Raw genomic sequence first — 54,859 nt, 5'->3', positions numbered from 1 at the left:
GTCATTGACTATAGAAGGTGGGGCGGGCCATGCTGGGCCCATGACTGGCTTTCACCTTGCGCAGGTCAACATCGGCCGCACCGTCGCTCCGCTGGACGGCCCCGAGTTGGCCGGCTTTGTCGCCCAACTGCCCGAGATCAACGCGCTTGCCGAACGCAGCCCCGGGTTCGTGTGGCGCATGATCGACGATGAGGGCGAGGACGCAACCGGTTTCCGCCCCGACGAGAACGACGACCTGCTCCTGATCAACTGTTCGGTCTGGGAGTCGGTCGAAGCCCTGCGGAACTTCACCTACCACACCGATCATCTGCGCGTACTGAGCCGCCGCCGCGAGTGGTTCCAGCGCATGGCCGAGGTGCACCAGGCCCTGTGGTGGATCCCGGCCGGCCACCGCCCGAGCATCGCCGAGGCGATGGAGCGGGTCGCGATGGTACGCGAACAGGGCCCTGGACCACTCGCGTTCACCTTCCGCGCCCCCCATCCGGCACCGGCCGGGGCCGCACAGGTCTAGAAGGCGCTTACCAGTCGCCCCGGTCCGAGGCGTTCACGATGTCGCGCAGACCGGAAGCCATGGACCTTCACGGAACGGCCGTGTCAGGCCCGCGTCAGCGCGGCCTGCCAGTCTTGTTCATGTGAACGGCGCGGGTCACCCCGAAGCCGGGAGCGAGGAGAGGTGCCCGGAGCGGTTGATCGGGGACCAGCGAGCACGCCTCACGGTCGGGCCTCACGAGGCCCACGCAGGTTCGAATCCTGCCCTCTCCGCCAGTGCTTCTTCTTCCACGCGGTCTTCGCGCGCAACTGATCGCCGCCGGGCTGCTGGTCGCGGCGGAGGCGTCGCGTATGGAAATCACCGACGCCGGGCGGGAGTTGTACGCGAAGGCCTCCGCCGAGACGGCACCGGTGACGGCCCGGATCTACGCCGGCATCTCCGAGGAGGATCTGGCCGTGACCGGCCGGGTGCTGACCCTGATCACCGAGCGGGCCGACGCCGAGCTGGCCGCCCTGGAGGCTCGGCAGGGTTAGTGGAATATTGAACGAATGCGTTCCGTTGTGGCCACCGAAGGAGGTCACGAGTGGAGACGCGAGTGGAGACCACGTACTACGACCACGGCACACCGGCCGAGCGCTGGGAGCGTGCGCGGCAGTTCTTCGACGCCAAGGACTACGCGGGCGCGGCACGGGTGCTGACCGGGGTGGTCGAGCAGGTGCCGGAGCAGACCGGACCCCGGCTGCTGCTGGCGCGCGCCTACTACCACTCGGCCCAACTGCAGCGCGCGGAAGCCGAGTTGCGGGTCATCGTGGAGCGTGACCCGGTGGAGCACTACGCCCGGCTGATGCTGGGCCGTACGCTCCAGCGGCAGGCCCGGCGCGAGGAGGCGGAGCAGCATCTGCGGATCGCCTCGGCACTCGCGGGCGACTTCCCGCAGGAGTGAGCGGTACGGCACCTGGTGTTTCTTGCAGGACCGCAACGGTCGGACCCGGCGGTGCCGGCGCGGGCGGCCGTGACCAGCCGTCCGGGAGGGGGCACCAATGGCAGGAGGACGAAGACCCCCATGGGCGGTCACTCCTGCGTACGGCCGTGCGTCGTGTCCGTGCAGTCCGGGCGGCCGCTGTCCGGGGTGTCGAGGAGGGTGCGCAGCATCTGCTCGTCGCCGGGTGGCAGGGCGGTGACGAAGCTGGCCAGGACCGCCTCGCGGTCCCGTTCGCCGTCCAGCAGGCGGCGCATGCGCAGGGCGGCGAGGCGGGCCACGTCGGCGGTCGGCGTCCACAGGAAGGAGCGGCCGTGGCGTTCGCGGGAGACGACGTCCTTGGCGAGCAGCCGGGTCAGGATGGTGACGACCGTCGTGTGGGCGAGATCGCCGCCGAGGCGCTGGCGCACCCAGGCCGCGCTGACCGGCCCGTCCGCCTCGCGCAGCGCGCCGAGGACCTGGCCCTCCAGCTCGCCCTGCCCGCGCCGCCGGGCCCGGCCGCCTTCCCGCGCCATCTCCCCGTCTCCCTTCGGCGTCCGCCTGTCGGACCACGCTACTTCACCCTGCCGTCACCATGCTCCTGAGCTGCGGCGGCCCAGCATGGCATGCTGACGCGATGGCACCTCCCCGTGATCACGCACCGCTCGCCGAGCGGGTCGAGGAACTCCTCGCCGCCGGCGGTCCCCTTCCCATCGTCGCCGCCGGGCAGCCGGTGCTGCGGCGCGGCACCGAGCCGTACGACGGTCAGCTCGGGCCCGCCCTGCTCGCCCGCTTCGTCGAGGCCCTGCGCCTGACCATGCACGCCGCGCCCGGCGTGGGCCTGGCCGCACCGCAGGTGGGCGTGGACCTGCGGATCGCGGTCATCGAGGATCCGGCGCCGGTGCCGGAGGAGGTCGCGGTGGCCCGGGGCCGGGTCCCGCAGCCGTTCCGGGTGCTGGTCAACCCGGTGTACGAGCCGGTGGGAACCGCGCGTGCCGCGTTCTTCGAGGGCTGTCTGAGCGTGCCGGGCTGGCAGGCGGTGGTGGCCCGGCACGCCGAGGTGCGGCTGCGCGGCGAGGACGAGCAGGGCCGCACGCTGGACGAGGTGTTCACCGGGTGGCCCGCCCGGATCGTGCAGCACGAGACGGACCACCTGGACGGCATGCTCTACCTGGACCGCGCCGAGTTGCGCTCCCTGTCGACGAACGAGGCGGTCGCGGCGTTGTGGAACCGGCCGACCCCGCAGGCGGCGGCCGACGCCCTCGGCTTCGAACTGCCGTAACTTCCTTTTGGCAGAGGTCAGTTGCCGCGGTAGGCCTCCAGCAGCCGTAGCCACACCTCGCTCAGCGTCGGATAGGACGGGACCGCGTGCCACAGGCGGCTGACCGGGACCCGCCCGGCGACGGCGACGGTCGCGGAGTGGATGAGTTCGCCGACGCCGGGGCCCACGAAGGTGACGCCGCGCAGGATCTCGTCCTCCAGGTCGACGACCATGCGGGCGCGGCCCGCGTAGCCGTCGCCGTACAGGCCCGCGCCCGCGACCGAGGAGAACGCGACGTCCACGGCGCGGACGCGGTGGCCGGCCTGTTCGGCCTCGGCGAGGGAGAGGCCGACGGCCGCGGCCTCGGGGTCGGTGAACACGACCTGGGGTACGGCGTGGTGGTCGGCGGTGGCCACATGCGGGCCCCAGGTCGCGTCCCGTACCGGGTCGCCGGCCGCGCGGGCGGCGATGGCGGCGCCGGCGATACGGGCCTGGTACTTGCCCTGGTGGGTGAGGAGGGCGCGGTGGTTGACGTCGCCGACCGCGTACAGCCAGTCGGTGCCGGTGACGCGGAGGGTGTCGTCGACGTCCAGCCACGAGCCCGGTTCCAGGCCGACGGTGTCGAGGCCGATGTCGTCGGTGTGCGGGATGCGGCCGGTGGCGAAGAGGATCTCGTCGGCCTCGATCCGGTCGCCGGCGGAGGTGACGGCCACGACGGTGCCGTTCTCGCGGGTGACGGACTCCACGGAGGTGCCGGTGCGGACCTCGGCACCGGCCTCGGTGAGCGCCTCGGCGACGAGTTGCCCGGCGAACGGCTCCATGCGGTTCAGCAGGCCCTTGCCGCGCACCAGCAGGGTGACCCGGGAGCCCAGGGCCTGCCAGGCGGTGGCCATCTCGGTGGCGACGACACCGCCGCCGACCACGATCAGCCGGTCCGGGGCGGCCTTGGCGCTGGTGGCCTCGCGGCTGGTCCAGGGCCGCACGTCGGCGAGGCCGGGCAGGTCGGGCAGCTGGGCGCGGGTGCCGGTGGCGACGGCGACGGCGTGCCGGGCGGTGAGCGTGCTGACCGTGCCGTCGGGGGCGGTCACGGTGACCGTGCGGGGGCCGGCGAGCCGCCCGTGGCCCCGGTACAGGTCGGCGCCGATGCCGTCGACCCAGGCGACCTGGCCGTCGTCCTTCCAGTGGGAGGTGTACTCGTCCCGCCGGGCGAGGACGGCGGGGGTGTCGAGCGGGCTCTGGACCGACTGGGCGAGGCCGGGCAGGCGGCGGGCGTCCGCCTGGGCGATCACCGGCCGGAGCAGGGCCTTGCTCGGCATGCACGCCCAGTAGGAGCATTCGCCGCCGACCAGTTCGCTCTCCACGATCGCGGTGGCGAGGCCGGCCGCACGGGTGCGGTCGGCGACGTTCTCCCCCACGGGACCGGCCCCGAGCACCACGACGTCGTACGCGATGGATTCCGTTTCCGTCATGGGGTCAGTCTGGTGGGTGGTGTGCGCTCCGGCCACATGGGTACGTGCGCCGAACGACAGACGTGCACGTGTGGAATAGGCGGCCCGGCGGCCGTGTTTCCGCCGTCGGCACACCCCACACCAGGAAGAGGGACTCACGCCATGAGCAGCACCGTGGAGCTGACCAAGGACAACTTCGATCAGACGGTCAGCGAGAACGACTTCGTTCTCATCGACTTCTGGGCTGCCTGGTGCGGGCCGTGCCGGCAATTCGCGCCGGTGTACGAGAAGGCCGCCACGGACAACCCCGACCTGGTCTTCGGCAAGGTGGACACCGAGGCGCAGCCGGAGCTGGCCTCGGCCTTCGGCATCCAGTCGATCCCGACGCTGATGATCGTCCGCGACAAGGTCGCCGTCTACGCGCAGCCGGGCGCCCTGCCCGAGCCCGCGCTCGCGGACATCATCGGGCAGGCCCGCAACCTGGACATGGACGAGGTCCGCAAGAGCATCGCGGCCCAGCAGGCCCAGCAGGGCACCGCCCAGTAACACGCGCGGCGGGTCCGGCGCGCCGTCGCCGTGTGCGTACGGTCGTCAGCTGGACTCGCGTCGCACCACCGAGGCGCCCAGCACCCGGTGCACCTCCGGCTCGCCGCCCGGGTCGCGGACCGCCCGGTCGACCAGTTCGGCCAGGTCGCGGCCCGAGGGCAGGTCGATGTGGACGGTGCTGAGGCGGGGCCGCAGCAGCCGGCCGAGCATCAGGTCGTCGGCGCCGATCACGGCGACGTCCTCGGGGACGCTCAGCCCCTCGTCCTGCAGGGCGCGCATCAGCAGCATCGCGTACTCGTCGTTGTAGGCGAACACCGCGTCCAGCCCCGACTGCCGCCAGCGCGCGGCGAGTTGCGCGGCGGACTCCTCGGTGTACGCGAGCGGCAGCTCCGTCACGGCGGCGTCCGTGCCGTGCAGCGCGGCGCGCACTCCGGCGAGCCGGGGCCGGGAGTAGGCCTCCAGGCCGGGCTCCTCGGGCACCACGACACCGATCCGGCGCCGGCCGCGGGCGTGCAGATGGGCGCCCGCGCACTGGCCGACGGCGGCGTGGTCCATCAGCAGGGCGTGCGCGCCGTCGACGCGGTCGGGGCCGAGGGTGACGACGGCGCGGGCGCCGGAGCGCTTGAGGACGCCGACGCCCTGCGGCCCGAGGTCCGCGCCGGGCACGAGGACGGCGACCGGCCGCAACTCCGCCCAGGCGCGGGCGGCCTCGTCGCCCTGGAGGCCGACGGTGCCGTACTGCACGACGGTGTAGTCGAGCCGCCCGAGCGCCCACTGGAGTTCGTTGAGGAATCTGCTGTAGAGGGGGCCCACCGGGACCGCCGGGGCGGGCATCAGGACCATGCGGCTGTGTCCGGCGCGCAGGCTGCGGGCGGCGGCGTGCGGGACGTACCCCAGTTCCCGTGCGGCCTCGCGCACGCGCCGGCGCGTCGGTTCGCTGATCCGTACGGCACTGGTGTTGTTGAGGACGTAGGACACGGTCGCGCGCGAGACGCCGGCCAGGCGGGCCACATCGGCACTCGTGGGCGTGTTCGGTATCTGCACCATGACAGACCGCATCTTGGCAGAGGGGCGCGGACCGGGAAGAGGCGGGGCGACGTGGTTCACGCTTCCACGAAATCGGCCGCACCGACCTCACCGACGATGCCGCTCCACCCGGGCGGAGTGCCGCGCGCGCAGGCGGCGCGGGGCGTCGATCTGCTGCCGCGGCACGCCACCGCGACCGGCGCTCAGTGCGGCGGCTCGGTTCCGGTCACCCGCGCGACGAGGTCGATCCAGCCGGCCTCCAGCCGGTCCATGGGCATTCCGCACAGCCGGGTCTGGTGGTGGATCACCGCCGGGTCGAGGGAGGCGAGCAGGGTCTGCGACAGCAGTTCGCAGTCGGCGGCCGGCACGATCTGCCGCAGCAGCATGGACACATGCGTGCGCAGCGCGTTGACCGCCGGGTGGGAGAGCCTGCGGGTGGGTTCCGTCTGGGCGGCCAGCAGCAGGTCGAGCTGCTCGGCGTAGCGGTACAGCACCGCCACGCCGAACGCCCGCAGGCGGTTCAGGGGCGGCGCTCCGGGCCCGAGCGGCGGGGGCCCGCCCAGAAAGTCGGCCTGCAGCGTGCGGTCCGAGTGGTCGAGCAGGGCCATCAGCAGTCCGGTGCGGTCGCCGAAGCGGCGGAAGACCGTCCCCTTGCCCACCTTCGCGGCCGCCGCCACCGCCTCCATGGTGACCCCGGCCACCCCGTGTTCCGCGATCAGCCGGGCGGCGGCCTCCAGCAGCCGGGCCCGGTTGCGCGCCGCGTCGGCACGCAGGCACGGCTCCTCGGGAGCGGCGCCGACCTCGAGCAGCTGAGGAGGGTCGAAGGGCTCTTGAGGTGGCGGGAAGGGCGGCAGGACGGGGGACATGAAGCCAGCGTAAAGCATCGGGAACAAAACTGGACCGCGGTCCGCTTAAGGTGATACACATCTAAACGGACCCAGGTCCGGATCGTGACAGCGATATTTCAGCCTCTTGGAGTTCCCATGTCTGTTCGCATCCTCGCGCTCGTCGGCAGCCTCCGCGCCGGTTCGCACAACCGTCAGCTCGCCGAGGCGGCCGTCAAGCTCGCCCCCGAGGGCGCCGAGGTCGTGCTGTACGAGGGCCTGGCCGAGATCCCCTTCTACAACGAGGACGTCGACGTCGAGGGCAGCGTCCCGGCCGCCGCCGCCAAGCTGCGCGAAGCCGCGCAGGCCGCCGACGCGTTCCTGCTCTTCTCCCCCGAGTACAACGGCACCATCCCGGCCGTCCTGAAGAACGCCATCGACTGGCTGTCCCGCCCGTACGGCGCCGGCGCCTTCGGTGGCAAGCCCGTCGCCGTGATCGGCACCGCCTTCGGCCAGTACGGCGGCGTCTGGGCGCAGGACGACACCCGTAAGGCCGTGGGCATCGCCGGCGGCAAGGTGATCGAGGACATCAAGCTGTCCATCCCCGGTTCCGTGACCCGCTTCGCCGAGACCCACCCGGTCGACGACACCGAGGTCGCAGCCCAGCTGACCGAGGTCGTCGCCCGACTGCACGGCAACGTGGGCGAGGCCACGGCCGCCTGACCCGTACGACACGCACTGCCCCGGGGCCGGATCCGTCCGGCCCCTTGGCGCGTCCGCGGCCGGTCCGGCACCCCTGATCATGACTCGGCCGCGGAGTCAGCCCGACAGCAGGTGCTCGGCCAGCGGGCTGCGCCGGTACAGGACCCGTCGGCCGTCCCGGGTGCGGGTCACCAGGCCCGTGGCGTCCAGGATCCGCAGGTGCTGGGAGACGGCGCTCGGTGTCACGCCGAGGCGGCGGGCGAGTTCCACCGTGGGCAGGGGTTCCGCGAGGAGCCGCAGCAGGGTGGTCCGGGGTGCGCCGAGCAGGGCGGTGAGCGCGGAGGCGTCGGGTGCGGGTTCCGGTTCCCACAGGGTCGCCGTGCCCCGGCCCGGATAGGCGAGCATCGGCGGCGCCTCGGCACTGATCGGTGGCGCCGGTTTGTGCGCGAACACCGAGGGGAGAAGCCGCAGGCCCCGCCCGGCGCCGTCCACCGCGTGCCGGCCGATCATCTTCTCGACCGTCAGCACCCCGCCGCGCCAACCGAGGTTCGGGTGCAGACCGGAGAAGAGCGCGCGGGCGCCGCCGGTGGCCAGCTGTCCCGCGCGGTGTGTGATGTCGGCCTCCAGGACGAGCCGGATCCTGGGCCAGTGCGGCAGCAGCGCCGTCCGCCAGTAGCGGCGCAGCAACGAGCAGAGGACGTCGAGGAGTTCGAGGACCGGACCGTCACCGGGTTCGCCGGCCTGCCGCAGCGCGCCGGGCAGCGGGCGCGGGGCGTGCGCGGCGCGCAGGTCGCGCCGTACGACCTCCGGGGGCGCGGCCCGTACGACGGTCAGCTCCTCGTCGAGCGTCGGGGCGTAACCGGCGGGCCGGGGCGTCAGGAAGTCGGGCAGGGCGAGGGTGGGGCCGACCAGGGCCGACAGCAGCGGCAGGTCGGCGGGGTCGAGGGCGGCGAGCACGGTGTGGCGCCAGCCTCGGTGCAGGGGGTGCAGGGCCGGGGCGCGCAGGACGCGCAGGCTCTCCATCAGCTGGCCGAGCGGGGAGATGGCGAACCGGGTGTCGGCGAGGTCGTCGACCCCGAGCCGGAAGCTGATCATTTAGCCCCCGCCTACATCCTTCGCCAACTGTCCCCGCGTGGCGTGGACTTCGGCGCATGACAGATCACCACACCCGGCAGCGTACCGCCCGTGCGCCCGGATCCTCCCGGCTCGTCGCGCTGCTGGCGCTGGTCTGCGGGGTCGCGGTCGGCAATGTGTACTTCCCGCAGGCCGTCGCCCCGCTCATGGCGGCCGGCCTCGGCGTCTCCCCCGGCGCGGCGGCCGGGGTGGTGACCGCGACCCAGTTCGGCTATGCGGCGGGCGTCTTCCTGCTCGTCCCACTGGGCGACCGGCTGCCGCCCCGCCCGCTGCTGGTCACCCTGCTCACCGTGACCGGCGCCGGCCTGTGCGCCGCGGCCGCCGCGCCCGCGCTGCCGCCGCTGCTCGCGGCGAGCCTGCTGGTCGGCGTGGCCACGGTGGTCGCCCCGCTGGCCGGCCCGCTGGCCGCCGGGCTGGTTCCGGCGGAGCGGCGAGGTGTGGTCGGGGGCACGCTGCTGAGCGGCTCCCTCGCCGGCATGCTGCTGTCCCGCACGGCCGGCGGCGCCCTCGCCGACCGCCTGGGCTGGCGGGCCCCGTACGTCCTGGCGGCCCTGCTGACCTTCGTGGCCGCGCTGCTCCTGGCCCGCGCGCTCCCGTCCGTCGCCCCGCCGTCGCGGCAGCGTTACGCCCGTCTGCTGGCCGAGCCCGTCCGTCTCCTGTGCACCGAACCGGCCCTGCGCCGCTCCTCCTTCTACCAGGCCACGGTGTTCGCCGGATTCTCCGCCGCGTGGACCGGGGTGGCACTGCTGCTGACGGGCCCGGTGTACGGGTTCGGCGCGGCCGCGGTCGGTCTGCTCGCGCTGGTCAACGCGGTGACCATGAGCGTCACGCCGGTCGCGGGCCGGCTGGTGGACCGGCGGGGCCCGGACCCGGTGAACCTGGTCTGCTTCCTGCTGGTCCTCACGTCCGCGGCGGTCCTCGCCCTCGGCGGCCTCGGCGGCACCCCCGGACTGCTGTGCCTGGTGACGGGCACCCTGCTGCTGGACGTCGGCATGCAGTCCGGCATGGTCGCCAACCAGGTCCGCGTCTACGCCCTCGCCGCGGACGTCCGCAGCCGCCTCAACACCGCCTACATGACCTGCGCGTACCTGGGCGGCAGCCTCGGCTCCTGGCTCGCCGCGCGCGCGTACGCATGGTGCGGCTGGTCCGGTGTGTGCGCTCTGGTCGCGCTGCTGACCGGCCTGGGGCTGGTACGGCACCTGGGAGGACGGGCCGCCCACCCCCGCGTCCCCCGGCCGTCCGCCTCCTGAAGACCGCCGGTACCTCGCCCGCGGACCGTCTCGGACATTCGGACATCCTGGCGAAACCCCTACGCCCGTCCCCGCCCTGACGTTACCGTTCGGTAGACATCGTCCCCGGAACCTCCCGGAGGTACTCGCTCATGCCGACCGACCGTGCCGCCGGCCTCGTGGAGACGCGGAACGCGCTCGCCGACGGGGAGGTGACCTCCCGTGCGCTGGTGGAGCGGGCGCTGGCCCGGATCCAGGACACACAGGGGACGCTCAACGCCTTCCGGATCGTGCGGGCCGAGGCCGCGCTCGCCGAAGCGGACGCCGCCGACCGGGAGTTGGCCTCCGGTGCGCGGCGCCCGCTGCTCGGGGTGCCGGTGGCGGTGAAGGACGACATGGACGTGGCCGGGGAGCCGACCGCGTTCGGCTGCCGGGGCGCGTTCCCGCCGGCCCCCGAGGACGGGGAGGCCGTACGGCGGCTGCGCGCGGCCGGTGCCGTGATCGTCGGCAAGACGAACACCTGCGAGCTGGGGCAGTGGCCGTTCACCGAGGGACCGGCCTTCGGGGACACCCGCAATCCGTGGCACACCGGGCACACGCCCGGGGGTTCGTCCGGGGGCTCGGCCGCCGCCGTCGCCGCCGGGCTCGTCCCCGCCGCGCTCGGCTCCGACGGCGCCGGCTCGGTGCGCATCCCGGCGTCGTGGACCGGCCTGGTCGGCATCAAACCGCAGCGCGGCCGTATCTCGACCTGGCCGCACGGCGAGTCCTTCCAGGGCATCACGGTCAACGGGACCCTCGCCCGGACGGTCGCCGACGCGGCCCTGCTGCTGGACGCGGCGAGCGGCAACCACGACCGGGACCCGCACCGGCCGGCCGCGCTGACGGTGACGGACGCGGTCGGCCGCGACCCCGGCCGGCTGCGCATCGCCCTGTCGCTCAGGCCTCCGTTCACCGCCGTACCGGCCCGGCTGCATCCGGAGATCCGCGCCCGCGTCGTCCAACTCGCCGACATACTGGCCGCGTTGGGGCACGATGTCGAGGAGGCCGATCCGCCGTACGGGCAGATCGGGCTGACCTTCGTGCCCCGCGCCACCGCCGGTATCGCCGAGTGGGTCCGCGAGGCCCCCGATCCGGCGCTGCTCGATCCGCGCACCCGGGACGCGGCCCGGCTCGGCCGGCTGCTGGGCGGGGCCCCGCTGCGGGCGGCCCGGCGCGCGGAGGCGGTGCTGCACCGGCGCATCGGCCGGTTCTTCGGACGGTACGACATGGTCCTCGCGCCCACGACGGCCACTCCGCCGCCCCGGATCGGCGCCCTGTACCGGCTGCGCGGGCTGGCCACGGACCGCGCGATGATCGCCGCCTGCCCGTACGCCTGGCCGTGGAACGTGCTGGGCTGGCCCGGGGTGAACGTGCCCGCCGGGTTCGTCGGTGACGGACTGCCGGTGGGCGCGCAGCTGCTCGGCCCCGCCCACAGCGAACCTCTGCTGGTGTCCGTCGCCGCCCAGCTGGAGGCGGAGCTGCGCTGGCACGACCGGTGGCCCCCGCTGCCCGCCCCGACGCCGAGGGCCGCCTGACGGCTCCCTTCGCCGCGTCCCCTCGCAGAGCGAACCCCGGCCGTTCGTCCATGGCCGGTCAGGCGTTCACCACGGTCCCCTGCCCTGGGTCGCGAGCAGCCGGTCCCTCGTGGCCGGGGCCAGTGCGGGGTTCGCGGCGGCCGGATGGGCGAGTTCCGCGTCGGCGAGCAGTTCCGCCAGCCGGGCCTGCGGGAGGTTCGGATGCCGGGCGAACGCGGACCGCACCTGCGGGTCGGGGTCCCTGGTGAGGCGTTCGACGGTGGCGGGCGGGGTCTGCGGGTCCCTTGCGGCCAGGGCCCGGACCTGCGGGTCGGCATGGCCGGCGTGGGCGGCCAGCCCGGCCCGCGGGAAGTTCGGCCGGGTGGTCAGGCGGGCCCGCTCGGGGCCGGTGTACTCCAGGAAGCTGCGCAGCAGCAGTGCCGCCGGGGCGTCCGGGTGGTTCTGGGCCAGCAGCACACGGACACCGAGGTCGTCGTCCTCGGCCAGGCGTGCCACCAGGTCCGCCGGCAGCGTGTGTTCCCCGGCGGCCTGCCTGCGCAGCAGCGGGTGCCCGGAGAGGGCGTCCCGGCGTACGGCCCCTGGGTCACGAGGAGTCCCGCCCGCGCCGTGGGCGCCGAACCGGCAGTCCATGGGGACCGCGTAGTCGATACGTACCCGTTCCTCCTCGCTGAAGGCGGGGTGGACGGACACGGCCAGCCGCACCCGCGGGTCGGGATCCGTGGCGAGCGTACGGCGTTCGTCCGCATCGAGTCCCGGGTGACGGGCGACGGTCCGGCGGACGTCCGGGTGCGGGTCGGCGACGAGCGCGCGACGTTCGGCGGGCCGGAGGTCGGCGCGGCCCGCGATCCGCTCCCGCACCTTCGGATCCGGGTCGGCGGCGAGGAGGACGACCGCATCGGGCGGGAGCGTGGGGTTGCGGGCGATCATCCGCCTGTCGTCCTCGTGGGCCGGTGCGACGAGGACACGCTGCACGAGGGCCCGGCTGAGCGCCGAGTGCAACAGCAGATGGGTGCGGGAGTGGCAGGGACGCTCCGGCAGCTCGCTCTCCACCCACGCCGGATCGTCGTAGCACGCACACGACCGCGCCGCGTCACGGACCCGCTCGTCCGGGTCCGCCAGCAGCGCGGCCCGCTCGTCGCCGGACAACCCACTCCACCGGAAGACTCCGTGGCGCCGCACCTCGGGGTCCGGGTGGGCGGGCAGGGAGCGCGTCAGCTCCGGGGACATCTGCCGGTAGAGCGACCAGAGGTGTTCCGCCTCGTACGTGGTGAGCATGCGGACCACGGTGGCGTCGGGCAGCGGCCTGGGCCGGTCCGGCTCGGTCACGCGCGGCCCCTCGGCGAGGTGGCCGCGGACGAACCACTCCGGATCGTCCACCAGCCGCGCCCGCTGGGCCGGATCGACATGGGGGTTGACGGCGAAGAAGCCCCGGGTGCGCGGGTCGGGGTGCTCGATCACGGCGCCCACGACGGCATCGGGCAGGTCGCGGTCCCGGCACAGCACCATCCGTGCGGCGAGCGGCCCCTCGGCGAGCAGGCGGAGAAGGACCTCGGGTGCGGCGGACGGATTGAGGGCGAGGCCGGCGAGCCGGCGCGCGGGCAGGTCGGCTTCCTCCCAGATCTGACCGGGCGTGCGCATGCCTTCTGTCTCCCCCCGTGCTGCCGAACCGCCCGTGCGGGCCACGGTCGACGACCCTACGTGATCGGCCGGGCGGGACCTTCCGCGCGTCGCGGTGGGTGCCGTCACCTCGCGAGCAGGCCGGCTCCCAGGGCGATCAGGGCGGCGACCTTGAGGATCTCCAGCCCCACATACCAGAAGTGACTGCGGGAGCGGGGCAGTTCCTCCCCTGCCAGGATCCGGTCGGACCGGCGGTTGAGACAGGGCCGTACCACGGCCAGCTGCGCGAGGAGCAGCACCACGACGACGGCGGTCAGCGCCGTGATCACGGCCGTGGCGCCGCCCACGGCGATCGCGGCGATGACCACGACGGCCAGCACCGCCTCCACGGCGTTCAGCGCACGGAAGACCAGCCGGCCTATGCCCAGGCCGACGGGAATGGTGACGCCGGGTGCGCGGAACTTCAGCGGGGCCTCCAGAAAGGAGATCGCCAGCACCATGCCGAGCCAGACGAAGGTGACGGCGCTCGCGGTGGCGGCGGAGGGGGCGTTCATCCGTGTACGGCCTTTCCCCGCCGGGGCCGGCGGGTGGAGTTCGGCGGTGTCATGCTGACTTCGCGGTAGCGGTCGCGGTCAAGTGGGCGACGCAGGCGTCGGGTTCGGCGAACGGCTCCAGGGCCGTGGCCGTCAGCGGGGCGTTCAGCCGGGCCAACGCGCCCTGCATCAGGCCGAGATGGAGCGGACACACCAACTGCCCGTGTTCCTCGGCGAGTTCGAGAAAGGGACAGTGCCGCAGCCGGATCCGCCGGGGCGGGCCGCCGGCCTCGTCCGCTCCCTCCGCGCGTGGCGCGAAGCCCAACTCGCCGAGCAGGGCGAGGAGTGCGGCCACCGAGCGGTCGGCCGTCGGCTCTTCGAACGGAGGCGGGGGCTCCACCAGGAAGGCGCCCCACGCGCGGCCCGTCTCCTGCGCCTCCCCGCGCGCCTTCGCCGGGTCGGCGGACGCCCACCGGCTGAGCAGGATGCGGGCGAGGAGCCGGTAGTCCCGGGCGCCGCCCCGGTCCATGCCGGGATCCGCGGTGTAGACGGTGCGGGGCCGGCCGGGTCCGGACGGCGCCTCGGTCCGCCGCTCGACCAGACCCTCGGCCACCAGGGTGTCCAGGTGGAACCGCACCGTGTTGGGATGAACGCCCATCCGCTCGGCCGTCTCCGCGACACCGAGCGGCGAGGGTGCGGCGCGCAGCACGTCCAGCACCTCTCGGCGGCGCGGACTCTCCTGCGCGGTCATATCCGGATCCCCTCTCCCACCCTGCGACCCCTCCCACCTGCGGCTATTTTTCACGAATCCTACATGGATCAATTGTAGGATGGGCAGCGGGCCAGCAGGGGGTGTCTGGTGGCCGGTGAGCGCGAGAGCCGAGGGGAACACCAGATGACGTCGCCGTCCGCGACCGGAACCGGGCCGGCCGACCGCACCGCGGCGGACGCGCGCGTGCTGTGCGACGCCCGCGCGCTGGGCGAGGCCCCGCCGGTGCCCGGCGGCGTGCTGTGGAAGCTGACCGAGAGCGGACGGCAACTGGACGCCAACGTGGTCCGGATCGCACCGGGCGACCGGATCACCGCCCACACCGAGACCCAACTGGATGTGATGCTCCTGGTCGTGGCCGGGGACGGCATGCTCGGCAAGGGCCCCGGCGACACGCCCCAGCGGCTCACCGAGGGCGCTGTGGCCTGGCTTCCGCACGGCGCACCGCGCAGCATCACCGCCGGTGCGGCGGGACTGACATATGTGACCGTGCATCGGCGCCGCCCGGGCATGTGGATCGGCGCGCGCCCCGACGCCTGAGCACCGGCGGCCGCGCCGGACCAACGCTCGGACGCCGGGCGCCTCTTGCCCCTGGGGCACTAGGGTGCCTGCGTGACCACGTTTACCGATGAGAACATCCCCGGCCGGTACGGCCCCCACTCGACCACCGAGGCCGACCCGCACGAGGTCGGACGGGTGCGCACCGAGTACTCCCCGGCCCATGACGGCGACCCCGACCCTGGCGAGATCGTGTGGACCTGGGTGCCGTTCGAGGAGAACGACGGCCGGGGCAAGGACCGCCCGGTGCTGGTCGTCGCCCGGGAGGCGGCCGGCACCTTCCTCGCCGTACAGCTGTCCAGCAAGCGGCATGACGGCGACCGGGAGTGGGTCGCGATCGGCAGCGGGCCGTGGGACCGGTCGGGCCGGGACTCCTGGGTGGACGTGGACCGTGTGCTGCGGCTGCACGAGGAGGGCATGCGGCGCGAGGCGTGCGCGCTGGACCGGATGCGGTTCAACCTGGTCCGGCAGCGGCTGCACGAGCGCTACGGCTGGACCTGACACACATCACGGCGCGGCCGTGGGCATGCCCTGAGGAAACGCCTGTACGAAGGCCTCCCGGACCGTCGCTCCCGGCGTCCGGTCCAGCACCCCGAACACCACGTGCCGGAAGGTGCGGGCGAACCGGCCGCCGGGGCCGAGCAGGGCCCGGAACGCGCCCGCGACCTGCGCAGGGTCGTTCTGGAACACTCCGCAGCCCCAGGCGCCCAGCACCAGCCGGCGGTAGCCGTGGGCGGCGGCCGTCTCCAGCACCCGCTCGGCCCGTACGGCGAGGGCGCCCGGCAGCTCGGCGGCGCGTTGCGGTTCGGTGCGCCGTACGACGCCCGCGTTGGGGGCGGCCGCGGTCAGGAAGCCCGCGCGGTACGGCTCGGCCAGCAGCCGGCCCCGGTCGTCGCGGAAGACGGGGACGGCCGGTGAGTGGATCACCCGGTCCGTGTAGAACGGGTCGCGGTGGGCGCGGTGATGGTCGTAGAAGGGGCGGGCCGCCAGCAGGCAGGTGTACAGCGCGGAGGCGCGGCAGAGCGCTTCCTCCTGGGCCTGCGCGCCGTTGAGATAGCCGCCGCCGGGATTGCGGGCCGAGGCGAAGTTCAGCACCGCCACCGGAGCGTCGGCCAGCCGGCGTGCGGCCTCCAGACTGCTCTCGCCGGTGACCTCGAAGACCGGTGCGTCCGCCGGCCGGGAAGCCGGTTCCGAAACGGAATCCGGCTCCGCAACCGACATCGCTTCCGTGACAGAAACCGGTTCCGGGCCGAACATCCGCGTGCCGCCCCGGGCGGCCTCGATCTGCGCCGCGAGGAGCACCTCCCGCCCGTCCGCCGTGCGATACCGGCCCGCGGCCACGATCTGCTCCGTCTCCGCGGCGATACCGCGCAGGCGCGCGCTCACGGCGCCACCCCCGTGGGCGTCGTGTCCGCGGCCGGCGCGGAATCCCCCGTCGTGCTCATGCATGCATCCTGGGTGATGCTGGTAATGCGGTGCAACGGAGTTTTCCCACCCCGGAACGGACCGGAAAACGCATACGGAAACGGAGGTGACCGAACCGGGTCGTCCAAAGGGGCACCCTTGTGCGAATCGGCTCGAGGGTCTTGGGTGGAACGCGCACCGGCCCGGACCCATGACCGAATCGGGCCGGTGGCATGGTGGAATCTCAGGAGGATCCCTGCATGTCCGATTCACAGAGTGACGGCGGCGACTGTACCGACCACCGCACCGCCGTCACCGAAGCCGAGGTGGAGGCCCTGGTCCGGGGCATCTGCTTCAAGACCGGGCCGCCCCGCGCGCTCGGTGTCGAACTGGAATGGCTCGTTCATGAGCTGCGCACGCCGCAGCTCCCCGTGACACCCGAACGACTCGAAGCCGCCTACGCGGCTCTGCGGGCCGTGCCCCTGCGCTCGCCGCTCACCGTGGAACCCGGCGGCCAGCTGGAGTTGAGTTCGCCGCCCGCCGCCTCCCTGATGGAGTGCATCGGCACCGTCTCCGCCGATCTGGACACCGTCCGCGCCGTCCTCGCCGCGGAGGGTCTCGGTCTGGTCGGCATCGGCAACGACCCCTGGCACACCCCGCGCAGGTTCCTGCACGAGCCGCGCTACGACGCGATGGAGGCCTGCCTGGACCGCACCGGTCCCGCGGGCCGCCACATGATGTGCACCTCCGCCTCCGTGCAGGTCTGCCTGGACGCCGGGCACGAAGAGCCCGGCCCCCTCGGGCACGCGCGCCGCTGGTGGCTGGGCCATCAGCTGGGGGCGGTCCTGGTGGCCGCGTTCGCCAACTCGCCGCTGCTCGGCCACGAGCCCACGGGCTGGCAGTCCACCCGGCAGCTGCTGTGGACGGAGATAGGCGCTGGCCACGCGGGCGCTCCCCCGCTGGACGGCGACCCACGCGCCGCCTGGGCCCGGCATGTGCTGGACGCGCCGGTGATGTGCGTACGGCGGGACAGCGGGCCCTGGGACGTGCCGGAGGGGCTCACCTTCCGGGAGTGGACCCGCTCCCGGTCGCCCCGGCCGCCCACCCGGGCGGACCTGGAGTATCACCTGACCACCCTGTTCCCGCCGATCAGGCCGCGCGGACACCTGGAGTTGCGCATGATCGACGCGCAGCCCGGCGACGACGGCTGGATCGTGCCGCTCGCGGTGACGGCGGCGCTGTTCGACGATCCGGAGGCCGCCGAGACGGCGTACCGGAGCGTGAAGCCGCTTGCGGAGCGGGCGTTGAACCTGCCCGCCCCGCACAATCCGCTGTGGACCGACGCGGCCCGGCGCGGGCTCGCCGACCCGGAGCTGCGCGAGGTCGCCGACGTGTGCTTCGCGGCAGCGCTTCGGGCCCTGCCCCGGCTCGGTGCCACCGCCGAGGTGACCGAGGCCGTGGCCGCGTACCGGGACCGCTATGTCGCCCGGGGCCGCAGCCCGGCCGACGACCTGCTGGACCGTCTGGAGGGCGGCGCACCGGCGCCGTCCCGTCCCGGCCGTACCGGGGGCACACCCATCACCCACGGGAGGAAGGACATCCGCACATGACCGCCCCCAAGACCGGCACCGCGACGGCATCGGCGGACACCGAGGCGCTGCGCGAGCGCGCCCTGGCCTCGCTGACCACCGCCCGTGCCCGCACCACGCTGCTGACCAGCTGCGTCGAGGACCCCGACCTCACGGCCCAGCACTCGCCGTTGATGTCCCCGCTGGTGTGGGATCTCGCGCACATCGGCAACCAGGAGGAGCAGTGGCTGCTGCGGGCGGTCGGCGGCCGGGACGCCATGCGGCCCGAGATCGACAGCCTGTACGACGCCTTCGAGCATCCACGGGCCGAGCGGCCCTCGCTGCCGCTTCTGCCGCCCGTCGAGGCCCGCCGCTACGCGGCCGAGGTGCGCGGCCGGGTCATGGACCTGCTGCAGGGCGCGGACTTCCACGGCACCCGGCTGACCGAGGCCGGATTCGCCTTCGGGATGATCGCCCAGCACGAACAGCAGCACGACGAGACCATGCTGATCACCCATCAGCTCAGAAAGGGCCCCCAGGCCCTGACCGCCCCCGACCCGGAACCGGCCCCGCTGTTCACCGGACCGGCCGAAGTCCTGGTACCCGGCGGCCCGTTCACGATGGGCACCTCGACCGAGCCATGGGCACTGGACAACGAACGCCCGGCGCACGTCCGCGAGGTGGCGCCGTTCTGGATCGACACCACTCCGGTGACGAACGCGGCGTACCAGGCGTTCATCGAGGACGGCGGTTACGACACCGAGCGCTGGTGGACGCCGGAGGGCTGGACGCACATCAAGCGGCACTCGATCACGGCGCCGCTGTTCTGGCGCCGCGACGGCGGGCACTGGCTGCGGCGCCGCTTCGGGGCCGCGGAGGCGGTTCCGCCTCACGAGCCGGTGCTGCACGTGTGCTGGTACGAGGCCGACGCCTACGCCCGCTGGGCCGGGCGCCGGCTGCCCACCGAGGCGGAGTGGGAGAAGGCCGCCCGGCACGACCCGGCCACCGGCCGCTCGACGCGCTATCCGTGGGGCGATACGGACCCGGCACCGGACCATGCCAACCTGGGCCAGCGGCATCTCAGGCCCGCCCCCGCCGGCAGCTATCCGGCCGGTGAATCCCCGCTCGGCGTACGGCAGTTGATCGGTGACGTATGGGAGTGGACGGCGAGCGACTTCCTGCCGTACCCGGGCTTTGAGGCCTTCCCGTACAAGGAGTACTCGGAGGTGTTCTTCGGCTCCGACCACAAGGTGCTGCGCGGCGGTTCGTTCGCCGTGGACCCGGTGGCCTGCCGGGGCACGTTCCGCAACTGGGACTACCCGGTCCGGCGGCAGATCTTCTCCGGGTTCCGCACCGCCCGCTCGGCGTCGGAGGCTGTCTGATGTGCCGTCATCTGGCCTATGTGGGGCCCGAGGAGCCGCTCGGCCGCCTGCTCGTTGCGCCCCCGCACAGTCTGCTGCGCCAGTCGTGGGCGCCCCGGCGACAGCGGTACGGGACCGTCAACGCCGATGGTTTCGGGGTCGGCTGGTACGCGCCCGACGACCCCGTTCCGGCGCGCTACCGCCGGGCCGGGCCGATCTGGGCCGACCTGTCCTTCGCCGACCTGGCCCGGGTGGTGCGCTCCGGCGCCCTGCTCGCCGCCGTACGGGACGCGACGCTCGCGGGTGCCGACGCCGAGGCCGCCGCGGCGCCCTTCGCGTCGGGCCGGTGGCTGTTCAGCCACAACGGCGCCGTAGCGGGCTGGCCCGACTCGGCGGCCCCGCTGGTGTCCGGGCTGCCCCCGGTCGACCTGCTGTCGCTTCAGGCCCGTACCGACTCGGCGTTCGTCTGGGCGCTGGTCCTGCACCGGCTGCGTTGTGGCGACGAGCCGGACGAAGCACTCGGCGAGACCGTTCGCCGACTGGCCGAGGCGGCCCCGGCCTCCCGGCTCAACCTGCTGCTGACGGACGGCGCGACGATCGCGGCCACCGCCTGGGGCGACAGCCTCTGGTACCGCACGGAGCCCGGCCGGAGCACGGTCGTCGCCTCCGAGCCGTACGACGACGACCCGCTCTGGCAGGAGGTCCCCGACCGCACCGTGCTCACCGCGAGCCGCGCCGGCGTGCTGCTCGCACCGCTGGAGGATCCGGCGGCCGCACCATCGAAGGAGCCCTGTACGTGAGCCCCTTGTCTGTCACCCGTACCCTCCCCGAGGACACCACGGACGCCGCGCTGCGCGCCGACGTCCTGCACGGCCTCACCGTCCATCCCAAGTGGCTGCCGCCCAAGTGGTTCTACGACGCGCGCGGCAGCGAGCTGTTCGAGCAGATCACCGAGCTGCCCGAGTACTACCCCACACGCGCCGAACGGGAGATCCTGGCCACCCGGTCCGGCGAGATCGCCGCGGCGAGCGGAGCCCGTACCCTGATCGAACTCGGCTCGGGCTCCTCGGAGAAGACCCGCTATCTCCTCGACGCGCTCGCGCCCTCGGTGTATGTCCCGGTCGACGTCAGTGAGAGCGCCCTCACCCAGGCCGGGCAGGCGCTCGTCGAGGATCGCCCGGACCTCGAAGTCCACGCGCTGATCGCCGACTTCACCGCACCGCTCAGCCTGCCCGCCACCCCCGGTCCCCGGCTCGTCGCCTTCCTCGGCGGCACGATCGGGAACCTGCTGCCCGCCGAGCGTGCGAAGTTCCTGGCCTCGGTACGGTCCCTGCTCGCGCCGGGTGACGGGCTGCTGCTCGGCACGGACCTGGTCAAGGACGAGCGGGTGCTGGTGCGGGCGTACGACGACGCGGCCGGGGTGACGGCCGCGTTCAACAAGAACGTGCTGGCCGTCGTCGACCGCGAACTGGGGGCCGACTTCGATCCGGACGCCTTCGACCATGTGGCCCTGTGGGACCCCGAGCGCGAGTGGATCGAGATGCGGTTGCGCTCCCGTACCGCCCAGACCGTGAAGGTGCCCGCGCTCGACCTCGCCGTGGACTTCGCGGCGGGCGAGGAGCTGCGCACCGAGGTGTCGGCCAAGTTCCGCAAGGACGGGGTGACCGCCGAACTGGCCGCCTGCGACCTGGAGTTGACCCACTGGTGGACGGACGCACAGGGCCGTTTCGCGCTGTCGCTGAGCGTGGTGCGCTGAGTCAGACGTCCGGTGTCAGCTGCCGGGTGATCCTGGCGGAGGCCCGCCGGGCCTCCGCCAGGGCGTCGGCTCCGTTCAGCACCCGGGTCATGTACGCCTTGACCGGGTTGTCGGCCTCGACGTCGGCCCACTGAGGGGTGCTGGGGGTCGCCCGGCCGTGTGCCGCTCCCGCGGCCATGGCGGCGACCCCCTCCTCGCCCGCGACCGCGCCTGCCAGGGTGGTCTTGTTGGGCACGTAGTTCATGGTGCGGGCGAGTTCGGTGTCCCACTTGGCGCCGGTGAGCGCGCCGACGACGGCGGTCGCGGCGAACTGGTCCTTGGTGTTGCCCGCGATGACGAGGTCGGAGCCGCCGGTGAACACGGTGCCGGGCCGCGCGGCGGTCTTCCCGGGCACCGGGAAGAAGCCCAGCTTGCCCTTGAGGCCCGGGTTCTGCCGCACGATCGACTGGGCGAGCCCCGGTACGGCGACGATCTGTGCGACCTTGCCCTGGGCGAACACCCCGGCCTGGGGCGGGTGTTCCTCGTCGGCGCCCACCGGGCCCCGGCCGAGGGCCTGCAGCCGCCGGTAGAAGTCCATGCCGCGCAGCGCGGCCGGGGTGTCGAGGGTGCCCTCCCATCTGAAGTCCTGCTGCCGGGCGAGGTCGCCGCCCTCGTCCCAGATGAAGCCCGAGAGGGTGTACCAGTCCTGTCCGGCGAGGTAGATGCCCTGGTTGCCGGCGGAGTTGAGCTTCTCGGTGGCGGCGAGCCACTCCTCGCGGGTCCGCGGCGGGCGGGTGATACCGGCCGCCTCGAAGAGGTCCTTGCGGTAGATGACGACGCGGTTGGCCGCGTACCAGGGGATGCCGTACTGCGCGTTGCCGTCCTTGCCGGGCTCGGCGAGGCCGGGCAGCCAGGCGTCCTTGCCCCAGTCGCGCATCGACTCCAGCGTGAGGTCGGCGAGCCGGCCGCCGTCCGCGTACAGCGGCACCTGGGTGTTGCCGACCTCGATGACGTCGGGCCCGTCGCCGGAGTCGTCCTTCAGCGCCGTGCGGACCTTGCCGACGATGCCGGTCCAGTCCTGGATGCGGATGTCGAGCCGCAGGTCCTTGTGGGTGCGCTCGAAGTCCTCGGTGAAACGGTGGAGGAACTCCCCCGAAGCGCTGTCCTTCATCAGCCACACGGTGACGGTCTTGCGCGCGTGGTCGCCCGGGAGCATCCCGCAGGCGCTCACGAGGGAACCGGTGACACACACGAGGGCGAGCAGACGACGTCTCACGAAGGGTCCTGTTCTGTCTGGCAAGGGTGCGGACAGGCGTGGGGGCCCGACGTGGGGGGACGAGCGGGAGCGCTCGTACGGGTGTGCTGGATTTTGGTATGGACCAATGCGGAGGGTCAAGGGCTGCTCGCGCGGTATCTCGGGGACACCGTGCGGGCCGGGCGGGGATGGGGCACGGTGGAGGGTGGCCTGACACGAGAGGAGAACCCTCATGTCGAATCACACCTACCGGGTCACCGAGATCGTCGGCACCTCGCACGAGGGCGTCGACCAGGCCATCCGCAACGGCATCGCGCGCGCCGGCCAGACGCTGCGCAACCTGGACTGGTTCGAGGTGACCCAGGTCCGCGGCCAGATCGAGAACGGTCGGATCGAGCACTACCAGGTGGGACTGAAGGTGGGCTTCCGCATCGAGGACGGGGAGTGAGCCGCCGCCCTGGTGTCAGGTGCGGCCCTCCCGCTCCTGAGCCTCCTGCAAGGCCTCGGACTTCGCGGCCCAGCGGGCCCGTATGACGGTGAACCCGGCGCGCTCGGCGTCGTCGCAGACCAGTTCGTCGTCGTCCACGAGGAAGCGGATCTCGCGGTCCCGGGCGAGCCGGCGCAGGATCTCCAGCTTGGTGAACCGGGCCGGCCTGCGATCGGCGTTGCCCCGCATGTGCACACGCCCCTGCGGCAGTCCGTGGGCCGCGAGCCAGTCCAGCGTGGAGCGCCGGCACCGCTCGGGTCGGCCGGTGAGATAGACGACGTCGCACACGCGAGCAGTCTCCAGGGCCAGCGCGACCCCCTCCGCGAGGGGCGGGTCCGCGGGCGCGGCCGCGAAGAACGCGGCCCAGTCCCTCGGCCGCACCTCCAGGAAGTGCTGCCGGTGGGCCGTGTCGGCCAGGGTGTTGTCCAGGTCGAACACGGCGAGTGCGCGCCTGCTGCTGTCGGTCACCCGGCCACCCTAGCCAGGCCCTGGCGGGCCCGGGAATCCCGGGCCCGCCAGGGCGTTGAACCGTGCATGAGCAGCACAGTGATCGCCCGGACCCGGTTCTCCGTCCTCGACCGCTCCCGCACCCGTGAGGGGCGTGCGCCCGCCGAGGCGCTGCGGGACACCGTCGCGCTGGCGCGGGAGGCGGAGGCGCTCGGCTATCACCGGTTCTGGGTGTCCGAGCACCACGGCGTGCCCGGCGTCGCCGGTTCCGCGCCGACCGTGCTCGCCGCCGCCATCGCCTCGGCCACCCGCACGATCCGGGTCGGCACCGGCGGGGTCATGCTGCCCAATCACCAGCCCCTGGTCGTCGCCGAGCAGTTCGGCGTCCTGGAGTCCCTGTTCCCGGGCCGGATCGACATGGGACTCGGGCGTTCCGTCGGCTTCACCAACGGGGTGCGCAGAGCCCTCGGCCGGGACAAGGAGGACGCCGGTGACTTCGCGGCCCAGCTCGGCGAGTTGCTCGGCTGGTTCGCGGGGACCTCGCCGGGCGGGGTGCGGGCGCGGCCCGCGGAAGGGCTGCGGGTGCCGCCGTTCGTGCTGGCCATGGGCGAGGGCGCGCGGATCGCGGCCCGCGCGGGGCTGCCGATGGTGATCGGCGATCTGCGGGGCCGCGAGAAGATGCTGCGCGGCATCGACCAGTACCGCTCCCTGTTCCGCCCCTCCCTCTGGGCGTCCGAGCCGTACATCGTGATCTCCGGGACGGTCGCGGTCGCCGGCACCGAGCAGGAGGCGCGGCGGCTGCTGGTGCCGGAGGCCTGGTCGATGGCGTACTCGCGCACGCACGGCACCTTCCCGCCGCTCGCCCCGGCCGGGCAGATCGAGGCCCGCGTGATGACCGCGAAGGAGCGGGGCCTGTACGAGTCGGGTCTCGCCGGTCAGCTCGCCGGCACCGAGGAGCAGGTCGCCCACGAGCTCGGGACGGTGCTGAAGGAGACGGACGCCGACGAGGTTCTGGTCACGACCAGCAGCTACGACCGTACGGCCGTGCTCGACTCCTACCGCAGGCTCGCCACGCTCTTCGCGCCGGGCCGCTGACGGCTCCGAGATGCGAACCAGGCCGGGGCCGGTGACCCTGGGAGGGGAAGCGTCAAGCGACGAGGAGGGCTGCCATGTCCCTCATGGACAAGCTCAAGAGCATGCTCAAGGGTCACGAAGAGATGGCCGACAAGGGCATCGACAAGGGCGGCGACTACATCGACCAGCGCACCGGCGACAAGTACCAGTCCCAGGTCGACGCCGCGCAGGACAAGCTGAAGAACGAGTTCGGCACCCGGCAGGACCGGGACAACCCTCCGCAGTCGTAGCGCACGGGGCGGATAGAGTCTCCCCTCTATGCGCAGCCCACATGATCCGTACGTCCGTGTCCGCGGCGCCCGTGAGCACAACCTCAAGGGCGTCGACGTCGACATCCCCCGCGATGTACTGGCCGTGTTCACAGGTGTGTCCGGCTCGGGGAAGTCGTCCCTGGCGTTCGGCACGATCTACGCCGAGGCGCAGCGGCGGTACTTCGAGTCGGTCGCGCCGTATGCGCGCAGGCTGATCCACCAGGTCGGGGCGCCCAAGGTCGGCGAGATCACCGGGCTGCCGCCGGCGGTCTCGCTGCAGCAGCGCCGCTCGGCGCCCACCTCCCGCTCCTCGGTGGGCACGGTCACCAACCTCTCCAACTCCCTGCGCATGCTGTTCTCCCGCGCCGGGGCGTATCCGCCGGGTGCCGAGCGGCTCGAGTCGGACGCGTTCTCGCCGAACACGGCGGCCGGCGCCTGCCCGGAGTGCCACGGACTGGGTCAAGTGCACGGCACCAGCGAGGAGTTGCTGGTCCCGGATCCGGGGCTGTCCATCCGCGAGGGTGCCATCGCCGCCTGGCCGGGCGCCTGGCAGGGCAAGAACCTGCGGGACATCCTCGACACGCTCGGCCACGACGTGGACCGGCCCTGGCGCGAGCTGCCCGCCGAAGCGCGGGAGTGGATCCTGTTCACGGACGAGCAGCCGGTCGTCACCGTCCATCCGGTCCGGGACGCGGACCGTATCCAACGGCCGTACCAGGGCACGTACATGAGCGCCCGGCGGTATGTGCTGAAAACGTTCTCGGACACCAAGTCCGCGTCGCTGCGGGCGAAGGCGGAGCGTTTTCTGGCCAGCGCGCCCTGCCCGGTGTGCGCAGGCAGCCGGCTGCGGCCCGAGGCGCTCCGGGTGACCTTCGGCGGGCGGACCATCGCCGAGCTGGCCGCGCTGCCGCTGACCGACCTGGCCGGGCTGCTCGACGGCGGCGACGACACCGCCCGGGTCCTCACCGCGGACCTGTTGTCCCGGATCGCGCCGGTGGTCGAGCTGGGCCTCGGCTATCTGAGCCTGGACCGGTCCACGCCGACGCTGTCGGCGGGCGAGCTGCAACGGCTGCGGCTCGCCACCCAGTTGCGCACCGGGCTGTTCGGCGTGGTGTACGTGCTGGACGAGCCGTCCGCCGGGCTGCACCCGGCGGACACCGAGGCGCTGCTGACCGTGCTGGACCGGCTGAAGGCCGCCGGCAACTCGGTGTTCGTGGTGGAGCACCATCTGGAGGTGGTGCGCGGCGCCGACTGGCTGGTGGACGTCGGCCCCGGCGCGGGCGAGCACGGCGGACGCGTGCTGTACAGCGGGCCGCCCGCCGAGCTGGCGTCGGTGGAGGAGTCGGCGACGGCCGCGTTCCTGTTCGACGAGGCACCCGGCCCGGCGCGTCAGGTCCGCGAGCCAAGCGGCTGGTTGAAGATCGGTCCGGTGACCCGGCACAACCTGCGCGCGGTGACGGCCGAGTTCCCGCGGGGTGCCTTCACCGCCGTCACCGGGGTCTCCGGCTCCGGAAAGTCCACGCTGATCGGGGAGTTGGCGGAGGAGGCGGCGGGAGTGGACCGGCTGGTCCGGGTCGACCAGAAGCCGATCGGGCGCACCCCCCGCTCCAATCTGGCCACCTACACCGGCCTGTTCGACGTCGTCCGCAAGGTGTTCGCCGGCACCGAGGAGGCGCGGGCGCGCGGGTACGGCGTCGGCCGGTTCTCCTTCAACGTGGCCGGAGGGCGTTGTGAGACCTGCCAGGGCGAGGGGTTCGTCAGTGTCGAGCTGCTGTTCCTGCCGAGCACCTACGCGCCCTGCCCGGACTGCGGCGGCGCCCGCTACCACCCCGAGACGCTCCAGGTGACGTACCGGGAGCGGAACATCGCCGAGGTGCTCGATCTGACGGTGGAGGCCGCGGCGGAGTTCTTCGCCGACGTCCCGGCCGCCGCCCGGAGCCTTCGCACCCTGCTCGACGTGGGCCTCGGCTATCTGCGGCTCGGGCAGCCGGCGACCGAGCTGTCCGGCGGCGAGGCGCAGCGGATCAAGCTGGCGAGCGAGCTGCAGCGCGGCCGGCGCGGCCACACCCTCTATCTGCTGGACGAGCCGACGACCGGGCTGCATCCGGCCGATGTGGAGGTGCTGATGGACCGGCTGCACGGGCTGGTCGACGCCGGGCACACGGTCGTGGTGGTCGAGCACGACATGACGGTGGTCGCGGGCGCGGACTGGGTGATCGACCTGGGCCCCGGCGGGGGCGACCGGGGCGGCCGTATCGTCGCGTCCGGTCCGCCGGAACGGGTGGCGCGCGCGGCGGACAGCGCGACGGCGCCCTATCTGGCGCGGGTCATGCCCTGAGCCGACGGCTGTTCAGCTCAGCCAGTCGCCCAGCAACGACGTGATCGCGCCCGGTGCGCCGGCACCGTAGGCGACCACCATGGACTGACCGATCGCCACGTCCGTGGCGTCGGCCCACCCGGCCCAGGTCATCCTGGCGTCCAGCCCCGGGAACGCACGGAACGGGCTGTAGGACAGCCAGTTGCCCCGCGCCTCCGCGAGGAGTTCGCCCCCGCGGCGCAGCTGCGCCCTGCGCAGCCCGGTGGGCCTCAGCTCGTAGGCGCGGTCCCCCACCAGAGCCGTACGGGTCCGGGCCTTGCGGCGCAGGTTCCAGCCGCCTCGCCCGGCCGTCTCGCACGGGATCACCTGCTTGTCGATGCTCATGGCGCCGATGTCGCGGTCGGGCACGACCGTGACGGTCGGCATCTGCGGAGACTGCACGGCCACGATGACCCCGGGCCAGTTGCTGTAGCTGATCCGTATCGGGCCCAAGGGGCTGTCCACCGTACGGTGGTTCGACAAGTGCACCTTGCGGCGCCTGGTGAAGAGGGACACCGCGCAAGACTAGACCAGCGGCTACGACACCAGCACGGTGTGCGTCCAGGCGGGCTCCGGGGTGACCGGCTGGGCGGCCCGGGCGAGCGCGCGGCGATCGAGGTGGGCTCCCGGCGGGATCACCGGCCGTATCTCCACCTCGGCGATCAGGCCCCGGGTACGGGCCACCCGCCACAGGGAGGCGAACAGGGTGTCCTCGCCGACGAACGCCGCCGCCGTGCTCGGTCCGCCGCCGGCCTGCCGGTAGCGCAGGCCGACCGGCTGCACGGGCACGCCCGCGTCGAGGGCGGCCTGGAAGACGGCCCGGTGGAAGCGGCCGTGCGCCCGGCCGCACCAGGTGCTGCCCTCCGGGAACGCGGCCACGGCCGCGCCCCGGCGCAGCGCCTCGGCGATCCGGGCTACGGTCTCGGGCAGGGCGCGCAGCCGGTCCCGCTCGATGAACAGGGCCCCGCCGCGCGCGGCCAGCGCGCCCGCCACCGGCCACTGCCGGATCTCGGTCTTGGCGAGCATCCGGGCCGGGCGTACGGCGGTGAGCAGCGGGATGTCCAGCCAGGAGACATGGTTGGCGACCAGCAGCAGCCCGCCGGCCGGCGCGGCGACACCGGTGAGGCGGACCTCGACCCCGATGGCCCCTACGATCGCCCGGCACCACCGCCTGACCCACTCGGCGGGGATCCTCCCGCCGAGCGGGGACAGCGCGATCCCGGCCAGCAGCAAGGCCACGACCGCGGTCAGCCGCAGCACGGCCCGGGGTAGGGCCGCGGCTGCCGGGACCGGTTCCACACAGGCGCCCGGGGTGCAGGGCGCGCTGGGCAGCCAGACGCTCATCAGGCCGGCACGAGGGAGAGGAAGTGCCGCAGATAGCGCGGGTTGACCCGGCGCATCGACAGCAGCACGTACAGGTCGGCGACCCCGAAGTCCGCATCGTGCGCGGGCTCGCCGCACACCCAGGCGCCGAGGCGCAGATAGCCGCGCAGCAGGGCGGGCAGCTCAGGGCGGGCGGGCGGGGGAAGGGGTGCCTGCCCGGCGGGGGCCTCGGCGTTCGGGGTCCACGGCAGCAGCGGCCGGACCCGGAACTCCTCGGGGGCCAGGTGCTTGCCGCGCACCCGCTCCCAGGCGGCCGTCGCGAGGGTTCCGCCGTCGGCGAGCGGTACCGAGCAGCAGCCCGCGAGCCACTCGTGCCCGCGGTCGACCATGTAGCGCGCTATCCCGGCCCAGATCAGGCTGATGACGGCGCCGTCGCGGTGGTCGGGGTGCACACAGGAGCGGCCGACCTCTACCAGCGAGGGCCGGATCCCGTCGAGGGCGGCCAGCTCGAACTCGCCCTCGGAGTAGAGCCGCCCGGCGACCGCGGCCCGCTCCGGGGGCAGCAGCCGGTAGGTGCCGACGACCTGCCCGGTCACGGTGTCGCGCACCAGCAGGTGGTCGCAGTAGGCGTCGAAGGCGTCGACGTCGAGGCCCGGCTGCGGGGTGGCCAGCAGGGCCCCCATCTCTTTGGCGAAGACGTCGTGCCGCAGCCGCTGCGCGGCACGCACGTCCTCCTCGTCACGGGCGAGGGTGACCGTGTAGCGGGTCGGTGCCGCGGGCTGTGGGGGGCGGTCGAGGGTGGAAACGCCGGTCATGGCTCTCTCCTGGTCACGGGCCGGTTCGGCGACGGCGACAGCGACGGGCTGCGCGTACGGCCCGTCGCTCCTGTTCTTCCGACGCCGGTTGGCGAGCGCGTGACCTGTGCCAGGAGAGAGGATGTGGGGATGTTGAACGCCGGGGTCCCGGCGATCACCGAAAGCCAGACGGGGCCGGGATGAGCACCGCTCCCGGCCCCGCCCGTCCGCCTGTGCGGCGAACGTCTTCTCCTCGGTGGGCGCTACCGCTTGGCCACCTTCCGGGTGGCCCGCAGCCACTCCTTGTTCATGCCGGTGATCGACACCAGCGGGATACCCTTGGGGCAGGCGGTGGCGCACTCCCCCGTGAGCGTGCACCCGCCGAAGCCCTCCGCGTCCATCTGCGCCACCATGTCCAGCACCCGTGTCTCACGCTCGGGCGCGCCCTGGGGCAGCACGTTCAGGTGGTTGACCTTGGCGGAGGTGAACAGCATCGCGGCGCCGTTGGGGCACGCGGCCACGCACGCCCCGCACCCGATGCACTCCGCGTGCTCGAAGGCGAAGTCGGCGTCGGCCTTCGGCACCGGCGTGGCATGGGCCTCCGGCGCGGATCCGGTCGGCGCGGTGACGTAGCCGCCGGCCTGGATGATCCGGTCGAACGCGGACCGGTCGACGACCAGGTCCTTGATCACCGGGAACGCCGACGCCCGCCACGGCTCGATGTCGATCGTGTCGCCGTCCTGGAAGGACCGCATGTGCAGCTGGCAGGTGGTGGTGCGCTCGGGACCGTGGGCGTCGCCGTTGATGACGAGCGAGCACGCGCCGCAGATGCCCTCGCGGCAGTCGTGGTCGAAGGCGACGGGGTCCTCGCCGGCGAGGATGAGCTGTTCGTTGAGGACGTCCAGCATTTCCAGGAAGGACATGTCGGAGGAGATGCCGTCCACCTCGTACGTGGACATGGCGCCTTCGGCACCGGTGTTCTTCTGCCGCCAGACGCGCAGAGTGAGCTTCATGCGTAGCTCCGCTGAGTGGGGTGGACGTACTCGAAGACCAGGTCTTCCTTGTGCAGGACGGGAGCGGTGCCGGTACCGGTGAACTCCCACGCGGCCGCGTAGCCGAACTCGTCGTCCCTGCGGGCGGCTTCGCCGTCCGGGGTCTGCGACTCCTCGCGGAAGTGGCCGCCGCACGACTCGGCGCGGTGCAGCGCGTCGAGGCACATCAGCTCGGCCAGCTCCAGGTAGTCGACGATCCGGTTGGCCTTCTCCAGCGACTGGTTGAACTCCTCGCCGGTGCCGGGCACCTTGATGCGCCGCCAGAACTCCTCGCGGATCTGCGGGATGCGCTCCAGTGCCTTGCGCAGCCCGGAGTCGGTGCGGGCCATGCCGCAGAACTCCCAAATCAGCTCGCCGAGTTCACGGTGGAAGGAGTCGGGGGTGCGGTCGCCGTCGACGGACAGCAGCAGGTTCAGCCGGTCCTCTGTCTGCGCCAACACCTCCTGTACGGCGGGGTGTTCTGCCGTCACCGGCTCCTGGTGGGGGTGGCGGGCGAGGTAGTCGTTGATGGTGGCCGGCAGCACGAAGTAGCCGTCGGCCAGGCCCTGCATCAGCGCGGAGGCGCCGAGCCGGTTGGCACCGTGGTCGGAGAAGTTGGCCTCGCCGATCGCGAACAGGCCCGGAACGGTGGTCTGCAGGTCGTAGTCGACCCACAGGCCGCCCATCGTGTAGTGCACGGCGGGGTAGATCCGCATCGGCACCTGGTACGGATCCTCGTCGGTGATCCGCTGGTACATGTCGAAGAGATTGCCGTACTTGGCCTCGACGGCCCCCCGTCCCATCCGCTCGATGGCGTCGGCGAAGTCGAGGTAGACACCCTGCCCGCCGGGGCCGACGCCCCTTCCCTCGTCGCAGACGTTCTTCGCGGCGCGCGAGGCGATGTCCCGCGGGACCAGGTTGCCGAAGGACGGGTAGATGCGCTCCAGGTAGTAGTCGCGCTCGTCCTCGGGGATCTGGTTCGGCGGGCGGGTGTCGCCCTTGGCCTTCGGCACCCAGATCCGGCCGTCGTTGCGCAGCGACTCGCTCATCAGTGTCAGCTTGGACTGGTGGTCGCCGGTGCGCGGGATGCAGGTCGGGTGGATCTGCGTGAAACACGGGTTGGCGAAGTACGCGCCGCGCCGGTGCGCCCGCCAGACGGCGGTCGCGTTGGAGTTCATGGCGTTGGTCGACAGATAGAAGACGTTTCCGTAACCGCCGGAGGCCAGCACCACTGCGTCGGCGACATACGTGTCGATACGGCCCGTGATCAGATCCCGTGCCACGATGCCGCGTGCCCGCCCGTCGATGACGATCAGGTCCAGCATCTCGGTGCGCGGATGCATCTCCACGTTGCCGGCGGCGATCTGCCTGCTGAGGGCCTGGTAGGCACCCAGCAGCAGCTGCTGCCCCGTCTGGCCGCGGGCATAGAAGGTGCGGGAGACCTGTACGCCGCCGAAGGAGCGGGTGTCGAGCAGGCCGCCGTACTCGCGGGCGAAGGGCACGCCCTGGGCGACGCACTGGTCGATGATCTCGACGGAGATCTGCGCGAGCCGGTGGACGTTGGACTCGCGGGCGCGGAAGTCGCCGCCCTTGACGGTGTCGTAGAAGAGGCGGTGGATCGAGTCGCCGTCGTTGCGGTAGTTCTTCGCCGCGTTGATGCCGCCCTGCGCGGCGATGGAGTGGGCGCGGCGCGGGGAGTCCTGGTAGCAGAACTGGACGACGTGGTAGCCCTGTTCGGCGAGGGTGGCGCCGGCGGAGCCGCCCGCGAGGCCGGTGCCGACGACGATGATCGTGTGCTTGCGCCGGTTGGCGGGGTTGACCAGCTTGGCCTCGAAGCGGCGCTTGTCCCAGCGCTCGTCGACCGGCCCCGCCGGAGCCTTGGCGTCGGCGACCGGCTCGCCCGTCGCGTAGTTCACGTATTCGGTCATGTCAGCTCACCACTCCGGTCATGACGCCCACGGGTACGGCGATGAAACCTGCCGTGAGCAGCAGCGCGAGGACGTTGGCGATGGTCTTCAGGGCGCGGTCGCGGGCGCGGCTGCCGACGCCGAGGGTCTGTGCGGCGCTCCAGAAGCCGTGCCGGATGTGCAGGCCGAGCGCGAGCATCGCGACGATGTAGATGACGTTGCTGTACCAGTGCGAGAAGTCGCCGACGACGTTCTGGTACGGGTGCCCGTTCCGGAAGTGTCCGGGGTGCACGGTGCCGGTGGTCAGGTCCAGGACGTGCCAGACGATGAAGAGGCCGAGGATGATCCCGCCCCAGCGCATGGTGCGGGTGGCATAGCTCGCCCGGGGCCTTGAGTGCACGTACTTGCTGGGCCGCGCCTTGATGTCGCGGCGGCTGAGCTGGTACGCGGACGTGGCGTGGGCGACCACGGCGACGACGAGGACGATCCGGATGAGCCAGAGCGTCCACTCGTAGTGCATGAAGGGTTCGCCGACGGTGCGCAGCCAGTGGGCGTAGTGGTTGAACTCGCCCGCTCCGAAGTAGATCTTCAGATTGCCGATCATGTGCGCGACCAGGTACAGCAGCATGATCAGGCCGCTGACGGCCATCACTGTCTTCTTGCCGACGGAGGAGTCCCACATCGTGCGCGCCATGGACGGCCGTCGGTCCGTCCGCGTTGCCAGAGCCATGGCACAGCACGCTAGGGCCGAAGCGCCCGATCAGTCCAAGACATGGTCCAGCTTGTTTCCATAGGCAGAAGCTATGGTGAAACCATGCAGTTCCAGCAGCTTCAGTATTTCGTCGCCGTCGCCGAGACCCGGCACTTCACCCGCGCCGCCGAGCTGGTGCATATCGCCCAGCCGTCGCTGTCCCAGCAGATCAAGTCGCTGGAACGGGAGCTGGGCGCGGATCTGTTTCTGCGCGCCCGGGGAAACATCACACTCACCGACGCGGGCGAGGCGCTGCTGCCGCTGGCCCGGCGGATCCTGGCCGACGCGGACACCGCCCGCCATGAGGTGCAGGAGCTGGTGCGGCTGCAGCGGGGCCGGGTGCGGCTGGGGGCGACGCCGAGCCTGTGCACGGGGCTGCTGCCGGATGTGCTGCGCGCCTTCCACGACCGCTATCCCGGTATCCAGCTGCTGATCGAGGAGGGCGGCTCGCACGACCTGGTGCGGGAGCTGGCGCGCGGTGCCCTTGATCTCGCGTTGGTCGTCCTGCCGCTGCCGACGCCCGCGCCCGCGCTGTCGACGGTGGAGCTGCTGCGGGAGGAACTGGTGGTGGTGTCCTCACCCGAGGCGCCCGCGCCCGGCCGGGGCGGGCGGGCGGTGCGCATCGCCGATCTGGAGGGCGAGCGCCTGGTGATGTTCCGGCACGGCTACGACCTGCGGGAGCTGACCGTGGCGGCGTGTCGCTCCGCCGGGTTCGAGCCGGAGTTCGCTGTCGAAGGGGGTGAGATGGACGCCGTGCTGGGCTTCGTCCGGGCGGGGTTGGGGATGGCTGTGGTACCGCGGATGGTCGCCACGCGGTCCGGGCAGGGGCTGCGGGTCACCGCGTTGGCTCGGCCAGGGTTGCAGCGGGCCATTGCATTGGCGCACCGGAGTGACGTGGCGCCGCCGCGGGCTGCCAGGGAATTGCAGCGGATGCTTCTTGAGCGGTGAGGGTGATTCTTGCCGGGTGCGTCTGCCCCAGAAGCACCGTTTCGGGCTTTCCCGCCGTCGTGGCTGGTCTCGCCGTTCCCCGCGCCCCTTGTGGGGGCTGCGCCCCCACACCCCCCGCCGCTCATCCCGTTGCGTCCACCAACGCCAGCTCGTGCAGTCGTTCCGGTGGACCCGGCCTGGCGTAGTACCAGCCCTGGGCCGTGTCACAGCCCAGTACCCGCAGTTGTTCGGCCTGGGCGCCGGTTTCCACGCCCTCGACGGTGACGGCGAGGTCGAGGCTGTGGGCGAGGGTGACGATCCCCTCGACGATCTTCAGGTCGACGGGATCGGCGGGGAACCGCTGCATGCCCTGGGTGAAGGATCGGTCCAGCTTGAGGATGCTCACCGGCAGCCGGCGCAGGTTGGCGAGGTTGGAGTAACCGGTTCCGAAATCGTCCAGGGCGATGTCGACGCCCATCTCGGCGAGCCGGCGCAGGGGTTTGAGCAGATCGTCGTCGGCGCCGATGAGCGCGGACTCGGTGACCTCGAGGCACAGGGCGTCCGGGGCGACCCCCGCACGCTCCAGGATGTCGACGGTGTCCTGCACCAGCCCGGGATGGCTGAGCTGGCACGGCGACAGGTTGACGTTGATGCGCAGGGGGCCGGGGGCCGACTCCTCGCCGTGCCGTTCTCGCCAGGCGCGGGCCTGCCGGATGGACTCCTCCAGGACCCAGCGGCCGAGCGGGACGATCAGTCCGGTGTGCTCGGCGAGCGGGATGAAGCGGTCGGGGCCGAGCACACCGTGCTGCGGGTGCAGCCAGCGGACCAGCGCCTCGGCGCCGCGCACACTGCCGTCGCCGAGGTGGACGAGCGGCTGGTACTCGATGAAGAACTCGCCGCGCTCCAGGGCGGTGGGGAGGGCGGTCGTCAGGCCGTGGCGGGTGATGGCGCGGGCGTCGGCCTCCGGGTCGGCGAGTTCGGAGCGGTTACCGCCCGCCGATTTCGCCCGGTACATGGTGATGTCGGCGCTGCGCAGCACCTCGGCGGCGGTGCGCTCACCCGCCGGGCCCTCGACGATGCCGAGGCTGCCGCGCACCATCAGGTCCCGGCCGTCGATGCTGATCGGGGTGACCAGGGCGTTCATGATGCGCTCGGCGAGTTCGTCGACGTTGCGCTCGGTGCCCGGCCCGGTGGTCAGGGCCACGAACTCGTCGCCGCCGAGCCGGGCGACCATCTCGCCGGGCGCGGTCGCACAGGACTGCAGCCGGTCGGCGACCTCCACCAGCAGCCGGTCGCCGGCCGCGTGGCCGAGGCTGTCGTTGACGGTCTTGAAGCCGTCCAGGTCGAGGTAGCACAGGCCGAAGCGCTGCCCCTCCCCCGCGCCCAGCACCTTCTCCAGGCGCTCGAAGAACAGCGTCCGGTTGGGGAGGCCGGTGAGGGCGTCGTGTGTGGCCTCGTAGCGCAGCCGGAGGTTGAGCAGCCGGCGCTCGGTGGTGTCCTCCATGAGGGCCAGCTGGTACTGCGGCGCGCCGTCGGCGTCGCGCAGCAGGGAGACGGTCAGGTTGGTCCACAGGACCGTGCCGTCGGGCCGGTTGAAGGCCTTTTCGACGTGGTAGTGCTCGCGCTCGCCGCGGACGAGTTCGTCGTAGAGCCTCCAGGTCTGCGGCGCGTCCTCGGGGTGCACCCAGTCCTGGACACGGCGGCCGCGTAGCGTGTGGTCGGACTGCCCGAACATGCGGAGCAGCGCCCCGTTCACCTGCAGGACGTTGCCGTCGAGGTCGGCGATGCCGATCCCTATGGCCGCGCCCTCGAAGACCGCGCGGAAGCGGGCCTCGCTGGCGTGCAGGGCCTGGGCGACCACACCCTGGGCCTGCAGCGCGGCCTGGGCGATGGACTCCTGCTCGGTGAGCGTGCGCTCGCGCAGCGCCTGGGCGTACCCGGCGGCCATCGCGTGCTGCAACCGCGAGGAGCGCATGCGCGGTTCGTCCTGGGGGCCGTCCCCGGCGCAGTACAGCACCAGATAGGCGTCGACGCAGTCCAGGGTCCGGGTGAGTGCCTCGGGGTCGGTGCAGTGCGCGCCGACCAGCGCGGCGCCGACCGCCTTGGCACCGTCCGCGTCGAAGCCGCGGGCCCGCAGCAGCTCACTCAACCGGTGTGCGAGCGGGAGGAGTTCCCGCTCGAACTCCGCGCGGGTCAGCGACGTGGAGGTCACGGGGTAGACCGCCCGGCTCCAGATCGTCGTGAACCGGCGCAGTCTGTCCTCCGGCCCGTCCGGCTCGGCGCTCACGCCGTACGCCCCACGCCGGCGAATCCGGAGAAGGCGTACGGATCCTCGTCCTCCGGCGCCGACTCCGGCCGCCAGTGCGGCATCGGCACCAGTCCCGGTTCCACCATGTCGTACCCCTCGAAGAACCGCGCGATCTCGTCGCGCGAGCGCATGATCAGCGGGTTGCGAATGTCCTTGTATACGTCCACCGCGCCCTCGGCCCGCTCGGCAGGCACCGGGATTCCCTCGTACGAGGCATGGGTGAGGATCAGCAGGCTGCCGGGCGCGAGCGCGTCGCGCAGCTCGGCCACCGCACCGTAGGGGTCGTCCGCGTCTTCCACGAAGTGCAGTATGGCAACGAGGAGCAGGGCAACCGGCCGGTTCAGGTCGATCAGTCGCTCCACCTGGGGGCTCGAAAGGATTTCCTGCGGCTTGCGCAGGTCCGCGGCGGCCACGTCCGCCTCCTCGTTGCCCGCCAGTACGGCCTGACTGTGCGCCACGGCGACCGGGTCGTGGTCGACGTAGACCACGCGGGCGCCCGGCGCGGCCGCCTGGGCCACCTCATGGACGTTGCCGAACGTCGGGATGCCCGAACCGACGTCCACGTACTGGGTGATGCCCTGCTCGGCCGCGAACCGTACGGCGCGGCGCATGAACGCCCGGTTGGCCTGCATGATCTTGGGGAGCCCCGGCATGAACTCCATCGCCTTGCGGGCCGCTTCCCGGTCCACCTCGAAGTTGTGCGAACCGCCCAGGTAATAGTCGTAGATCCGCGAGACACTCGGCACCGAGATGTCGATGCTCCGGGGGGCCCAGGCGGGGCGCTCCATATATCTCTCCAAGGGGTGGGCGACAGGGGCAGGCGATCCGGTGTTCGAGCTGAGGCTACTGATCGCCCGGCAAAGGAGCGACCCAAAACGGAAATTGACCGTCCGTTCCCCGCCACTGCCTGCGGCAAGTGCCCGTATGACCCCGCTGTGCGACGGGTGCGCCACTTGCTCGGCTCATCCCCACATGCACAACTCCCCATGCACAACGGTCCGCCCCCTCCGTGCGGTGCGGAGGGGGCGGACCTTCGGTGGCGCTCCGGGTCGGGCGGGGCGATCGACCCTGGGGAGGTGATCTATTTGCCCGGCGCGCCGACCGGCTTGCCGTCGGGCGAGACGGCGTACCAAGTGCCACCCACGCCCTCACCGTTGGTGTCACCGGGGGCCTTGTCCCCGGAGAAGGTGTAGATCGGCCAGCAGTTCACGGTCATCTGCTGCACGCCGTCGGGGCGGGTGAAGCCCATCAGGCCCTTCTTCTTGACGCCCTGGGTGTCCTCGGGCTTGACGATGCCGACCGCCGGCCATTTCTCCAGGCAGGCTCCGGTGCAGTTCGAGATGACCTTGGGCCAGGCCTTGTCCTTCAGGAAGCGGTAGACGGTCCTGCCGTTCTTGTCGACGATGATGTCGCCGAGCTTGGGGTCCTTGCGGACGGACAGTCCGGGCAGCGAGGACAGTGAGGCCTTCTTGCCGTTCGGGGCGAGCGCGAACCACTTGCCGCCCACGCCCTGGCCGTTGACATCACCGGCGTTGACGTCCTTGACGTAGCGGTAGGCGGGCCAGCCGCCGATGGTGAGCTGCTTGGTGCCGTCGGGGCGGGTGACCTCGCCGAGCAGCGCCTTGTCGATGCCGGCGCCGGCGGTGGCGTCGTCGGCGGGCACCGGCGGCCAGGTGGTGGCGCAGTCGCCGGCGCAGTTCGACTTGGGCGGGTTGGCGGTGTCCTTGTCGAACCGGTAGAGGGTGAGGCCGGAGCCGTCGGTCAGCACATTGCCGAGGTCGGGGTTGGCGGCCACGGTGAGCTTGCCCGCGGGGGCGGCCGGGGTCGGGGAGCTGGAGCTCTGGTTGCCGTCGGCGCCGTAACCGTTCGCCGCTCCGGCGCCGACTGCGGCGCCGGTGGTCGGGCTGCCCGCGGGCGCGGTGGCGCCGACGTTCTGGGCCGCCGATGCCGGGGTGGCGCTGTTGTCCTGACCGCACGCCGTCGTCAGCAGCAGCACCGAAGCGGCTGTGGCCACCAGTGAGGCGGTCCGCCAGGAGGTCTTCATGTCCAACTCCCCATATTCGCCTGAATGTTGCGGCGCTCTGCCGCGCCGCCGCACGGCCATGGGTACGCACGGAGGGGGCCGGAGCGTTCAACGGGGACGCGAAGTTCTTCGGGAATTTCTTTCCGGATCCTGTGACCGGCTCGGACGCGCGGCCCGTACGGGCGTGCGGATCGCGCCCCTGACGCGCCGCACCGCGTCAAACCATTGATCGCGCTATGTCCTCCCTTCGGTGCAATCCATGGGCACTACGGCGTACGACCGGGTTTCGCACCCCATGATCTTCGTCGTGCATGGACCCGAAGTGATCCGACGCCCGCCCGCCGCAAGGGTGTTGGCCCTGGTGACGCTGACCTGGACCCTGGTCGGCTGCCCGGTCGGCAGCGCGTCGGCCGACGCCTGTGCGTACGCCTCGACGGGCCCGGACGGAACGGTGGCGGTGGCCTACGCCGGCAGCCATCGCTGGCCGACCCCGCCGCCCTGGCCGAGCCCCACCCTGCCACCGTGCCCGCCCACCCCGACACCGACGCCGACCCCGAAACCACCGCCACCGCCACCACCACCACCGAAGCCGACCCCGCGCCCGACGCCGAAGCCCGCTCCGAAACCGAAGCCGAAACCGCCGCCCCGGCCCGCCCCGGATCCGCCGGCCCCGCGGCCGGCGCCGACACCCACTCCCACCCCGAAGCCGGCCCCCAGGCCCGCACCGAAGCCGAAGCCGACCCCCGTCGTGCGGCCCCTGGCGACCCGGGTCAGTTATCCGGCGTACCACCCGCACCCCGTCGCCCACAGCGCGCCGGACCACACCACTCCGGTCATCTATGTCCTGCTCATCACCGTTCCGGCGATCGTCGCCGTCGCGGCCCTGCGCCCGCGCTGACGCGCCGGCCAGCTCACCTTCTGGAGGTATCCGTTGCCGGATTGGCTTGTTCTCGTCCTCGCGATGCTGGCGGCCTGTGCCGTGGTGGTGGTCGTCATCCTCGTACGGAACAAACGGGCCCCCGAGGACGAGGACCCCAACGAGACCCCGGACGTCATCGAGTACATGACGATGTGGATCGGCGTGGTGTACGCCATCGTCCTGGGCCTCGCCATCGCGGGCGTGTGGGAGGCCCGCAGCTCCGCCCAGGACCATGTGCAGAACGAGGCCCAGGCGCTGCACGAGATCTCGGAGCGGGTCCGGGTCTATCCGCCGGACGCCCGTGACCGGATCCGGGGCGATGTCAACGCCTACGTCGCCTATGTCGTCGACCACGAGTGGAAGACGATGTCCCACGACGCGCGTGTCACCGACCGCGGCGCCCAACTGCTGCAGAAGGTCCGCCAGGACGTCACCGACTACCGGCCGAAGAACGACTTCGAGGCGCAGGCCTACCAGCCGCTGCTGGACCAGATGACCGCCGCCGACCAGGCGCGCAACGCGCGCGCCGACTCCACCGGGGCCACGATGCCGTCGGTGGTGTGGTGGGGCCTGCTCACCGGGGGGCTGATCACCATCGGCATGGTGTTCGCGCTGCAGATCCGGCGCACCCGACGCGAACTGGTCCTGGCCGGGCTGTTCTCGGCGACCATCGCTTTCATGCTGTTCCTCATCTGGGACTTCGACGCCCCCTACAGCCGGGGCATCGCGGTGACCGCGGAACCGTTCGTGAACCTGTTTCCAGGCGTCCACGGATAGCCTCTCGCGGCCGCGCCCCCTGCAGGAGGGCGGCCGACCCCTCCTACGGAAACGCTTTCGCCCCGGTTCCCGCGTGGGACCGGGGCGATCGCGTTGGCGACGTGCGCCGGACGGAGGGACGGGCCGGAAGAGCGCCGGCGGGGCGTCAGATCCGCTTCTCGTTTCTGCGTCGCAGCCAGAACACACCGCCCCCGACGACCGCGGAGGCCACGAGTCCGGCGCCGATCGCCATGTCGGCCGACGTGGCGCCGCTGGAGATGCTGCCGCCGACCCCGCCCTGGACACCGCCGAGCACGGTGAACGTGCCCGGGCGCGTCAGCGACCGTCCCTCGCAGTGGACCGTGATGTCGTACCGGCCGGGACGCGCGTCGCGGTCGATCCTGGCGCTGCCGCGCGCGGTGTCGTCATGGAACGGGTTGAGCTGAGTGGTCGGGAAGGCACGGGAGGACATGGTGCCGCCGCGACAGCCGGTCACGGTGACGGTGAGCCGGGCGCCGCTCGCGATCACGCCGGGCGTGGCGAAGATGTTCCGCGGGCCGCCGTCGCCGCGGCCGCCGGAGTCGTCCCCGCGACCGCCGAAGTCATCGCCCCGGCCCCCGAAGTCGTCCCCGCGGCCCTGCTCGCGTCCGCCGTCCCCACGGCCGCCGTTGTCATTGAAGTGACCGCGGATGTTGAAGTTGCCGCTGATGCCGCTGCCCGAGTCCTGGCCCCCGTTGTTGTTGGACGGGCCGCCGCCGTTGCCGAAGCCCGCGTTGTTGTCGGAGGGGCCGCCGCCGTTGCCGAAGCCCGCGTTGTTGTCGGAGGGGCCGCCGCCGTTACCGAAGCCCGCGTTGTTGTTGGAGGGGCCGCCGCCGTTGTCCATGCCGTCCGCGACGGCCACAGGGGCGGCGAGCCCGAGCGCGGCGACCGCGGCGCACGCGGCCGCCAGGGCACGTTGGTTTCGCATGTGATCCTCCGCGGGAGGCTGCCCGGGACCTGTCCCCGGTCGATCGGCGAGAGAACACCTCCCGGGATGACATTCGGGCGCGCGGAACACGCCCGCATGTCGAGAATCGTCCGTCCTGGTGAGGCAACACGCCGGACGAAAAGCACACAATCGGATATAGTCGCAGGTCACGGACCGTCAGAAAATTCCTCGGAACGGCAACTCGGATGGCGCACCATCAAGGCGGCGGACCACCCGTTCGCCAGTCGCCCCGTCGCCCGTCACGTGCACGGGACTTAGCGTTTTCCTATGCGCGATGGAGGTGGTAGCGGCCGCGTCGAGAGGGGATGGGTGATGTCCGTCTTCGAGCTGTCCGAGCTTGCCGAAGCGGAGGCGCGACGGAAGAAGCGTGCCCCATGGGGCGTGATAGCGCTTCTTCTGCTGACCGGCCTGGCGCTCATGCGCAACGGTTCGGGGGAGTTCGACGTCGGTCCGCCGCAGCCCGCCTCGGCGGCGGCCCCGGACGCCCGTACCGGCACGGGCACCTTCACCGCGACCGCTGCGCCGCTCGCGTTCTCCGCCGTCGACCGGATCCGGATCCCGGCCATCCAGGTGAACGCGCCGGTCGTGCCCGTCGGTCTGAACACGGACGGCTGGCTCGGCGCGCCGCCGCCGGACAACGCCAATCTGGCGGGCTGGTTCACCGGTGCGGTCTCCCCCGGCGAGCAGGGCACCGCGGTCGTCGTGGGCCACGTCGACAACCAGCGGGGCCCGGCCGTGTTCTACGGACTCGGGGCGATGAAAAAGGGAAACCGGGTCGAGGTCCTGCGCAAGGACGGGAAGACCGCCGTGTTCGAGACCTATGGGGTCGAGGTCTTCTCGAAGAGCAGTTTTCCGGGCGATCGCGTGTACAGCTCGAAGGGAGCGCCGGAACTGCGGATCATCACCTGCGGCGGCGGATTCTCCAAGCAGAACGGTTACGACGGAAATGTCGTCGTCTTCGCCCGCCTGGTCGCGGTGAACTGAGCCACCGCGGCCGGGGGACAAAGGTCCGGGGAATTACCGGAGAACGGTCATACGCGGCGGCGCGGGACCGTCAGATGATATCCGGAGTCGATGAGATAGGGCAGCCATTCACGGATCGCGTGAACGGTCTGCGAACGGTCGCCCCCGGCGTCGTGCGAGAGCACCACGACGCCGGGGGCGGCGCCGCTCTCCACCCGGTCGATGATGGTGTCGGTGCCGGGCTCCATCCAGTCGGTGGTGTCGACCGTCCAGGCCATCGGCTCCATGCCCATCTCGGCACCCAGCTGGAACGCGGCCCGGTTCCAGGCGCCGTAGGGCGCGCGGAACCACTGCGGGCGCTCGCCGTAGGTGTCCTCGATGATGTCGCTCGTGCGCTTCATCTCGGAGTGGATCTCCTTGCGGTTGAGCGTCGTCAGCAGAGGATGCGTCCAGGTGTGGTTGCCGACGACATGCCCCTCGTCGGCCATCCGGGCCACCAGTTCCCCGTAGTCGGCCACGCACTCGCCGCACACGAAGAACATCGCCCGCACGTCGTACTTGGCGAGGGTGTCCAGGATGTGCGGGGTGTAGTCCGGGTTGGGGCCGTCGTCGAAGGTCAGCATCATGTGCCGGCCGCGCCCGGAGATCTCGAGGATGGGCTCCTTGCGGACCTTCAGTCTGCGCGGCGCGGCACGGGGCGGCCCGTCGCCGGTGAGCGGTTGGAGCCGGAACGCGGAGTTCTTGGGCGCCTGACGGGCCTGCGGACCGGGGACGGGGGCGTGGGTGCGGTCGGCGGCGGTCTTGGCGGTCTCCTCGGCGACATTCGCCAGAACGGCTCCGCCGGTACCCGCGGCCCCCAGAGCGGCGGCGCCGACGAGGAGCATCCGGCGCCGCGTGAAGAAATGATCCTTCTGCATGACTCATCAGTCGCCCCACCAGACACCGGCGCACTACAACTACACCGGTGCGGCGGCAGGAAAGCACCCGGACGGCCGAGTGCGCAGGCGGCGGCCCGGGCCTCAGCGGCGGCGCACCAGCGGGAACGGCAGGGTCTCCCGGATCGTCAGGCCGGTGAGGAACATCACGAGCCGGTCGACGCCGATGCCGAGGCCGCCGGTCGGGGGCATGGCGTACTCCAGGGCCTGGAGGAAGTCCTCGTCCAGTTCCATCGCCTCGGGATCGCCGCCGGCGGCCAGCAGGGACTGCTCGGTGAGCCGCCGGCGCTGTTCCACGGGGTCGGTCAACTCGGAGTAGGCGGTGCCGAGTTCGGTGCCGAAGGCGACGAGGTCCCAGCGTTCGGCGAGCCGCGGGTCGGCGCGGTGCTGCCGGGTCAGCGGGGAGACGTCGGTGGGGAAGTCCTTGTAGAAGGTGGGGAACCCGGTGCGTTCCTCGAGGAGCCGCTCGTACATCTCCAGGACGATGTCCCCGGGCCCGTCGTCGGCGGTGTACGGCACCCCGGTCCGGTCGCACAGCCGGTGCAGCCGCAGCAGCTCGGTGCCGGGGCCGATCTCCTCCCCCACCGCCTCGGAGAGCGCGCCGTACACCGTCTTGACCGGCCACTGCCCGGAGATGTCGTACTCCTGGCCGTCCTTACGGGCCACCGGGGAGCCGAAGGCGGCGGTCGCCGCGCCCTGGATCAGCTCGCGGGTGAGGTCGAGCATGACGTCGTAGTCGGCGTACGCCTGGTAGGCCTCCAGCATCGTGAACTCGGGGTTGTGCTTGTAGGAGACGCCCTCGTTGCGGAAGGTGCGGCCCAGTTCGAAGACCTTCTCCAGGCCGCCGACGCACAACCGCTTCAGATACAGCTCGGGGGCGATGCGCAGATACATGTCGAGGTCGTAGGCGTTGATGTGGGTGGTGAAGGGGCGGGCGTTGGCGCCGCCGTGGATCTGCTGCAGCATCGGGGTCTCGACCTCCACGAAGCCGCGGTCCAGCAGTCCCTGGCGCAGTGCCTGTACGGCGGCGGAGCGGGCCCGGATCACGGCGCGGGCGGCGGGGCTGGTGGCGAGGTCGAGATAGCGGCGGCGGACCTTCGCCTCGGGGTCGGTCAGGCCGCGGCGTTTGTCGGGCAGCGGGCGCAGGCATTTGCCGGCGAGCTGCCAGGAGGTGACGAACACGGTGGGTTCGCCCTTGTCGCTGAGGCCGGTGCGGCCGGTGGCGGTGATCTGGTCGCCGATGTCGCATCCGGCGGTGAAGCGGTCGAGGGCGGGGCCGGAGCGGTCGCGGGTGAGGGCGATCTGGTGGTCGCCGGACCAGTCGCGCAGCGCGGCGAAGACGATGCCGCCGAAGTCGCGGACCAGCATGAGCCGTCCGGCCACGGTGACGTCCGCGCCGGGGGGCACGTCGGCGAGCGCGTGGGTGGGGGCGGGTACGCCGACCGGGTAGGGGTCGGTGCCGGTGGCACGCAGGGTGTCGAGCTTGTGGTGCCGGACGCGGACCTGGTCGGGCAGGCCCGCGTCCGGGGCGGCGGGCCCGGCCCGGTCCCCTCCGTCGAGGCCGAGCGCCGTCAGGGGCGGCAGCCCGTGGGCGGTGGCGGGCCGCTGCCCGGTCTTCGGGTGCCCCTTTCCCCAGAGTTTGCGCAACGACGGTACGGAGACGAAGCCTTCGGCGATACCGGAGGCGAGGCCGATGCGGGCGAGGGCGCCGGTCTCGCCGTAGCAGATGAACCGCGGGTACCACTCCGGGTGGTATTTGGCGTTGGAGCGGTAGAGGGCCTCCAGCTGCCACCAGCGGGAGAAGAACAGCAGGAACCGGCGCCAGAGCCTGAGGACGGGTCCGGCGCCGATGCGGGCGCCCTCCTCGAAGACGGACCGGAAGACGGCGAAGTTCAGCGAGATCCGGCGTACGCCCAGCTTGGGGGCGGCGGCGCAGAGTTCGGCGACCATGAACTCCATGACGCCGTTGGGGGCGGCGCGGTCACGGCGCATCAGGTCCAGCGAGACGCCGTCGCGTCCCCAGGGCACGAAGGAGAGCAGCGCGAGGAGCCGGCCGTCCTCGCCGAGCGCCTCCACCAGCAGGCAGTGGCCGTCGGCGGGGTCGCCGAGCCGGTCCAGGGCCATGGAGAAGCCGCGTTCGGTCTCGGTGTCGCGCCAGGCGTCGGCCTTGTCGACGATCTCCTCCATCTCGTGTTCGGTGAGGGTGGCGTGGCGGCGGATGCGGCAGGTGGCGCCGGTGCGGCGGACGCGGTGCACGGCCTGCCGGGTCACCCGCATGTCGCGGCCGTCCAGGTCGAAGGAGGCCACGGGCACGATCGCCTCGTCGCCGAGCTGGAGGGCGCCGAGTCCGGCGCGGGCGAAGGCGCGGGCGCCGTCCTCGGAGGCGCCCATCACGGCGGGCGCCCAGGCGTAGCGGCGGGCGAGGTCCAGCCAGGCGGCGATGGCGTGCGGCCAGGCCTCGGGGTCGCCGACGGGGTCGCCGCTGGCGAGGCAGACGCCGGCCTCGACGCGGTAGGTGACGGCGGCCTTCCCGCTGGGTGAGAAGACGACGGCCTTGTCGCGGCGGGTGGCGAAGTAGCCGAGGGAGTCCCGTTCGCCGTAGGCCCTGAGGAGGAGGCGGATGCGGGCCTCCTCGTCGCCGTGCAGGGCGGCCTCCAGGCGCTGGGAACGGAAGAGCGCGGCGGCCGCGTTGAGCAGGGCGAGGGCGCCGAGCAGTCCGAGCACGAAGGTGACCTGGCGGGGCGGGCGGCCGGAGAAGGAGCTGCCCGAGACCAGCCCGCCGCACACCCGGTCGGCCGCCCAGGCCAGGTGCTGGTTCGCCGGCAGTGTGCCAGGGAAGAGCATGACCAGGCCCCAGCCCAGCAGGATGGCCACGGCGAGTCCGGCGACCAGCACGCCGAGGGCCCGCCACAGGGCGCCGCGGCGGGAGGCGGCGTAGAACTGCTTGCGGGCCACGACGAGCAGGAGCAGCAGCAGGGCGCACAGCACGAGGGACGGCACCGACTGGGCGTACTGGCGCAGGCCCACGCCGAGCGCGTCGGTGAGGACGAGCAGGCCGAGGTAGACGACGACCAGCCACCAGGCGACCTTCTTGCGGGCGGCGGTGGCCCCGGCCAGCAGGAACAGGAAGACGGCGTACGCCAGGTTGGCGCTGACGGGTACGAGCAGCGTGTCGAGGATGTGGGCGACCGGGCGGAGCAGGCGCCGCAGCGGCTCGATGAGCGCGAGCAGGGCGCACAGCAGGCCGAGCGCGGCGAAGAACGTCGCGAAGGCCTCGGGCACCCAGCCGAGCCGCCCGCCGGCGGGCGGGCTTGTCGGGGCGGTGGGGTCCCTCCGTGCGACGGGCTCCACGCTGGCGGTCATGATGTCGACTGTAGGAAGGGGGCGCGCGGCTCGCCCGTCGAGAGGATGCCGCGGCGCACCGGTCCGGCGGCCGGACGGCCCCGCGTCGCCCCGGGAACCGGTGATTCCGATAGCCTCACGGCCGTGACGGAACAGCACTCGCACTCGCCCTCGGATGCGCATCACTTCGAGCGGGGCACGGACGGGCCGAAGGTCGTCATGGTCGGGGTGGACGGCTCCGACTCCTCGCTGCGCGCCGCGGCGTACGCGGGCGGGCTCGCCCGGCGGCAGCACGCGCTGCTGGCCGTGGTGTACGTGCAGCCGGTGCTGGCGGCCGGGGCGGCGCTCGGGGCGCCGGTGGCGGAGACGACCGACGAGATCGCCGAGGACCTGGTCGCCTACATCCGGGAGGCGGCCGAGCGGGTCAAGGGGATATTCGAGGTGCGCTGGGAGTTCCACACCTTCCGCGGCGACCCCTACACCGGCCTGGTGAAGGCGGCCGACGAGCTGAAGGCGGACGCGGTCGTCGTCGGCGCCTCGGAGCAGGCCGGGCACCGGATCATCGGCTCGGTGGCGGTCCGGCTGGTGAAGGCGGGACGCTGGCCGGTGACAGTGGTGCCGTAGCCTCCCGGGATTCCCGCAGCAGCAGGGGCGGTGTCGCCAGCAGCAGGACGCCGGCCAGGGCGATGGCGGCGCGTGGGCCGGTGAGGCTCGCCAGCGGGCCCCACAGGGCGGTCAGCGCGGCCGTGGTGGCCTTGCCGGTGATCGACCAGGCGGACAGGGTGCGGGCGACCCGGTCGTTCGGGGTGCACTCAAGGCGGCGGGTGGCGTACACCGGGCTGTAGACGCCCGAGCAGGTGATCACCCCGAACTCCAGGGCCATCACCAGCACCAGCCCAGGCAGCCCGGGCTGGACGAAGGCCAGCCCGAGGGGCCAGACGGCCCGCAGGGTGGCCGCGGCGCGCAGTACCCGCCGCTGCCCGTACCGGGCGACGAGCGGGGGCGCGATCCGGGAGCCGAGGAGGCCGCCGAGGCAGGGCACGGCGAAGGCGAGGCCGTACTGCCAGGGGGCGAAGCCGAGCCGGCCGAGCATGAGGACGGCCAGCGGCGGCATGGCGACCATGATCAGGGCGTTGGCCGCGAGGTTGTTGAAGAACAGCGGCCGCAGGGCCGGGCTGGTCAGGATGTGCCGCCAGCCGTCGAGCAGGTCGGCGGCGCGCAGGCGCGCGGCGCCGGTGCGCTCGGGGCGCGGCTCGCCGCCGCCGACGGCCCGGATGCCGAGCGCCGACAGCAGAAAGCTGACCGCGTTCGCCATGACCGTGGTGACCGGGCCGAACAGGCCGATCGCGGCGCCGCCGAGGGGCGGTCCGAGGACCAGGGCGGTCCAGTTCGTGGACTCGAACCGGGAGTTCGCGGTGAGCAGCCGGTCGGCCGGTACGAGCGTCTTCAGGAAGGCGCCGGAGGCAGCGCCGAAGGTGATGTCGGCCGCCGCGACGATCACCGACACGAGCAGCAGCTGCCCGAGGCCGAGCCCGCCGAGCGCGTAGGCGGCGGGGATGGTGAGCAGGGCGGCGCAGCGGACCAGGTCCATCGCCGCCATCACCGGCCGCTTGCTCCGGAACTCCACCCAGGGCCCGAGCGGTATCGCCGCCACGGCGCCCACCGCGGGCCCGGTCGCCGCGAGCAGCGCCACCTCGGCCGGCCCGGCGTGCAGCGCGAGGACCGCGATCACCGAGAACGCGTCGAAGGCGAGATAGGTGCCCAGCGCACTCACCGCATAGGCGACCCACAGCCACCCGAACCGCCGACCCAGTTTCACGTACAACCTCCCGTTGACCCCGGACATGAAAGCCAGCGGGCCGGGCCGGAATCAAACAACCGGCGGGACAGCAGCCACAACCATTGGTTGTACGCGTAGCCTGTGCGCGTGGATCTCAAGGCCGTGCGCACCTTCGTGACCGTGGTGGACACCGGGCAGTTCCAGGAGGCCTCGGCCGTCCTCGGCATCACCCAGCAGGCCGTCTCCAAGCGGATCGCGGCCTTGGAGCGGGACCTCGGGGTGCGGCTGTTCACCCGGACCGCGCGCGGGGCGGAGCCGACCGTCGACGGGCAGGCGTTCCTGCCGCACGCGCGCGAGCTGCTGACGGCCGAGGAGCGGGCCCTGGCCTCGGTGCGGCCGGGACGGCGCGCGCTGCGCGTCGACGTGATCGGTGCCAGGCTGGCCCCGGCGGTCCTGCTGCGCTCCTTCCACGAGGCACAGCCCGGCACGGCTCTCGACGTCGTGACGCTCTTCGACGCGGACACGGCCGTGGCCGCCGTGCGCGCGGGCACCATCGACGCGACCATCCGCGCGGTCACCACGCGGCTTCCCGAGGGGCTGCGGTCCGTCCGGGTGCTGGACGAGCCGGTGCAGCTGCTCACCGGAGCGCGGCACCCGCTCGCCGGGGCCCGGTCGGTGACGCCGGCGCAGCTGGCCGGGCACCGGATCTGGCTGCCGGGCCTCGTGGACGGCACCGAGTGGGCCGCGTACTACACGACCCTCGCCGCCGAGTTCGGGCTGGCCATCGACTCGGTCGTCCCCGACTTCGACGGGGAGCCGCTGCTCGACGCGGTCGCCGGCTCCGCCTCGCTCGCCACCTTCGTCTGCGAGCAGACCCGGCTCTCCCGGCCCGCCGGGGACGATCTGCGGCGCATCCCGGTCACCGACCCGACGCCGGTCTACCCGCACTCCCTGGTCTGGCGCGCGGCGGACGCGCATCCGGGGCTCGCCGCACTGCGCGCCCATCTCACCGCGCGGCCGCCGGCCCGGCCCTCCTCCCGCACCTGGACACCGGCCTGGGCCGTGCGTGGCGTCTTCCCTGCGAGCCGCCCCTGAGCCATCATGATCCGCCGTCAGCCGTTGCCGTCGGCGAAGAGGTGAGGCGCATGGCCAAGCTCCGCGCGGGTGAGGGGATTCTCCGCCGCAAACCCATCGAGCACATCGAGGAGACCGAGGTCGGCGAGGGCACCCGGCTCGACCGGTCCCTCGGGCTGTGGCAGCTCACCGCGATCGGCGTGGGCGGCATCATCGGCGCCGGCATCTTCACGCTGGCCGGAACGGTCGCCAACGGCACGGCCGGACCCGCGGTGCTGGTGTCGTTCCTGATCGCCGGTGTGGCGAGCGCCTGTGCGGCGCTGTCGTACGCCGAGTTCGCCGGGCTGATCCCGAAGGCGGGGTCGGCGTACACCTACGGCTATGCGGTGCTCGGCGAGTTCGCGGGCTGGTTCATCGGCTGGGACCTGCTGCTGGAGTACACCGCGATCGTGGCGGTGGTGGCGATCGGCATCTCGGGCTACTTCGGTTTCCTGGTCGGGGAGATGGGCGCGAACCTGCCGCACTGGATGCTGGGCGCGCCGGGCACCGGGGACGGGCACCGGGTCGATCTGTTCGCGGCCGTGCTGTGTCTGCTGATCGCCTGGCTGCTCAACCTGGGCATCCGCAGCGCGGCCCGCTTCGAGACCGTCGTGGTGGCACTGAAGGTGCTGGTGGTGCTGGTGGTGATCGGGGTCGGCGTGTTCCACATCGACACGGCGAACTACCACCCGTTCTTCCCGTACGGCGTCGGCGGCGCCTTCACCGGCGCGGCGACCGTGTTCTTCGCGGTGTTCGGCTACGACGCCATGTCGACGGCGGCCGAGGAGTCGAAGGACGCCCAGCGGCACATGCCGAAGGCGATCATCTACTCGCTGGCGATCTCGATGGTGCTGTACGTGGCGGCCTGTCTGGTGCTGACCGGTATGCAGAACTACCGGCACATCAACAAGGAGAGCGGCTTCTCGACGGCGTTCAAGTCGGTCGGGCTGAGCGGCCTCGCGGATGTGATCGCGGTGGGCGCGATCATCGGCATCCTCACGGTGATGTTCACGTTCATGCTGGGTGTGACCCGGGTGTGGTTCTCCATGTCCCGCGACGGTCTGCTGCCGAAGTGGTTCGCCAAGACGCATCCGACGCGCCATGTGCCGACCCGGGTGACCTGGATCGTCGGGGCGGGCTCGGCCGCCATCGCCGGGTTCGTGCCGATCGGCTCGGCGGCCGAGCTGACCAACATCGGCATCCTGCTGGCGTTCGTGGTGGTGTGCACGGCGGTGATCGTGCTGCGCTACCGGCAGCCGGAGCTGCCGCGCACCTTCCGGACGCCGGGGATGCCCATGGTGCCCGCGCTGGGTGTGGTCTTCTCGATCTGGCTGATCACGTTTCTGCAGTGGCAGACCTGGGTGCGGTTCGCGGTGTGGTTCGTGGTCGGGTGCGTGATCTACTTCGGCTACTCCTACCGGCGCTCGGCGCTGGCCGCGGAGCGGCCCGGCGGCTGATCGCCGCCGGCCTGCGGTCGTTCACTCGCCCATGACCAGGCCGTCCTTGGCGGCGCCGCGGCTGAGCACCACGTCCCGGATGCGGTCGCGCACCCCCTCCAGATCGGCGCCGTCGTCGATCGCCCGGTTCACGTCCACCACGCGGCCGACGTCGAGGTCGTACAGCTGCGGGATGAACTCGGCCTTGGTGACCTGCCAGCGGGCGCCCGGCCGGACGGGCGGGGCGAAGGTGAAGCGCCCGATGGTGGACTCGTTGCCGCGCGGGTCACGGACGCCCTGGCCGTTGTACATCTGGCCGGCGATCTGGTCGCCCATGCCGTAGATGACCCAGGTGCCGTTGACCTTCTCGTACGCCTGCGGGACATGGGCGTGGGTGCCGAGGATCAGGTCGATGTCCGGGCGGCCGTCGGTGGTGGCGGCGGTGAGCCGCTGGGCGAGACCGAGCTGCAGCCCGTCGGGCGCGTCCTGCCATTCGGTGCCCCAGTGCACCGAGACCACGACCACGTCGGCGCCGGCCTCCCGGGCGGCGCGGGCGTCGGCGATCATCCGCCGCTCGTCGATGAGGTGCACGGCCCAGGGCTGGGCCAAGGGCAGCGGGGTGCCGTTGGTGCCGAAGGTGTAGGCGAGATGCGCGACCTTGGCGGGGCCGGCCTTCAGGATGGTGACCGAGCGGGACTCGGCCTCGCTGCGGGCGGTGCCGGCGTGCCCGAGGCCGGCCTGGTCCATGGCGTCCAGGGTGCGGCGGATGCCTTCGACGCCGTCGTCCAGGGCGTGGTTGGAGGCGGTGGAACAGCCGTCGTAGCCGGTCGCGACGAGGCCCTGGGCGATCTGCGGCGGCGACTTGAAGGCGGGATAGCCGGAGTACTCGCCCTGGGCGCCGTAGACGGTCTCCATATGACACAGCGCCAGATCGGCGCCGGCGATGACCGGTTGGACACCGGAGAGCATGGGCCGGAAGTCGTAGCCGCCCTCGCCGGAGTCGTAGGCCGCCCGGTCGATGACGGAGGTGTGCGGCAGGACATCTCCGGTGGCGACGAGGGTGAAGCCGCGGGAGCGGGACCCGGACGGGGCCGCGTGCCCGGCCTCCTCCCGCCCATGGTTCTGGCAGGCCGCCGCGGCCGTGAGGACGGCGGTGAGGGCCAGGGCCATGTGTTGTCTGCGTCCGATCATCAGCTCACCCCAGGTATGTCGTATTTACCGACAATGCCACCTCGGGCATATGGGTACGAATCCGACTCATAAGATAAACAGCTTGCCCGCTGCGATTAGCCCGTACGGTGTCGTGCGCGCGGTCTGTTCGCCGGCCGCGCCCTGTGCTGCCATACGGCCATGACGGCCGGAACCTCACTCATCCACGGGACCGTGACACCGACCCAGCGGACGACGACCGCCGAACACGACCTGGCCGCGCTCCAGCGCGAGCACGGCGGACCGCTCTTCACCCTGCTGCTCAGGCTGTGCGACGGAGACCGGCAGCGCGCCGAGGACCTCGTACAGGAGACCCTGGTGCGCGCCTGGCAGCATCCCGAGGCGCTGCACGCCGAGGACTTCGACTCCGTACGGCCCTGGCTGCTGACGGTCGCCCGGCGGCTCGCGATCGACGCCCGGCGGGCCCGGCTGGCCCGGCCCCCGGAGACCGGCGACGAGATCCCGGAGACCGCGCGCGTGGCCGCCGATCATGCCGAACGGGCCGCCGCGATGCTCGATGTCCGGGAGGCTGTGAAGACACTCACTCCGGAACACCGTGACGTCTTAGTACTCGTGTATTTCCTCGGGGCCAGTGTGGCGGAAGCGGCGCAGACCCTGGGCGTGCCACCCGGTACCGTGAAGTCCCGCGCGTTCTACGCGCTGCGCGCACTGCGCCGGGTCCTTCCGGGGTATGCGGCCGACCTGCACTGAAACCGGCTCCGGAGCAAAGCCTTCGCAAAGCGCCTTGCTGTGGCCCCCGTTCGGGCAATGGGCTGTCCTCATCCGCGTTCCGGGCGGGGGCCGGGCCCGGGAATTCGGGCGACGCGCACGTACCGGAGGAAGGGCAGGAAGGGATGCTGCACAGAGGGCACGAGAGCACGGACGGCACCGGCGGCGGAGAACTGGCCGTCCCCATGGCCTGGTTGTACGCCGAGTACATCGCCGACGAGCTGCTGCGCACCGGCGATCTGATGCCGCCGACGTCCTTCGAGTTCCGGGCCGGCCGGGACGCCCTGGCGCTCACCGTCTTCCTGTCCGACACCGACGGGGAGCTGTCCGGCATCCGGGTGATCTCCCAGCTGGAGCACTGGCTGTCGCTGACCGCCTACGACCAGCCGTGGCAGGACTGGGTGCGCGAGCGCATGGCCGAGCTGGCCGACGCGGCCGAGCGGTCCGGCACCCGCTCCCCCGACCTGGCCCTCGCGGCGGACGCCTGGCGCTGGCTGGAGGAGACCGAGCTGCTCGCGCCGGACCTGGACGCGGTGCCGGGCGGCGGTGTGCCGGCCGGCGAGGACGACGGGCCGAAGGTATGGACACCGGCCTGGCGGCTCGGACTGCCGCTCGGACACCTGGCGATCCATCTTTTCTGAGTTTTCTCGGAATCGGACCAATCCGCGGGCCGGGTCGCTCCGAATCTCCCCGGGATTCTGCGGGTGGCTTGAGTGATTCGGCTGTCGGCTGCGTACGGATGGGTGCACGGAGTAACCCCACCCGCACCCATCGGCACGAGGATTCGGCATGAGGTCCCTGGAAAGGCATCGCGACGTCGGCGCGTACGCGCTCGGCGTGCTGGACGAGGCGGAGGCCTTCCGCTTCGAGGACCACCTCATGGAGTGCCCTCAGTGCGCGGCACACGTGACCGAATTCGGGCCGGCCGCACGGCAGTTGATGCTGTATCGCCGGGCCACGCCGCGCTTTGTGCACCCCATGGCCCAGCCCGGTCCCCGGCTGCTGGACCGGCTGCTCGGCGAGGTCGTGCGCCGGCAGCGGGTGCGCCGCCGGCGCTTTCTGTACGGCCTGGCCGCCTCGGTGGTGCTGGCCGTCGCCGGTCCGGGGATCGTGGCCTTCGCCGGCCGTGCGGAGCCGGCCGCGCACGTCACCGCGGCGACGGATCCGAGGACCGGGGTGTGGGCCGAGGTCACGGCCGACGACGGGGACAGCGGCAGCCGGCTGCTGCTACGGGTGAAGGACGCCACCGGCCCGCACAGCTGCCGCCTCGTCGTGGTGGGCCGCGACGGCTCCGAGCAGATCGCCGGCACCTGGACCGAAACCGGCCACGGCACCAGCTCCTTCACCGCGCTCGGATCCTCCACGATGCACCGCGACCAGATCGACCGCTACGAGGTGCGCACCACGGACGGACAGCGGCTGGTGTCCGTCGAGGCGCCGCGGTGACATCGGCGGGGACTCACTTCAGCAGCCGGGACAGCCTGCGGTCCGCCAGGGGCTTGCCGCCCGTCTGGCAGGTCGGGCAGTACTGCAGCGAGGAGTCGCTGAAGGAGACCTCCCGGATGGTGTCGCCGCACACCGGGCAGGGTTCGCCGGTGCGGCCGTGCACGCGCAGGCCGCTCTTCTTCTCGGCCTTCAGCCGTCCGGCGGCCACCCCGCGGGAGCGGTCGACCGCCTCGGTGAGCGTGGTGCGCAGCGCCGCGTAGAGCCGGTGGGTCTCCTCCGGGGTCAGGGAGGCGGCGAGCTTGAACGGGGACATCTTCGCGGCGTGCAGGATCTCGTCGCTGTAGGCGTTGCCGACGCCCGCGATCAGGGACTGGTCGCGCAGCGCGCCCTTCAGCTGACGTCTCTCGTCCCCCAGCAGCGCGGCGAAGCGCTCCTCGTCGAAGTCGGCGGCGAGCGGGTCCGGGCCGAGGCGGGCGATGCCCTCGACCTGCCGCGGATCGCTGACGACGTACACCGCGAGGCGCTTTTGGGTGCCGGCCTCGGTGAGGTCGAAGCCCTCGCCGGTCTCCAGCGCCACGCGCAGCGCGAGCGGGCCCCTGCCCGGCTTGGGCGGGCCGTCCGGCAGCCGGTCCTTCCACTGCAGCCAGCCGGCGCGGGCCAGGTGGGTCACCAGATGCAGCCCGCTGTCCGCCGCCAGGTCCAGGAACTTGCCGTGCCGCCGCACGGCGGTCACCCGGCCGCCCTCGAAGGCGGTGACGGGCGGGTCGTACGTCTTCAGGACGCTGACGGCGACCGGCAGCACCCGCGCCACCCGGAGGCCGACCAGGTGCTCGGTGAGAAAGTCCTTCAGCGCTTCCACCTCGGGCAGTTCCGGCATACGTCCAGAGTGCCACCGGGCACTGACAAGACCGGGCAGGTCCTGTCAGCCGTCCAGGCGGAACTCGCACCACACCGCCTTGCCGCCGCCGCGCGCCTCCACGCCCCAGCCGTCGGCGAGCCGCTCCACGAGGAGCAGACCGCGGCCGGACACGCCGTCCTCGCCCGCCTCACGGCGGCGCGGCAGGGCGCTGGAGGAGTCCTCGACCTCGATCCGCAGCCTGAGGTCGCCGTCGTCGAGCGCCCGCAGGGTCACGATCGCCGAGCCCTCGGTGTGCATCAGCGCGTTGGTGATCAGCTCGTCGGCGACCAGCTCGATCTCGTCGGCGCGCTCACCGGCGCCCCAGGAGCGGACCGCGGCGCGGATCATGTGCCGGGCGTGGGTGAGGGCCTCCGGGTCGCCGGGGGCCACGTGCTGCTGCAGCCGGCCGCCGGCCCGCTGGGCCTCCGGGGCGCGGCGATGCAGCAGGAGCAGCGCCACGTCGTCGTCGCCGCCCCGCTCCTCGGCGAGCTGGATCAGCCGGTCGGCGAGCCCGCGCACGTCCTCGGGGCCGTCCGCGACGAGTGCCGTGAGGCGGCGCATGCCGTCGTCGAGGTCGGCGCCGGGCTGTTCGACCAGCCCGTCGGTGCACAGCA

The 54,859-nt window shown here is 72.4% G+C and carries 55 protein-coding genes and 2 pseudogenes (2 of these 57 only partly in view); 30 read left to right on the top strand and 27 right to left on the bottom strand.

The features are described 5' to 3' along the window. The 5 genes and pseudogenes from AB0L75_RS33250 to AB0L75_RS33230 all read left to right on the top strand — a co-directional run. Positions 1–8: the end of a helix-turn-helix domain-containing protein gene (locus AB0L75_RS33250; protein WP_365188563.1), read on the top strand. 631 nt of this gene lie to the left of the window's left edge; only the last 8 of its 639 coding nucleotides appear in the window; its start codon lies beyond the left edge, outside the window; the stop codon is at positions 6–8. Between the two features lie 32 nt (positions 9–40). Continuing rightward, positions 41–511: a DUF3291 domain-containing protein gene (locus AB0L75_RS33245; RefSeq protein ID WP_365188560.1), complete on the top strand. Its 471-nt coding sequence runs from the start codon at positions 41–43 to the stop codon at positions 509–511. A gap of 156 nt (positions 512–667) precedes the next feature. Then, positions 668–765, top strand: a pseudogene (locus tag AB0L75_RS33240). 30 nt (positions 766–795) lie between these two features. Continuing rightward, positions 796–1,023, top strand: a pseudogene (locus AB0L75_RS33235) (MarR family transcriptional regulator); the annotation flags it as partial. 62 nt (positions 1,024–1,085) lie between these two features. Then, entirely contained in the window at positions 1,086–1,433 is a 348-nt protein-coding gene (locus AB0L75_RS33230) for a tetratricopeptide repeat protein (RefSeq protein WP_365188584.1), read from the top strand. A 128-nt stretch (positions 1,434–1,561) separates the two neighbouring features. Here the strand turns inward: AB0L75_RS33230 and AB0L75_RS33225 are convergent, their stop codons facing one another. Next, positions 1,562–1,984 carry a BlaI/MecI/CopY family transcriptional regulator gene (locus tag AB0L75_RS33225; RefSeq protein ID WP_365188557.1) on the bottom strand — a complete coding sequence of 141 codons (423 nt, stop codon included), beginning with the start codon at positions 1,982–1,984 and terminating at the stop codon, positions 1,562–1,564. Positions 1,985–2,085: 101 nt separating this feature from the next. Between AB0L75_RS33225 and AB0L75_RS33220 the strand changes: the two genes are divergently transcribed. Further along, positions 2,086–2,730 (top strand): peptide deformylase, encoded by a 645-nt coding sequence (locus tag AB0L75_RS33220; protein ID WP_365188555.1) that lies wholly within the window; start codon positions 2,086–2,088, stop codon positions 2,728–2,730. A gap of 17 nt (positions 2,731–2,747) precedes the next feature. Here AB0L75_RS33220 and AB0L75_RS33215 read toward each other — a convergent pair whose 3' ends face one another. Continuing rightward, positions 2,748–4,178, bottom strand: a complete 1,431-nt coding sequence (locus AB0L75_RS33215; RefSeq protein ID WP_365188552.1) for an NAD(P)/FAD-dependent oxidoreductase — start codon at positions 4,176–4,178, stop codon at positions 2,748–2,750. A gap of 141 nt (positions 4,179–4,319) precedes the next feature. Here AB0L75_RS33215 and trxA point away from each other — a divergent pair, with 141 nt between their 5' ends. After that, positions 4,320–4,703 carry a thioredoxin gene (trxA, locus tag AB0L75_RS33210; protein WP_365188549.1) on the top strand — a complete coding sequence of 128 codons (384 nt, stop codon included), beginning with the start codon at positions 4,320–4,322 and terminating at the stop codon, positions 4,701–4,703. A gap of 45 nt (positions 4,704–4,748) precedes the next feature. On the opposite strand, the gene AB0L75_RS33205 is transcribed toward trxA, so the two are convergent. Next, entirely contained in the window at positions 4,749–5,762 is a 1,014-nt protein-coding gene (locus AB0L75_RS33205) for a LacI family DNA-binding transcriptional regulator (RefSeq protein ID WP_365188546.1), read from the bottom strand. 170 nt (positions 5,763–5,932) lie between these two features. After that, positions 5,933–6,613 carry a TetR family transcriptional regulator gene (locus AB0L75_RS33200; protein ID WP_365188543.1) on the bottom strand — a complete coding sequence of 227 codons (681 nt, stop codon included), beginning with the start codon at positions 6,611–6,613 and terminating at the stop codon, positions 5,933–5,935. A gap of 99 nt (positions 6,614–6,712) precedes the next feature. Here AB0L75_RS33200 and AB0L75_RS33195 point away from each other — a divergent pair, with 99 nt between their 5' ends. Then, complete coding sequence (locus tag AB0L75_RS33195) at positions 6,713–7,276, top strand: NAD(P)H-dependent oxidoreductase (RefSeq protein WP_365188541.1); 564 nt, start codon at positions 6,713–6,715, stop codon at positions 7,274–7,276. A gap of 96 nt (positions 7,277–7,372) precedes the next feature. On the opposite strand, the gene AB0L75_RS33190 is transcribed toward AB0L75_RS33195, so the two are convergent. After that, on the bottom strand, positions 7,373–8,350 hold the full coding sequence (locus AB0L75_RS33190) for a metalloregulator ArsR/SmtB family transcription factor (RefSeq protein WP_365188538.1): 978 nt from the start codon (positions 8,348–8,350) through the stop codon (positions 7,373–7,375). Between the two features lie 56 nt (positions 8,351–8,406). Between AB0L75_RS33190 and AB0L75_RS33185 the strand changes: the two genes are divergently transcribed. Beyond that, complete coding sequence (locus tag AB0L75_RS33185; protein ID WP_365188535.1) at positions 8,407–9,639, top strand: MFS transporter; 1,233 nt, start codon at positions 8,407–8,409, stop codon at positions 9,637–9,639. Between the two features lie 131 nt (positions 9,640–9,770). Further along, positions 9,771–11,192, top strand: a complete 1,422-nt coding sequence (locus tag AB0L75_RS33180; RefSeq protein ID WP_365188533.1) for an amidase — start codon at positions 9,771–9,773, stop codon at positions 11,190–11,192. Between the two features lie 66 nt (positions 11,193–11,258). On the opposite strand, the gene AB0L75_RS33175 is transcribed toward AB0L75_RS33180, so the two are convergent. The 3 genes from AB0L75_RS33175 to AB0L75_RS33165 form a co-directional block, all read right to left on the bottom strand. Next, on the bottom strand, positions 11,259–12,830 hold the full coding sequence (locus AB0L75_RS33175) for a hypothetical protein (RefSeq protein WP_365188531.1): 1,572 nt from the start codon (positions 12,828–12,830) through the stop codon (positions 11,259–11,261). A 104-nt stretch (positions 12,831–12,934) separates the two neighbouring features. After that, complete coding sequence (locus AB0L75_RS33170) at positions 12,935–13,363, bottom strand: hypothetical protein (RefSeq protein WP_365188528.1); 429 nt, start codon at positions 13,361–13,363, stop codon at positions 12,935–12,937. A 49-nt stretch (positions 13,364–13,412) separates the two neighbouring features. Continuing rightward, on the bottom strand, positions 13,413–14,093 hold the full coding sequence (locus AB0L75_RS33165) for a helix-turn-helix domain-containing protein (protein ID WP_365188526.1): 681 nt from the start codon (positions 14,091–14,093) through the stop codon (positions 13,413–13,415). Between the two features lie 144 nt (positions 14,094–14,237). Here AB0L75_RS33165 and AB0L75_RS33160 point away from each other — a divergent pair, with 144 nt between their 5' ends. Together AB0L75_RS33160 and AB0L75_RS33155 are read left to right on the top strand one after the other, a co-directional pair. Further along, entirely contained in the window at positions 14,238–14,651 is a 414-nt protein-coding gene (locus AB0L75_RS33160; RefSeq protein ID WP_365188524.1) for a hypothetical protein, read from the top strand. Between the two features lie 72 nt (positions 14,652–14,723). Beyond that, entirely contained in the window at positions 14,724–15,170 is a 447-nt protein-coding gene (locus AB0L75_RS33155; RefSeq protein ID WP_365188521.1) for a type II toxin-antitoxin system PemK/MazF family toxin, read from the top strand. 6 nt (positions 15,171–15,176) lie between these two features. Here the strand turns inward: AB0L75_RS33155 and AB0L75_RS33150 are convergent, their stop codons facing one another. Further along, positions 15,177–16,055 (bottom strand): TIGR02452 family protein, encoded by an 879-nt coding sequence (locus AB0L75_RS33150; protein WP_365188580.1) that lies wholly within the window; start codon positions 16,053–16,055, stop codon positions 15,177–15,179. A gap of 278 nt (positions 16,056–16,333) precedes the next feature. Between AB0L75_RS33150 and egtA the strand changes: the two genes are divergently transcribed. From egtA to egtD, 4 genes are read left to right on the top strand one after another with little or no spacing between them, the layout of a single operon-like run. Continuing rightward, positions 16,334–17,683 carry an ergothioneine biosynthesis glutamate--cysteine ligase EgtA gene (egtA, locus tag AB0L75_RS33145; protein WP_365188518.1) on the top strand — a complete coding sequence of 450 codons (1,350 nt, stop codon included), beginning with the start codon at positions 16,334–16,336 and terminating at the stop codon, positions 17,681–17,683. After that, positions 17,680–19,023 carry an ergothioneine biosynthesis protein EgtB gene (gene egtB / locus AB0L75_RS33140; RefSeq protein WP_365188516.1) on the top strand — a complete coding sequence of 448 codons (1,344 nt, stop codon included), beginning with the start codon at positions 17,680–17,682 and terminating at the stop codon, positions 19,021–19,023. Before egtA ends, egtB begins: the two co-directional genes overlap by 4 nt. Further along, positions 19,023–19,802: an ergothioneine biosynthesis protein EgtC gene (gene egtC, locus AB0L75_RS33135; RefSeq protein WP_365188513.1), complete on the top strand. Its 780-nt coding sequence runs from the start codon at positions 19,023–19,025 to the stop codon at positions 19,800–19,802. The genes egtB and egtC overlap by 1 nt, the downstream gene beginning before the upstream one ends. After that, the gene (gene egtD / locus AB0L75_RS33130) at positions 19,799–20,758 is read left to right on the top strand and encodes an L-histidine N(alpha)-methyltransferase (protein WP_365188510.1); all 960 of its coding nucleotides are present in this window, start codon (positions 19,799–19,801) and stop codon (positions 20,756–20,758) included. The genes egtC and egtD overlap by 4 nt, the downstream gene beginning before the upstream one ends. Before the next feature lies 1 nt (position 20,759). On the opposite strand, the gene AB0L75_RS33125 is transcribed toward egtD, so the two are convergent. Further along, positions 20,760–22,013, bottom strand: coding sequence for an extracellular solute-binding protein (locus AB0L75_RS33125; protein ID WP_365188508.1), 1,254 nt, complete (start codon positions 22,011–22,013; stop codon positions 20,760–20,762). A gap of 211 nt (positions 22,014–22,224) precedes the next feature. Between AB0L75_RS33125 and AB0L75_RS33120 the strand changes: the two genes are divergently transcribed. Further along, positions 22,225–22,440, top strand: a complete 216-nt coding sequence (locus AB0L75_RS33120; RefSeq protein WP_365188505.1) for a dodecin — start codon at positions 22,225–22,227, stop codon at positions 22,438–22,440. Positions 22,441–22,455: 15 nt separating this feature from the next. Here the strand turns inward: AB0L75_RS33120 and AB0L75_RS33115 are convergent, their stop codons facing one another. Further along, complete coding sequence (locus AB0L75_RS33115; RefSeq protein ID WP_365188504.1) at positions 22,456–22,947, bottom strand: hypothetical protein; 492 nt, start codon at positions 22,945–22,947, stop codon at positions 22,456–22,458. A gap of 66 nt (positions 22,948–23,013) precedes the next feature. On the opposite strand from AB0L75_RS33115, the gene AB0L75_RS33110 reads away from it, so the two are divergent. The 3 genes from AB0L75_RS33110 to AB0L75_RS33100 all read left to right on the top strand — a co-directional run bounded on the left by AB0L75_RS33110 (position 23,014) and on the right by AB0L75_RS33100 (position 26,649). Beyond that, positions 23,014–24,021, top strand: a complete 1,008-nt coding sequence (locus AB0L75_RS33110) for an LLM class flavin-dependent oxidoreductase (protein ID WP_365188501.1) — start codon at positions 23,014–23,016, stop codon at positions 24,019–24,021. Positions 24,022–24,095: 74 nt separating this feature from the next. Beyond that, positions 24,096–24,290 carry an antitoxin gene (locus AB0L75_RS33105; protein WP_365188500.1) on the top strand — a complete coding sequence of 65 codons (195 nt, stop codon included), beginning with the start codon at positions 24,096–24,098 and terminating at the stop codon, positions 24,288–24,290. Between the two features lie 28 nt (positions 24,291–24,318). Beyond that, the gene (locus tag AB0L75_RS33100) at positions 24,319–26,649 is read left to right on the top strand and encodes an excinuclease ABC subunit UvrA (protein WP_365188497.1); all 2,331 of its coding nucleotides are present in this window, start codon (positions 24,319–24,321) and stop codon (positions 26,647–26,649) included. A 12-nt stretch (positions 26,650–26,661) separates the two neighbouring features. Here the strand turns inward: AB0L75_RS33100 and AB0L75_RS33095 are convergent, their stop codons facing one another. The 6 genes from AB0L75_RS33095 to AB0L75_RS33070 form a co-directional block, all read right to left on the bottom strand. After that, entirely contained in the window at positions 26,662–27,183 is a 522-nt protein-coding gene (locus tag AB0L75_RS33095) for a hypothetical protein (protein WP_365188495.1), read from the bottom strand. Between the two features lie 21 nt (positions 27,184–27,204). Beyond that, positions 27,205–28,011, bottom strand: coding sequence for a lysophospholipid acyltransferase family protein (locus AB0L75_RS33090; protein WP_365188493.1), 807 nt, complete (start codon positions 28,009–28,011; stop codon positions 27,205–27,207). Next, the gene (locus AB0L75_RS33085; RefSeq protein ID WP_365188491.1) at positions 28,011–28,805 is read right to left on the bottom strand and encodes a GNAT family N-acyltransferase; all 795 of its coding nucleotides are present in this window, start codon (positions 28,803–28,805) and stop codon (positions 28,011–28,013) included. The genes AB0L75_RS33090 and AB0L75_RS33085 overlap by 1 nt, the downstream gene beginning before the upstream one ends. A 242-nt stretch (positions 28,806–29,047) precedes the next feature. Continuing rightward, a complete protein-coding gene (locus AB0L75_RS33080; RefSeq protein WP_365188489.1) occupies positions 29,048–29,797 on the bottom strand; it encodes a succinate dehydrogenase/fumarate reductase iron-sulfur subunit in 750 nt (249 codons plus the stop codon). Continuing rightward, positions 29,794–31,743 (bottom strand): fumarate reductase/succinate dehydrogenase flavoprotein subunit, encoded by a 1,950-nt coding sequence (locus AB0L75_RS33075; RefSeq protein ID WP_365188487.1) that lies wholly within the window; start codon positions 31,741–31,743, stop codon positions 29,794–29,796. Before AB0L75_RS33075 ends, AB0L75_RS33080 begins: the two co-directional genes overlap by 4 nt. A gap of 1 nt (position 31,744) precedes the next feature. Beyond that, complete coding sequence (locus AB0L75_RS33070; RefSeq protein ID WP_365188577.1) at positions 31,745–32,416, bottom strand: succinate dehydrogenase; 672 nt, start codon at positions 32,414–32,416, stop codon at positions 31,745–31,747. Between the two features lie 120 nt (positions 32,417–32,536). Between AB0L75_RS33070 and AB0L75_RS33065 the strand changes: the two genes are divergently transcribed. Beyond that, a complete protein-coding gene (locus AB0L75_RS33065; protein WP_365188484.1) occupies positions 32,537–33,421 on the top strand; it encodes a LysR substrate-binding domain-containing protein in 885 nt (294 codons plus the stop codon). Positions 33,422–33,542: 121 nt separating this feature from the next. Here AB0L75_RS33065 and AB0L75_RS33060 read toward each other — a convergent pair whose 3' ends face one another. The 3 genes from AB0L75_RS33060 to AB0L75_RS33050 all read right to left on the bottom strand — a co-directional run bounded on the left by AB0L75_RS33060 (position 33,543) and on the right by AB0L75_RS33050 (position 37,752). Beyond that, complete coding sequence (locus AB0L75_RS33060) at positions 33,543–35,687, bottom strand: EAL domain-containing protein (RefSeq protein WP_365188482.1); 2,145 nt, start codon at positions 35,685–35,687, stop codon at positions 33,543–33,545. Further along, positions 35,684–36,496: an SAM-dependent methyltransferase gene (locus tag AB0L75_RS33055; RefSeq protein WP_365188480.1), complete on the bottom strand. Its 813-nt coding sequence runs from the start codon at positions 36,494–36,496 to the stop codon at positions 35,684–35,686. Before AB0L75_RS33055 ends, AB0L75_RS33060 begins: the two co-directional genes overlap by 4 nt. A gap of 293 nt (positions 36,497–36,789) precedes the next feature. After that, the gene (locus tag AB0L75_RS33050) at positions 36,790–37,752 is read right to left on the bottom strand and encodes an SCO0930 family lipoprotein (RefSeq protein ID WP_365188477.1); all 963 of its coding nucleotides are present in this window, start codon (positions 37,750–37,752) and stop codon (positions 36,790–36,792) included. 286 nt (positions 37,753–38,038) lie between these two features. On the opposite strand from AB0L75_RS33050, the gene AB0L75_RS33045 reads away from it, so the two are divergent. Continuing rightward, the gene (locus AB0L75_RS33045; RefSeq protein WP_365188474.1) at positions 38,039–38,629 is read left to right on the top strand and encodes a hypothetical protein; all 591 of its coding nucleotides are present in this window, start codon (positions 38,039–38,041) and stop codon (positions 38,627–38,629) included. A 33-nt stretch (positions 38,630–38,662) separates the two neighbouring features. Continuing rightward, positions 38,663–39,427, top strand: coding sequence for a hypothetical protein (locus AB0L75_RS33040; RefSeq protein ID WP_365188471.1), 765 nt, complete (start codon positions 38,663–38,665; stop codon positions 39,425–39,427). 145 nt (positions 39,428–39,572) lie between these two features. Here the strand turns inward: AB0L75_RS33040 and AB0L75_RS33035 are convergent, their stop codons facing one another. Next, positions 39,573–40,373, bottom strand: coding sequence for a hypothetical protein (locus AB0L75_RS33035; protein ID WP_365188468.1), 801 nt, complete (start codon positions 40,371–40,373; stop codon positions 39,573–39,575). 333 nt (positions 40,374–40,706) lie between these two features. Between AB0L75_RS33035 and AB0L75_RS33030 the strand changes: the two genes are divergently transcribed. After that, on the top strand, positions 40,707–41,378 hold the full coding sequence (locus AB0L75_RS33030; protein ID WP_365188465.1) for a class F sortase: 672 nt from the start codon (positions 40,707–40,709) through the stop codon (positions 41,376–41,378). Positions 41,379–41,425: 47 nt separating this feature from the next. Here the strand turns inward: AB0L75_RS33030 and AB0L75_RS33025 are convergent, their stop codons facing one another. Together AB0L75_RS33025 and lysX are read right to left on the bottom strand one after the other, a co-directional pair. After that, positions 41,426–42,274 (bottom strand): polysaccharide deacetylase family protein, encoded by an 849-nt coding sequence (locus AB0L75_RS33025; protein ID WP_365188462.1) that lies wholly within the window; start codon positions 42,272–42,274, stop codon positions 41,426–41,428. Positions 42,275–42,376: 102 nt separating this feature from the next. After that, entirely contained in the window at positions 42,377–45,655 is a 3,279-nt protein-coding gene (lysX, locus tag AB0L75_RS33020) for a bifunctional lysylphosphatidylglycerol synthetase/lysine--tRNA ligase LysX (RefSeq protein ID WP_365188460.1), read from the bottom strand. A gap of 198 nt (positions 45,656–45,853) precedes the next feature. Between lysX and AB0L75_RS33015 the strand changes: the two genes are divergently transcribed. Beyond that, positions 45,854–46,258, top strand: coding sequence for a universal stress protein (locus AB0L75_RS33015; RefSeq protein ID WP_365188575.1), 405 nt, complete (start codon positions 45,854–45,856; stop codon positions 46,256–46,258). On the opposite strand, the gene AB0L75_RS33010 is transcribed toward AB0L75_RS33015, so the two are convergent. After that, positions 46,194–47,480 (bottom strand): MFS transporter, encoded by a 1,287-nt coding sequence (locus AB0L75_RS33010; RefSeq protein WP_365188457.1) that lies wholly within the window; start codon positions 47,478–47,480, stop codon positions 46,194–46,196. The genes AB0L75_RS33015 and AB0L75_RS33010 overlap by 65 nt on opposite strands. 81 nt (positions 47,481–47,561) lie before the next feature. Between AB0L75_RS33010 and AB0L75_RS33005 the strand changes: the two genes are divergently transcribed. Both AB0L75_RS33005 and AB0L75_RS33000 read left to right on the top strand, forming a co-directional pair. Then, complete coding sequence (locus tag AB0L75_RS33005; protein ID WP_365188455.1) at positions 47,562–48,509, top strand: LysR family transcriptional regulator; 948 nt, start codon at positions 47,562–47,564, stop codon at positions 48,507–48,509. Positions 48,510–48,559: 50 nt separating this feature from the next. Next, positions 48,560–49,984, top strand: coding sequence for an amino acid permease (locus tag AB0L75_RS33000; RefSeq protein WP_365188452.1), 1,425 nt, complete (start codon positions 48,560–48,562; stop codon positions 49,982–49,984). A gap of 21 nt (positions 49,985–50,005) precedes the next feature. Here AB0L75_RS33000 and AB0L75_RS32995 read toward each other — a convergent pair whose 3' ends face one another. After that, positions 50,006–51,154: a CapA family protein gene (locus AB0L75_RS32995; RefSeq protein ID WP_365188450.1), complete on the bottom strand. Its 1,149-nt coding sequence runs from the start codon at positions 51,152–51,154 to the stop codon at positions 50,006–50,008. A 159-nt stretch (positions 51,155–51,313) separates the two neighbouring features. On the opposite strand from AB0L75_RS32995, the gene AB0L75_RS32990 reads away from it, so the two are divergent. From AB0L75_RS32990 to AB0L75_RS32980, 3 genes are all read left to right on the top strand, one after another. After that, entirely contained in the window at positions 51,314–51,883 is a 570-nt protein-coding gene (locus AB0L75_RS32990; RefSeq protein ID WP_365188447.1) for a sigma-70 family RNA polymerase sigma factor, read from the top strand. A gap of 143 nt (positions 51,884–52,026) precedes the next feature. Then, positions 52,027–52,542: a hypothetical protein gene (locus AB0L75_RS32985; protein ID WP_365188445.1), complete on the top strand. Its 516-nt coding sequence runs from the start codon at positions 52,027–52,029 to the stop codon at positions 52,540–52,542. A 148-nt stretch (positions 52,543–52,690) separates the two neighbouring features. Next, positions 52,691–53,347 (top strand): zf-HC2 domain-containing protein, encoded by a 657-nt coding sequence (locus tag AB0L75_RS32980; RefSeq protein WP_365188443.1) that lies wholly within the window; start codon positions 52,691–52,693, stop codon positions 53,345–53,347. Between the two features lie 13 nt (positions 53,348–53,360). Here AB0L75_RS32980 and AB0L75_RS32975 read toward each other — a convergent pair whose 3' ends face one another. Continuing rightward, entirely contained in the window at positions 53,361–54,224 is an 864-nt protein-coding gene (locus AB0L75_RS32975; RefSeq protein WP_365188440.1) for a DNA-formamidopyrimidine glycosylase family protein, read from the bottom strand. 45 nt (positions 54,225–54,269) lie between these two features. Further along, on the bottom strand, positions 54,270–54,859 hold the 3' end of the coding sequence (locus AB0L75_RS32970) for a SpoIIE family protein phosphatase (protein ID WP_365188439.1). Its footprint extends 1,492 nt past the window's final position; only the last 590 of its 2,082 coding nucleotides appear in the window; its start codon lies off the right edge, out of view; the stop codon is at positions 54,270–54,272.

It is taken from the genome of Streptomyces sp. NPDC052101 (assembly GCF_040680235.1).
GTDB lineage: Bacteria > Actinomycetota > Actinomycetes > Streptomycetales > Streptomycetaceae > Streptomyces.
This window is presented reverse-complemented; position numbering and strand designations above follow the sequence as displayed.

Coding starts and splice junctions, on each gene's coding strand:
- AB0L75_RS32980 (WP_365188443.1), top strand. CDS start 52,691: ATGAGGTCCCTGGAAAGGCATCGCGACGTCGGCGCGTACGCGCTCGGC.
- AB0L75_RS33175 (WP_365188531.1), bottom strand. CDS start 12,830: ATGCGCACGCCCGGTCAGATCTGGGAGGAAGCCGACCTGCCCGCGCGC.
- AB0L75_RS33110 (WP_365188501.1), top strand. CDS start 23,014: ATGAGCAGCACAGTGATCGCCCGGACCCGGTTCTCCGTCCTCGACCGC.
- AB0L75_RS33030 (WP_365188465.1), top strand. CDS start 40,707: ATGTCCGTCTTCGAGCTGTCCGAGCTTGCCGAAGCGGAGGCGCGACGG.
- AB0L75_RS32995 (WP_365188450.1), bottom strand. CDS start 51,154: ATGATCGGACGCAGACAACACATGGCCCTGGCCCTCACCGCCGTCCTC.
- AB0L75_RS33180 (WP_365188533.1), top strand. CDS start 9,771: ATGCCGACCGACCGTGCCGCCGGCCTCGTGGAGACGCGGAACGCGCTC.
- AB0L75_RS33195 (WP_365188541.1), top strand. CDS start 6,713: ATGTCTGTTCGCATCCTCGCGCTCGTCGGCAGCCTCCGCGCCGGTTCG.
- AB0L75_RS33120 (WP_365188505.1), top strand. CDS start 22,225: ATGTCGAATCACACCTACCGGGTCACCGAGATCGTCGGCACCTCGCAC.
- AB0L75_RS33225 (WP_365188557.1), bottom strand. CDS start 1,984: ATGGCGCGGGAAGGCGGCCGGGCCCGGCGGCGCGGGCAGGGCGAGCTG.
- AB0L75_RS33170 (WP_365188528.1), bottom strand. CDS start 13,363: ATGAACGCCCCCTCCGCCGCCACCGCGAGCGCCGTCACCTTCGTCTGG.
- AB0L75_RS32975 (WP_365188440.1), bottom strand. CDS start 54,224: ATGCCGGAACTGCCCGAGGTGGAAGCGCTGAAGGACTTTCTCACCGAG.
- AB0L75_RS33035 (WP_365188468.1), bottom strand. CDS start 40,373: ATGCGAAACCAACGTGCCCTGGCGGCCGCGTGCGCCGCGGTCGCCGCG.
- AB0L75_RS33190 (WP_365188538.1), bottom strand. CDS start 8,350: ATGATCAGCTTCCGGCTCGGGGTCGACGACCTCGCCGACACCCGGTTC.
- AB0L75_RS33090 (WP_365188493.1), bottom strand. CDS start 28,011: ATGAGCGTCTGGCTGCCCAGCGCGCCCTGCACCCCGGGCGCCTGTGTG.
- AB0L75_RS33105 (WP_365188500.1), top strand. CDS start 24,096: ATGTCCCTCATGGACAAGCTCAAGAGCATGCTCAAGGGTCACGAAGAG.
- AB0L75_RS33085 (WP_365188491.1), bottom strand. CDS start 28,805: ATGACCGGCGTTTCCACCCTCGACCGCCCCCCACAGCCCGCGGCACCG.
- AB0L75_RS33015 (WP_365188575.1), top strand. CDS start 45,854: ATGGTCGGGGTGGACGGCTCCGACTCCTCGCTGCGCGCCGCGGCGTAC.
- egtC (WP_365188513.1), top strand. CDS start 19,023: ATGTGCCGTCATCTGGCCTATGTGGGGCCCGAGGAGCCGCTCGGCCGC.
- AB0L75_RS33205 (WP_365188546.1), bottom strand. CDS start 5,762: ATGCGGTCTGTCATGGTGCAGATACCGAACACGCCCACGAGTGCCGAT.
- egtA (WP_365188518.1), top strand. CDS start 16,334: ATGTCCGATTCACAGAGTGACGGCGGCGACTGTACCGACCACCGCACC.
- AB0L75_RS32990 (WP_365188447.1), top strand. CDS start 51,314: ATGACGGCCGGAACCTCACTCATCCACGGGACCGTGACACCGACCCAG.
- AB0L75_RS33050 (WP_365188477.1), bottom strand. CDS start 37,752: ATGAAGACCTCCTGGCGGACCGCCTCACTGGTGGCCACAGCCGCTTCG.
- egtB (WP_365188516.1), top strand. CDS start 17,680: ATGACCGCCCCCAAGACCGGCACCGCGACGGCATCGGCGGACACCGAG.
- AB0L75_RS33165 (WP_365188526.1), bottom strand. CDS start 14,093: ATGACCGCGCAGGAGAGTCCGCGCCGCCGAGAGGTGCTGGACGTGCTG.
- AB0L75_RS33160 (WP_365188524.1), top strand. CDS start 14,238: ATGACGTCGCCGTCCGCGACCGGAACCGGGCCGGCCGACCGCACCGCG.
- AB0L75_RS33025 (WP_365188462.1), bottom strand. CDS start 42,274: ATGCAGAAGGATCATTTCTTCACGCGGCGCCGGATGCTCCTCGTCGGC.
- AB0L75_RS33010 (WP_365188457.1), bottom strand. CDS start 47,480: ATGTCCGGGGTCAACGGGAGGTTGTACGTGAAACTGGGTCGGCGGTTC.
- AB0L75_RS33055 (WP_365188480.1), bottom strand. CDS start 36,496: ATGGAGCGCCCCGCCTGGGCCCCCCGGAGCATCGACATCTCGGTGCCG.
- AB0L75_RS33000 (WP_365188452.1), top strand. CDS start 48,560: ATGGCCAAGCTCCGCGCGGGTGAGGGGATTCTCCGCCGCAAACCCATC.
- AB0L75_RS33185 (WP_365188535.1), top strand. CDS start 8,407: ATGACAGATCACCACACCCGGCAGCGTACCGCCCGTGCGCCCGGATCC.
- trxA (WP_365188549.1), top strand. CDS start 4,320: ATGAGCAGCACCGTGGAGCTGACCAAGGACAACTTCGATCAGACGGTC.
- AB0L75_RS33065 (WP_365188484.1), top strand. CDS start 32,537: ATGCAGTTCCAGCAGCTTCAGTATTTCGTCGCCGTCGCCGAGACCCGG.
- AB0L75_RS33200 (WP_365188543.1), bottom strand. CDS start 6,613: ATGCTTTACGCTGGCTTCATGTCCCCCGTCCTGCCGCCCTTCCCGCCA.
- AB0L75_RS33215 (WP_365188552.1), bottom strand. CDS start 4,178: ATGACGGAAACGGAATCCATCGCGTACGACGTCGTGGTGCTCGGGGCC.
- AB0L75_RS33245 (WP_365188560.1), top strand. CDS start 41: ATGACTGGCTTTCACCTTGCGCAGGTCAACATCGGCCGCACCGTCGCT.
- AB0L75_RS33100 (WP_365188497.1), top strand. CDS start 24,319: ATGCGCAGCCCACATGATCCGTACGTCCGTGTCCGCGGCGCCCGTGAG.
- AB0L75_RS33075 (WP_365188487.1), bottom strand. CDS start 31,743: ATGACCGAATACGTGAACTACGCGACGGGCGAGCCGGTCGCCGACGCC.
- AB0L75_RS32985 (WP_365188445.1), top strand. CDS start 52,027: ATGCTGCACAGAGGGCACGAGAGCACGGACGGCACCGGCGGCGGAGAA.
- AB0L75_RS33220 (WP_365188555.1), top strand. CDS start 2,086: ATGGCACCTCCCCGTGATCACGCACCGCTCGCCGAGCGGGTCGAGGAA.
- lysX (WP_365188460.1), bottom strand. CDS start 45,655: ATGACCGCCAGCGTGGAGCCCGTCGCACGGAGGGACCCCACCGCCCCG.
- AB0L75_RS33080 (WP_365188489.1), bottom strand. CDS start 29,797: ATGAAGCTCACTCTGCGCGTCTGGCGGCAGAAGAACACCGGTGCCGAA.
- AB0L75_RS33070 (WP_365188577.1), bottom strand. CDS start 32,416: ATGGCGCGCACGATGTGGGACTCCTCCGTCGGCAAGAAGACAGTGATG.